The following is a 48,617-nucleotide window of genomic DNA, read 5'->3' on the forward strand; positions in this document are numbered from 1 at the left end:
TTCTATCTTTCAGACCTTTTGTTTCACGTTATTGGATTTGGCTGATTCAGCCGCCCTGGTCATTTGACCGGGGCGTTTTTTATTGGGTCAAAGAAAAATGCCCTCAATTTCAAATTCCCCCTTCTTTTTTTCGTTCTGATTTCCTGATTGATAGCGCTTGTGTATTTAAGGCGATTACGCTCGTTATTGCTTGTTATTAAAGCAAATTTACCGTGATTGTTGATGAATTCGTCAACTTAAGTTGCCATTGCAGCGTGGTTTCACTTATCTCTTAATAATATCAATGGGTTATGTGATAGATAAAAATTAGAGTAATTACTTTAACTTGAATAATCTTCGGGTATAATAGCGTCAGCTTCTTGTTCATATTTGTCCGAAGCGAGGTGATTATCGATTGCCTTGCTCGCAAATAAATGAAATCGCCACCCACATTTTAGCGGTGGCTTTTTTTTGCCTGAAATTTGGCTTTTTGTAATTTAATTACAGGTGCTGGGTGCTATTGACCTAGTTGGTAATAAGTTAATTTTCTGTATAAAACAACTCAGGCGGTTTTGTTGCTCAAGTCACTAAAAAGTGATGTTTTGTCTGTAAGAGGGTGATGAAACCTGAGGTGTGGCTATTGCAAAAGCCAAGAAAGGTCGGACAAAAAACTTGCGTTGGGGGGGGAAATCATTGATCCTTTTTGGACAAAAATAAAAACCTCCTATTTCTCTCCCGTTGCCCCACCAAGCTGGTGGGGAATTTTTATAGCCCCATCCTTAGAGCTATATTTTGATCTCTCAATCGTGTGGCTTATTCGCCGTCACCATCAAAAGCATCATTATCGATCTGCATTTCATCTTCATCGGCTAATAGCGCGTGTTGACGCTCAAGCTCTGGTGCAAACCACTCGGTCAGTTTGGCGCGCACTTGGTCAACGCCCAGACCTTTTAGTGATGAGAAGAACTCCACTTGTACATCGCCACCAAAGGTTAGCGCGTCTTTGCGGGTTTTCATCAGTTGCTGCTTACGTGCGCCGCTTTTCAGTTTGTCGGCTTTAGTTAGTAGCACTAGCACTGGTAGACGGCTTTCGACTGCCCAGTGGATCATCTGTTGGTCAAGATCTTTCATTGGATGACGGATATCCATCAATACCACCAAACCTTGCAGACATTCGCGTTTTTGTAGGTATTCACCCAGCGCTTTTTGCCACTTCTTTTTCATCTCAAGCGGAACTTGCGCAAAACCGTAACCTGGTAAGTCGATAAGGTTACAACCCGGTACTACTTCGAACATGTTGATCAGCTGAGTACGACCAGGAGTTTTAGAGGTACGCGCTAAGCTCTTTTGGTCAGTCAGGCGGTTTAACGCGCTCGACTTACCTGCATTTGAGCGACCAGCAAATGCGATTTCAACGCCACTGTCGGTTGGTAAGTGACGAATATCCGGCGCACTTGTGATGAAACGTGTATTTCTATAGTTGAGAAGTTGATTCACTGTTAACTCCGTCAAGTCTTTATGTAGTCGACTGATTACTTTTATGTGAAATTGTGTAAAATGTGTTTAACCGTGCTCGGTTTGTGGTCGATTGTATACCATGTGGCTGAGCATTACTTGTGGTACTGGAAGCTCAATAATTATAAACGGAATGTCATGAAGAAATTAGCACTGATATTGTCTCTTCTTGCCAGTTGCTCAGCCTGGGCCCAAGGGGACGCGGAAGCCGGTAAAGCCAAAGCAGCGACTTGTGCTGCCTGCCATGGTGCCGATGGAAACGGCATTATGACGCAATACCCTAAACTCTCTGGCCAACATCCTGGCTACTTAGAAAAACAGCTTAAAGAATTCAAACTGGGTGTCACCTCGGGTGGTAAACAAGGTCGTAACGATCCTGTAATGAGTGCGATGGCGATGCCATTGTCTGAGCAGGACATGGCAGATCTTGCGGCTTACTATGCCTCGCTGCCAATTTCGGATAACACGACCCCAGAATCGTCGATTGAAGTGGGTCAGCAACTCTACCGTTACGGTGATGCTGAACGTGGCATTGCTGCGTGTACGGCTTGCCATGGTCCGCGTGGTAATGGCACCAGCTTGTCAGGTTTCCCGAAAATCTCGGGGCAAAATGCGGAATACGTGAAATTGCAGCTTGAAAAATTCCGAGCTGGTCAGCGCCACAATGATATGAATGCCATGATGCGCTCGGTGGCAGCGAAGCTCACCGACGGGGAAATTACCGCTTTGTCACAATACGTTGGCGGTCTGCACTAAATCCTAGCCCTACCTAGAATCAATCACCCCGATTGATAGCCCACCTGTAGTTTCGGCTGCGGGTGGGCTTTTTGTTGTCAGCTATCACCTTTCTGACGTGGCGTTCATCCTTTATAACCCCATTCAATGTGGTGCCAAGTCTGTCGGTAACCGTGGTCGATCGCTGAAAGCGCAGCGCTTTGTAAGAGATCCGCCATTTGAATAGGGTATTCAGGCTGAAAAAATTGCTCACTCAATGGCTTGTTTTGTTATTTTTCAATGTTTTAGCTGTGTTGCGATCATATTGCTGCTTGAGTGAGTGTTTTGACTGCCTTGTTTGAGTTCGGGATTGGCGTAAAGTTACCCATGTCGACAGGGAGTACGACACAGGAAATAGGAAGCGCCAATGATTGGCTTGAGCAGGAGCTCAAAGGAATACACGGAGTCTGGTCTGGATGACCGATAGGTTCGCAAGATGCGATAGGAAACCCACGACGGGACTCAAGGATTACGCGTTAGCGTGAGATCAGATACACGACGGAACGTGTGTCCACATGGATGGTGACATTGGTTATCAGGATGGTAACAAGCTAAAGGATAGCCAGCTTAGGATAAGCTGACATGCACAAGGTAGTGTGGGGACGCTGAAAATTCATCAGGATGATGAAGAACAACAACGTTTGGCAGGGAAAGCACCAATAACAAAAGGATCATTGTCGGACCGGGAAGTTTCTCGAATAGTTACGGATGACGAGACAGAATTGAGCCAGCAATGGCAAATCATCGAGCGATAGGCGAAAGTCTGTCGCTTTTTTCTTTATTGGCTTTCTGTTATGTTTCCGCCCATTCTTTGCTTTGAGAGTGAGTCACCATGTCAGCGTGCCCCTTGTGTCACCATGCTTCCACAGCCACTTATGCGCAAGATCGTCTTCGCGCTTATTTCCAGTGCCCTAAGTGCCAGCTGATTTTTGCCGATCCGGCCGCCAAACTGACTCCCGAGCAAGAGCTTGCTGTGTACCAGCAGCACGAAAATAACCCTGAAGATCAGGGGTATCGCCGTTTCCTCAACCGCTTAGCCGCCCCTTTGGCTGAACGCTTGGCATCACCGCCTTTATCTGGATTGGATTTTGGTAGTGGTCCAGGGCCGACATTATCCGTAATGTTGAGTGAGATAGGGTATAATGTGGCGATATATGACCCTTATTTTGCTAATGAGCCGGCAGTATTAGCGCAACGCTATGATTTTGTGACTTGTACTGAGGCCATTGAGCACTTTAACACGCCTGCTAAGGAATGGGGGCAGCTAGTCTCTATGGTTAAACCCGGCGGTTGGCTGGGGATCATGACCAAGCTAGCAACAAGTGCGGACGAGTTTGCTCGTTGGCACTACAAAAACGACCCAACCCATGTGAGCTTCTTCAGTCGTGAGACGTTTCGCTTTTTAGCGCAACGCGACGAGCTGGAAGTAGAATTTGTTGGCAATGATGTAATTTTGCTGAGGAAAACCCAGTAATGACCCGTAAGAGAAAGAGTCGCAAGATCGGTAGCGAAGGCCCAGCGGTATACCGTGAGAAGTCGACAACCCAATTGGAACTTGAAGCGCGTAAGCGTCAGAAAGACAAAAAGCGTAAAGGTTTAAAATCAGGTAGCCGCCACTCAGCTGCTATCGATGAGCAGAAAAAAGGTTCAGGCAAAGCGCGTGACCCTCGTCTAGGCAGTAAGAAGCCAATTCCATTGGTAGTCGATAACAAGCCGAAGACCAAAAAAGAACGTCGCATGAGCGCTGAGCAAGAACTCGCGATGCTTGAGAACGATGCACAACTAATGGTGTTGTTGGATCGCCTTGAAGCGGGTGAATCGCTAGGTGCTGGTCTGCAAAAACAAGTGGATGAGAAACTGGACCGTATCGAACAGCTAATGAAACAGCTGGGTCTACTTGAAGAAGAACAGCCAGAGTTTGACGAGCAGCCTGTGGCAAAAGGCCCGCAGTCTGATGACGATCTGCTGGCCCAGTTTGAAAACATGGATTACGACGACTTCGACAAGGAGTAACCCTTGCAAGATATGACACTGTGGTTAGGACTCGGCGGAAGCATCGTCGCGGTATTGGCCTGTTACGCGGGCTATTTGTTGTTTAAGTTGTATCAACAGACACAACGCCACAAAGCCTTCCTTGCTCGTGCTGAAGCAGAGCAGGAGCAAAAGCGTGACCAGCGCAATGCTACAATTATGGATAGCGTGTTTATTATTGCTGATGCAGGTAAACAGGCGCAGTGTGATATGTCGGAAGTCTCGATTCGACTGTATAAGTTGATGGAAGTCTTGCAGGGCGATGCGGCATTAGATTTTGCTGCGACTTACCCTGCAATGAACGAGCTTTATCACGTGGTGAAAGACATGCCACGCGGTGAAGCGCGTCAGACCATCCAGAAAAAAGAGCGCATGCAATTGGATTTGATCCGCATGAAAGCTGAAGCGCGTTTGCAAGACAGTATCATGCTTGAGCTTGATGCCATCCTCGCAAAAAAGTAACGATTTCGCTTTGTTAGCCAAGGTGAAATGACGCTGCTTATACCCAAGCGAACAAGGTTTGCTTGGGTATATAACTCGTAAGTGTTCTACATCTTTATTAACTTGTGGCACACTAACCCGCAAATCCAAGCCCTACACAATTGGAATCCGCAATGTCGAACGAGCAGATTATTTGGGATCAGGCCCTGATCGAAAAGTATAACTATTCGGGTCCTCGCTACACTTCTTACCCAACCGCGTTGGAGTTTCATGAAGGCTTCACCGAGGCGGAGTTTGATACCGCTTGCGCTCAATACCCAGAGCGTAAACTGTCGTTGTATGTGCACATCCCGTTTTGTCACAAGCTTTGTTACTACTGTGGCTGTAATAAAATCATTACCCGCCATCAGCACAAAGCCGATCAATACCTTGATGTCCTAGAGCAGGAAATTCGTCACCGCGCGAAAGCGTTCGGTCAACGTCAGGTGAGCCAACTCCACTGGGGTGGCGGTACACCAACTTTCCTTACTAAGGCGCAGGTTAGCCGTTTGATGACCATGCTGCGCGACCAATTTAGCTTTGATGCTGATGCTGAAATCAGTATTGAAGTGGATCCACGTGAAATCGAGCTGGATATGCTGGATCACCTACGTAGCGAAGGCTTCAACCGCCTGAGTATCGGGGTGCAGGACTTCAACAAAGAAGTGCAAAAGCTGGTGAACCGTGAGCAAGATGAAGCATTCATTTTTGCGATGGTGAAGCGTGCCAAAGAATTGGGCTTTCGCTCAACCAACTTGGATTTGATTTATGGCTTGCCAATGCAAAACCAAGCCTTGTTTGCTGAGACGTTAAAGCAAGTGCTGGAAATGCAACCGGGTCGTTTGTCGGTGTTTAACTACGCCCACATGCCAAAACTGTTTGCTGCCCAGCGTAAAATCAAAGATGACTTGCTACCAGCGCCAAAAGAAAAACTGGCGATGCTGCAAGATACCATTGCGACCCTGACTGGTGCGGGTTACCAGTTTATTGGTATGGATCACTTTGCCCTGCCACAAGACGAGTTAGCGGTTGCTCAGCGTGAAGGCATTTTGCACCGTAACTTCCAAGGCTACACCACTCAAGGTGAGTGTGATTTGTTGGGCTTTGGGGTGTCAGCGATTTCCATGATTGGTGACTGTTACGCGCAGAACCAAAAAGAGCTGAAAGCTTATTACGCGGACGTGGCTGATCATGAGCATGCACTGTGGAAAGGTGTTGGACTCGATGCCGATGATTTACTGCGTCGTGAAGTGATCAAAGCGCTGATCTGTAACTTCCAGCTTGATAAGAAAGCGATTGAAGCGCAGTTCGACCTCGACTTTGATAGCTACTTTGCTGAAGACCTTGAATTGCTACAAACCTTCATTAACGATGAGTTGGTGACGGTGAGTGACGATCTGATTTTTGTTGAGCTGAAAGGTCGCTTGCTGATCCGTAACATTTGCATGTGTTTTGACAAATACCTGCGTGACCGTGCGCGTCAACAGCAGTTCTCTCGTGTGATTTAAGCGAGCAAGAAAAGCATACAAAAAGGCCGTGTTATCTCAGATAACACGGCCTTTTTATTTCGAATTTTTTAGCCGTTAAGCTAATTAATTCGAAAACATGTTAACGGCGGCGATCAGCGCCAGCACCCCAGCAGCAAAATGGTTAATACCACCTGCAGCCAAATCACTGACGGCCGGCATCGCCACGCTCGCAGACATTAAACTCTCAAGCATGAACGTGTCTCCACAATGATAACTTTCCCAGTTGCGCGCCCAATTGGGGGTAACTGAGTCTTTCAGCCACGCGGACGTGACCCTGAAAATCGAAAAGTGGCGGTATTCTACGTGAATTCATGGCGGTGAAAACTGCTTTTGCGCAATAAATCAGCAGTTTTAGCAATTACAGTAGGAAGTGTTATGGCTGGATAAAAAATGTTTATCTGGCGAGATAAATGGTTAAGAGCGGAAAGGGCGCCAGCAGATTTGCTGGCGCTATCAGAAGATGATTAAGCGCGATCCGCGACTTTTGCTTTAAGTACTTGTTTTTCGCTATCAGACAAGAATGATAGCGTTAGGCCGTTTTCTTGAGCTTGGCGAATTTGCACTTGGCTTAGTCCGGCTTTTGGTGCTGCTACTTCGTATTCGTATGGTAGCTCGATACCTTCTACTGCTGGGTCGTCGGTGTTCAGACACGCCAAGATGCCGTGATCCAAGAATTGCTTCACTGGGTGGCTGTCGAACGAAGCGACCGTGCTGGTTTGGATGTTAGAGGTTAGGCACGACTCGATACCGATGTTGTGCTCAGCAAGGTAATCCATCAGTTTTGGATCGTGGATTGCTTTCACACCGTGACCAATACGCACAGCACCTAGCTCTTTGATAGCTTGCCACATGCTTTCCGGCCCTGCCGCTTCACCTGCGTGCACCGTTACACGAAGATCAGCGTCACGCACTTGTTTGAAGTGGTTAACAAATTGCTCGCCTGGTTGACCAAGTTCATCACCGGCTAAGTCAATCGCCACTAAGTTGTCTTTTTGCGTTAATAGAGCATCTAGCTCTTGCTGACAAGCGTCGGTACCAAAGGTACGGCTCATAATACCGATCAGGTTGGCTTGAACATCGAAGTCACGACAGCCCGCTTTTACACCGTCGACGACAGCTTCAACGACACCCGCAACTGGCAAGTTGTGTTTCATTGCCATGTAGTAAGGTGAGAAACGCAATTCGGCATAATCGATTTGTGCGTTCAGGGCATCTTCTACGTTCTCGTAAGCGACGCGGCGACATGCATCAAGATCGCCCAATACCGCCACACCCCAATCGAGTTTCGATAGGAACGCTACCAAGCTAGGCTCAGCTTCTACGATTTGAACGTGAGGACGTAGTGATTCGATATCGTGGCCTGGTAGGGTCATACCAAATTTTTGGCCTAGTTCGAGAATAGTCTGGATGCGGATATTACCGTCGAGGTGGCGGTGAATATCTGTCAGCGGAAGGTGCTTAGTAATCATAGTTATAACAGCCCTGAGTTGAAGTCCGAGTCAAGTGTGGTGCGATAGTATACGCAAAGCGGAAAATACTATCAGTATAGTCAGCGCGGATATTCCATCACCAAGTCACTCTTTTGTGGGTTATTTACCATATCTGTTGACCATTGTGACAACGGCAGCGGCTTGGCGTAATAAAAACCTTGTGCGTAGCGACACCCTAATTGCGTCAGCTTCTCGGCTTGCGCCGCCGTTTCGACCCCTTCAGCCACAATATCAGCGTGGAAGTTATTGGCGATGGTGATGATCGCCGCTACGACTGAGCAGCAGTTGTCGTTCTCCATCATCTCGTTGACAAACGAGCGATCAATTTTGAGGCTATCGAACGGTAGCTGAGTCAGGTAAGCCAGTGATGAATAGCCTGTACCAAAGTCATCGATGGCGATGTGGATCCCGAGCTGACGGACATGATTCAAGATATGGGTGGTCAGCAAGGGCTGGCTTACTAATCGTGATTCGGTGACTTCTAGCGTTAAGTTGGCGGCTGGGAGTTGGGTGGTTTCCAATACCGCTTCTAACTGCTCGATAAAGCCAGCTTGCAGTAGCTGGCACACCGACAGATTGACATGCAGCATGAAATCTTGCGGCCAGCGTCCTTGGCGAATTTGTTCCGCCGTTTGCTGGCAGGCTTGGTGCAGAACCCGATGACCAATATCGATGATCATCCCGTTGTCTTCCGCCAGTGGAATAAATTTGTTGGGTGGCACTAGACCACGGCTAGGGCTACGCCAACGGATCAGCGCTTCAGCGCCACAAATTCGCTGCTGGGTTAAGTTGATCAATGGTTGGTAATGGACCTCGAACTCATCGTTATCGAGTGCACGTTTTAACTCCGCGGTTAACCGAGTTTGCTCGATAGAGGCGGTCATCAAGCTGGATTGATAGTGACAAAACAGCGGGTGCTCTTGCTGCTTGGCCTGACTGAGCGCGAGGCTCGCGTTACGCACCCATTCATTAATGCCATTTTCTGGTAATCGCCCTCGCACAATCCCCGCTCGGGCGCGGAGCATGACATCAATGCCATCGACGATAAACGGACGATGGAAGATAGCCAGTGCCTGCTGGGCTAGGGACTCGATTTGCTGCGGGGTGACCAATTCGGTGCTAAACAGGGCAAACTCATCGCGTCCGACTCGGCTGACGATGATCTCGGTCGGCAAGACTTGCTGCAAACGCTCGGTGATTTGGATTAGTAGTTGGTCACCATTGATGTGGCCGAGGCTGTCGTTAATGTTGCGGAAGGATTTGAGCCCGACTAACACCAAGCTCCCTTGGCTGCCGTTACGTAAGCTGTTGGTGGTATCGACCAAGCCTTGTTGGCTCAGTAAGCCTGTCAGGTTATCGTACAGCACATGTTGGCGCAGTGAGCTAAAAGAATGCTGTAAGCGGCGCGACATGGATTTAATGGCGCTGATGAGTTGCTGGGTTTCTTTGAGTGAGCCCCCAGAGCTGACAGGGATATCCCAATGGTACTCGGTGAGTTTTTTCGAGGCATCGGCAATTTCGGTGATCGGGCGGGTAATGCGGCCTAAGATCACGAGCCCTAGGCATAAGCCACCGCCACCCAGTAGTAGTGCAGCAATGAGGCCCATCATTTGTTGATCGGGCAGTTGTCCGAGCAAATCGTCTTCTGGGGTGGTGACTACGATATACCAGTTTAAGCCGTATGGGTCTTGATAAGGGGTGATGCGGCTAAAATAGCGGTTACCTTGATGATAAAAAGCAAAGCCTTTGGTGAGCGCTTGTTCGCGTAGTTGCTGGCGTTGGATGTAATCTCCGCTGGCGGCAATTAAAGGCGATGAGCTGGCTGCTGGGATCAGGCGGTCGAGTCCGTCTCCGAGAATAGGGCTATTGTCAGAGGTGCCGACTAATAAGCCTTGCTCATCCATGATGTAAATCATGCCCGTCGATGCACTCGCTTCGTCGATCAGAAACTGTTTGATATGGCTGAGGTTAATATCAGTAACGGTGATCCCAATTAGGGTATCGTGCTGCATCACCGGCGAGACCGCGGAAATGGTCAGGGTCTGGTTCTCATCCATGTTGTTATACACCGCCGACCAACCCGCTTGCTGGCTTTTGGCAAAGGGGGCATACCAAGGGCGGGTCAGAGGGTTGTAGTTTTTGATCTGGTGACTGCTAGGGTGGTGATAACTGTTGCCCGCAAAAATATAGAGGTCGTTTGCGGTGCGTTGGTCTTTGAGCAACAAGGCATACTGGTTGTTGGGCTCTTTACGAAATCCGACTAAGTGACCGTCTTCGCTGGCAAAGGCAATGGTATTGATTTGCTGTTGACCGTTGTAGAGGAAGGAGATGGCATCAAATAAGTAGCCTTCCAAAATGGTCAATTGCGGTGGTTGGTACAGTTGGTGACGTTGAATACTATCAGCGAGAGTGACGTTGATATTGAACGGGTCGCCGAGGAATAATTTGAGATCGTTACTGATATTTTTGGTGTAAGACGACAGAAGCTTGTTACTGACCTCCGATAGCATGCGCTCGTAACTATTATGCTGCGCAATCGCGATCACCCCAACTGTAAGAAGCAGAATTAAGGTAAAAGGCAACATTACTGCGGTGCGAAGAGTGATCAATGGGAGGCGTGTCATTATTATTTTTAATGTCGTGCAGTCTTTAAGTCAGAATAGTGGCGTTTTTTATAAAACGATGCAATATTCCGCGTGGGAAAACCGCGCATTTTGTTTGGTTTTTCTACGCGGTTTGTTCAGATAGCGTCGTGAATCGCTTTCCGGCCTTAGATGGTTGTTATAGATCGAGCTCTTTGAGCTTACGCGTTAAGGTATTACGCCCCCACCCGAGGAGCTTGGCGGCTTCTTGTTTATGACCTTGAGTGTGCTCTAGTGCTGTGGTCAGCAATATTTTTTCAAACGCCGGCAAGGCATCGCTCAGGAGATCATGTTCACCTTGTTTGAGCGCTTGTTGTGCCCACTGTGCCAAAGCGTGATGCCAATTCGGATCATCGCTGGCAGCTACGGGTGCACTGTCTTGGTTCAGCTCTGGCGGTAAATCACTCGGTAAAATCTCTGAGCCACTGGCCATCACGGTTAACCAGCGACAGGTATTTTCCAACTGACGGACATTCCCCGGCCAATCGAGTTCGGTTAACGCGGCTTCTGTTGCTGGGTGCAAGGTTTTTACTTCCACTGCTAGCTCATCTGCTGCCCGTTGTAAAAAGTGCTGTGTTAGCTGTGGGATATCCTGACGGCGGTCTTTGAGCGCGGGCAAGTGTACGCGAATGACATTGAGGCGGTGGAATAAGTCTTCACGAAAATCGCCACCCGCCACCAAACGTTCGAGGTTTTGGTGGGTCGCGGCAATGATCCGCACATCAACATTCACGGGTGAGTGGCCGCCTACTCGGTAAAACTGCCCATCAGCTAGAACTCGTAGTAAGCGAGTTTGAATATCGAGTGGCATATCACCAATTTCATCAAGGAATAGAGTCCCGCCGTTTGCTTGTTCAAAGCGCCCTTGGCGCACACTATTGGCACCTGTAAACGCCCCTTTCTCATGACCAAATAGCTCTGATTCGATCAAATCTTTGGGGATCGCCGCCATATTCAGGGCAATAAACGACTGGGCTTTGCGCGGGCTATGACGGTGCAAGGCTTGGGCAACCAGCTCTTTACCTGTACCGGATTCACCGTTGATCAGCACTGAAATCGATGAACGGGAGAGACGGCCAATGGCGCGAAACACCTCTTGCATCGCTGGAGCTTCGCCGATGATTTCAGGCGCGGGTTTACTCTCTGGGGCAGGCTGCTGCCGTTTTTGTTCTTGGCTGTGACTCACTGCGCGCTCGACCAAGCTGACGGTTTCGTCGATATCAAACGGTTTGGGTAAGTACTCGAATGCCCCTTCTTGGTAAGCATTTACCGCTGCATCCAAATCTGAATGGGCGGTCATGATGATCACCGGCAGGCTTGGGTAATCTTGGTGTAGTGATTTGAGCAAGGTCAGCCCGTCGGTGCCCGGCATACGAATGTCGGAGACTAAAACATCGGGTACGCTACGTTCTAAAGCCGCAATCACACTGTCGGCATCGGCAAAGGTTTCGCAGCGCATGCCAGCAGCGTTTAAGGTACGTTCCAGTACCCAACGGATCGAGCTGTCGTCGTCGACGACCCAAATCATTCCTTTGCTCATTCTGCCTCCTGAAAATGTGTGGTTATCGGTTGTATGTTATTGGTCTGATGTTGTTTGTGATTATTTGATCGGTAAGAAGATAGAAAACTGGGTATGACCGGGCCAGCTTACCACTTCGATTTTACCTTGGTGTTGGTCGATTAAGTTTCTCGCTATCGACAGCCCCAGTCCGGTGCCGCCATCGCGTCCGGTGACCATGGGGTAGAACAGGGTGTCTTGAATATCGCGCGGGATCCCAGGGCCGTTATCGATAATGTCGATTTGGGCCGCGACCCGATAACGTTGACCGTGGATCAAGGTTTGGTGCGCAGTACGGGTTTTCAAGGTAATGCGCGGCGGCTCAAGGTTAGGCGACTCGGTCTGTTGTAGCGCTTGTGCCGCGTTACTGATGATATTTAACAGTGCTTGCTCAAGCTGCTCGGGATCCATCATAAAATCGGGCAAGCTCGGGTCGTAGTCGCGCTCAATCGTTAGGCGCTCCCCACTTTCAACGCTGATCAGTTGCCGCACTTTTTCCAATACCACGTGAATGTTATCGACCTGACGACTACCGGGACGTTGCGGGCCCAGTAAGCGGTCGACCAGATTGCGCAGCCGATCGGCTTGCTCAATGATCATCTGGGTGTATTCGGTGTAGCTGGGATCGGGTAAGGTTTTCTCAAGCAGTTGAGCGGCGCCGCGTAACCCGCCCAGTGGATTTTTGATTTCATGGGCTAAGCCACGCACCAATTCTTTGGCTGCCTGTTGTTGAGCGTATTGGTTTTGCTCTTGGCTGATCCGTTTTTGCTGATCGATAGGCTTGAGTTCAAGCAAAATCAGCGATTCATGGTGCCAAACCATAGGGCTAGCGTTGAGCTCAAGGGTATGGTGACGACCATCGATCACAAAGGTGACTTCACTGTCCGCCAGCCCTTGTCCGTTTTGCAGTCGGGTTTGCACCAAATCGAAATCGAGTGAAGTGTGTTGCAACAAATCGGGGAAATAGCTGAATTGCAGGCGACGCTGGCTTGAGGCGAACAGTTGCTCGGCTGCTGGATTGACGTAGCGGATCTGAAGGTTGTCGTCGAGCAGGGTCACGGCGGTGACCAGGTTATCCAGGATTAAATGATCGACGGTATGCGGCATCAATTCGGCTGTCACGATTCTCTTCCTTAATATCGCGTTATGCGTGGAAAACCCAAGTCATTCGCTTTGCACTATATTGGTGCAATTAAGTGTAACCTGTCTGCCAGCATTGTGATAGCGGAAGATGCCGCGTGTTCGCTAGAGCCCTTTGTGGGGCTTAGGCATCGGCACGGGTGGCCCTTTTGGGTGCAAGCGTGATGCACGATGCAAGAAGACAGTGATCTTCTCTGACGATGCAATAACCTTGCCGTATTTTAATAACTTAACCTGTAGCTGGTGGCTGCCACGGTCGATGTTGACCAAACGCCAGTCGAGGCGGGTTTGTGCTTTACCGTGGGCTTTGCCATCAAGGTATAGCCGTGCGGTGTGGCCTTTATCCATCGCTCGATTCGCAACAGCTGAGACAGTAATGATGCCTTCGTTGTTACGAATGGTTTGCTGGTGCAGCGGCGACATAATTTGGATGCTGGATGGGGTGGTGTGTTTCGGTAATTCGGTATCAAACAGCAGATGGCGCTCGCCTTGGGATTGACTTGTGGCTGTCGGGGCGGTTGTCGGTGCTTTCTTCGATGGCGGTGGCACATCGATTTTCAGCTCTTTGGCCTGTGGGTTGGGTTGATCGGAAAAGTGCACCACACCGTTTTCGTCGGTCCAAGTGTAGATTTTGGCGTGCACACAAGGTGTTGCCAATGTGAAAAAGAGCAGCACAGAGAAGAGTGTTCGCCAAGGTTTGGTCACGGTTGCATCCCGAAAAACAGTTGAGTGTTCAGAGATTAGCGGCTCGGATCGATCAGGCAATAATAAAACGACCCGCCTGTGAGGCGGGTCGAAGTCTTATTTATTAACGAGTTTGTTAGTTACTTATACTGAGTAGTAAAGTTCAAACTCAAGTGGGTGCGTGGTCATGTTCACTTTCTCTACGTCTTGCGATTTTAGCTCGATGTAAGAGTCGATGAAGTCATTTGAGAACACGCCGCCGGCTGTTAGGAACTCACGGTCAGCATCTAGCTCGTCTAGGGCATCTTTTAGTGAGTAAGCAACGGTTGGGATCTCTGCCGCTTCTTCCGCAGGAAGGTCGTACAGATCTTTATCCATGGCTTCGCCTGGGTGGATCTTGTTCTGAATACCGTCAAGACCAGCCATTAGCATGGCAGCAAAGCATAGGTATGGGTTTGCTGCTGGGTCACCGAAGCGAACTTCGATACGACGTGCTTTCGGGCTTGGTACCACAGGGATACGGATAGAAGCACTACGGTTACGTGCTGAGTAAGCCAGCATTACAGGTGCTTCAAAACCAGGTACCAAACGCTTGTACGAGTTGGTTGCTGGGTTGGCAAAGGCGTTGATCGCACGAGCGTGCTTGATGATACCGCCGATGTAGTAAAGCGCCATTTCAGATAGGCCGCCGTACTTGTCACCCGCAAACAGGTTTACACCGTCTTTGGCTAGTGATTGGTGAACGTGCATGCCTGAACCGTTATCGCCAACCAGTGGTTTTGGCATGAAGGTCGCAGTTTTACCGAACGCGTGAGCCACGTTGTGTACAACGTATTTGTACACTTGGATTTCATCGGCTTTAGTCGTTAGGGTGTTAAAGCGGGTTGCGATTTCGTTTTGACCCGCAGTAGCCACTTCGTGGTGGTGTGCTTCAACGACTAGACCCATTTCTTCCATGATCAGACACATTGCAGAGCGGATGTCTTGTGAAGAATCAACAGGTGCTACTGGGAAGTAACCGCCTTTCACGCCCGGACGGTGACCTTTGTTACCGCCGTCGATGTCAGAACCTGTGTTCCATGCTGCTTCTACATCATCGATTTTGAAGAATGAACCCGACATATCTGTCGCAAACTTCACGTCGTCGAATAGGAAGAATTCTGGCTCAGGACCAATCAGTACGGTATCAGCGATGCCGATAGCACGCATGTGATCTTCTGCGCGTTTAGCGATAGAGCGAGGGTCGCGGTCGTAGCCTTGCATGGTTGCAGGCTCAAGGATGTCACAACGAAGGTTAAGAGTTGCATCTTCGGTGAATGGGTCTAATACAGCGCTTGATGCGTCTGGCATCATCACCATGTCTGACTCATTGATGCCTTTCCAACCCGCTACTGAAGAACCATCGAACATTTTACCTTCTTCAAAGAAGTCGGCATCGATTTGGTGGGAAGGAATAGAGATATGCTGCTCTTTACCTTTAGTATCGGTAAAGCGTAGGTCGACGAATTTAACTTCATTTTCCTGGATCAGCGCGAGTACGTTTTCAACTGACATCTTGAGTAACCTCCGGTGTTAAGATTGGGCAACCGCCGCAAAAACTTAATTCAAGCTCGGGTAATGAGCGTCTGAAATGAGTAAAGCGAAAACTGTGCCAAGTTTTAAATGCCGTCAAACCGCCCTTTTTTGGTGCTTTGACAGCAAAAAGAATCCATTTCTGCACTGTTGTGGTGAATGTCCGCACCAATGTGGTGCGTTCGTGGCGATTCACGCTTGCAGTGCGTGTATTACCATAACCCAGCGTATGTGACTGTCAATCACCAACCCGCGTGAATTATGAACAATTCTTGATGACATTTGGGTTAAGTGCGGTGAAATTGATGGCTTGAATAAGGTGCTTCCCGCCTGTGTTTATCGCCCTTTTATGCCTTTCGCAGCATTTAATTCAAAAAGCTGGTGATATAAATCACATAATTCGTGGGTTTTGGCGTAAAATCTGTTAGATTATGAGCCGTTTTTTTAACCAAGTAGCTTCCCCAAGGTTGCTGCATGTTCTGAGTGAATGTGAAATCCATGTCTAATCAACAGATCGATAAATTAAGAAATATCGCAATTATTGCTCACGTTGACCACGGTAAAACTACCCTGGTTGACAAACTGCTGCAGCAGTCAGGCACGCTAGAATCTCGCGGTGAGAGCGAAGAGCGTGTAATGGACTCGAACGATATCGAGAAAGAGCGTGGTATTACCATTCTTGCTAAGAACACAGCAATTAACTGGAATGATTACCGCATCAACATCGTAGATACCCCTGGACACGCCGACTTCGGTGGTGAAGTAGAGCGTATCATGTCGATGGTTGACTCTGTGCTGCTTATCGTTGACGCAGTAGACGGCCCAATGCCGCAAACGCGTTTCGTAACACAGAAAGCATTTGCTCACGGTCTAAAACCAATCGTTGTTATCAACAAGATTGACCGTCCAGGTGCGCGCCCTGATTGGGTTATGGACCAAGTATTCGACCTATTCGACAACCTAGGTGCAACTGACGAACAGCTAGACTTTAAAGTTGTTTACGCTTCTGCACTAAACGGCTGGGCGACGCTAGAAGAAGGCGAAACTGGCGAGAACATGGAACCACTATTTGAAACTATCGTAGAGCAAGTAGCGGCACCAGAAGTTGACCTAGACGGTCCACTACAAATGCAAGTTTCTCAGCTAGACTACAGCTCTTACGTTGGTGTTATCGGTGTTGCACGTGTAACTCGTGGTTCTGTTAAGCCAAACCAACAAGTGACTGTTGTAAGTGCTGACGGCAAACAACGTAACGGTAAAGTTGGTACTGTTATGGGTTACCTTGGCCTTGAGCGTCACGACGTTGAAGAAGCTAAAGCGGGTGACATCATTGCAATCACAGGTCTTGGCGAACTGAAAATCTCTGACACTATCTGTGATCAGAATGCAGTAGAAGCACTACCTGCACTATCTGTTGACGAACCAACAGTAACAATGACGTTCCAAGTAAACACTTCTCCATTCGCTGGTAAAGAAGGTAAGTTCGTAACGTCACGTAACATCCTTGAGCGTCTGGAAAAAGAATTGGTTCACAACGTAGCACTACGTGTTGAAGAAACTGAAGACCCAGATAAATTCCGCGTTTCAGGTCGTGGTGAGCTTCACCTATCTATCCTGATCGAAAACATGCGTCGTGAAGGCTTCGAGCTTGCAGTATCTCGTCCAGAAGTAATCATCAAAGAAGAAGATGGTCAGCTAATGGAACCGTTCGAAGTTGTGACTATCGACGTACTGGAAGAGCACCAGGGCGGTATCATGGAAAACATCGGCCTACGTAAAGGTGAGCTGACTGACATGGCACCAGACGGTAAAGGCCGTGTACGTATGGACTTCATGATGCCTTCTCGTGGTCTGATTGGTTTCCAAACTGAATTCATGACACTGACTTCAGGTTCTGGTCTTCTTTACCATACGTTTGATCACTATGGCGCTCACAAAGGCGGCGAAATCGGTCAACGTAGCAACGGTGTTCTTATCTCGAACGCAACAGGTAAAGCGCTGACTTACGCACTGTTCAACCTACAAGAGCGTGGTCGTCTATTTACTGAGCACGCAGACGAAGTTTACGAAGGTCAAATCATCGGTATTCACAGCCGTTCTAACGACCTAACAGTGAACTGTCTGAAAGGTAAGCAGCTAACTAACGTTCGTGCATCTGGTACTGATGAAGCGCAAGTACTAACGCCTGCAATCAAGTACACTCTTGAGCAAGCGCTAGAGTTCATCGATGACGACGAACTAGTAGAAGTAACACCAGAAAACATCCGTATCCGTAAGAAACTTCTTACTGAAAACGATCGTAAGCGCGCAAGCCGTTCTGCAAAGTAATTTGCGGTATCGCTTAGCGAGCTAATAAGAATCCCTCCACGCCTCGGCCTGGGGGGATTTTTTTTAGGGATAACTTAATCATGCAACCTATCATTATCAGCGGTGGCCCTGGCGCAGGGAAAACCAGTTTGCTTAACGCGCTAGCCAACAAAGGCTACCGTACTTTCCCTGAAGTATCGCGCACCTTAATCCGCGAGCAAGCCGCACTTAGCGATGGTGTTTTACCTTGGACTAACCTGCCTGCATTTGCGGCTTTGTGTCTTGAGTACATGAGCGCTCAACGTCGAGAAGCGCTGCGCAGCACCATGCCATCGTTTGTTGACCGCGCCATTCCTGATATTTGCGCCTATTTAGCTGTTGGCGGTGAACCTGTGGCGGCGCATTATCGTGATGCTGCGCAGGGGTATCACCCGCAAGTATTCTTTTGTGCCCCTAATGCCAGTATTTATGTCCAAGACGATGAGCGGCCGCATAGCTTTGCTGAGGCACAAGCAATCCATGCACAATTGAAGGCGACCTATCAATCGTTGGGTTATGAGGTGGTGGATGTGCCGTGGGATGGCATTGAAGCGCGAGCCAACTGGGTGCTGGCTCGCATGCAGCAGGGCTAGGCTTTTTTCAGCTCGGCGATAAAACGTTCTGACTCCGCAATCGCAGTTTCCATATCAGTGATGGCGCGCTGAATATCACGCTGCAGGTTATTAAATTCCCCTTGCAGCGATCCAATTGCCGCCGCATTCAGGTTATGCTTGAGGTACAAGGTGTTGTCGCGCAGGGTATCCAATACGGGTGACATCTTTTGCTCGGCACGGTGCATTGCACTGAGCATCGACTGGTACGAAGCTTTGGTGGCGCGCAGCTTGCTTTGGCTGTCGCGTTTGAGTTTGGCGCTAGAGTATAAAGCCAGCTCTTCTTGCCATTCGGCAAACAAGGCATCCGCGACATCTTCTATGGCGGCGATGCGGCTGCTGACTTTGTCGGCGGCATCGACACTGTTTTCGTACTGATCGTTAATGCTGTTGTATGCGGCTTCGAGTTCGCCGCCATCAAATTGATTCAGGGCTTTGAGTGCATCCAACGCACTGGTGAACTGCTCTTGGGCATCTTGTTGAGCTTCGGAGGCGTCTTCCACCCGATCAACCATTATGTCACGCTTGTGAACCCCGACTTGCTCCATCGCGGAATAGTAGGCACTTTGACAGCCAGAAAGAACGGATACACTTAAAAACAGCGCGAGCAGGTAAGGCATAGAGCACTCCTTGTTGTAAATCAGATTGCCACCACTATGGTTAGGTAAGCAAAACGTATAACTCAATCAATAGATTAAATGAATATGGCTGACAATAAGATAACAGGCAAGCTGCAATGGTGGTCGCATTTTAAAGTCGGGCTGGCTTTTGTGCGCTATTTGCAGCAACGGATAGTGCACGATCGTTTGACCGTGACCGCAGGCTCGATGGCATACGTGACGCTGCTGTCTCTGGTGCCGCTGATCACCGTGGTGTTATCAGCGTTGTCGAGCTTTCCGGTGTTTGCTGGCTTGGGGGAACTGCTCCAAAATTTTGTGATCGAACATTTTGTTCCTGCTGCTGGCGAAGTGGTGAAAACCTACCTTAACGAATTTGTTGCCAATGCAGGCAAGATGACTGCCGTGGGGATCGGTGCCTTGTTCGTGGTCGCCATGATGTTGATATCTACCATCGACACCGCACTCAATTATATCTGGCGGATCCGTGCTAAACGTCGTCCGGTGATTTCGTTTTCTATTTATTGGATGGTGTTGACGCTTGGGCCGATCTTGGTCGGTTCCAGTATCGCGGTCAGTTCGTACTTAGGCTCGCTCAATTTATTGGGTAGCGAGTTGGTGCACGGCTTTTTCCAACAAATGCTGCGCGGGTTGCCTGTGGTGATGTCGAGTTTGGCATTTTTGGGGCTGTATTTGCTGGTGCCCAATACCAAGGTCAAATTCAGTCATGCCTTGATTGGCGCTTTGACTGCCAGCCTATTGTTTGAAACTAGCAAAAAAGGTTTTGCCCTGTACATCACCAACTTCCCGTCGTATCAGGTGATTTACGGCGCCTTGGCGGTGATCCCAATTTTATTTGTGTGGGTATATTTGTGTTGGTGTATTGTGTTGCTGGGAGCGGAAATCACCGCTAGTCTCGGTGAGCGGCCACAATGGTGTCCAACAACTAAGACAACAATGTCAGAACAAAACCAAGATACTAAAAAGGATAATACGGAATGATTGCGCTGATCCAACGTGTAAGCGAAGCAAGTGTAACGGTCGACGGTCAGGTAACAGGTGCCATTGGCAAAGGGCTCTTGGTACTGCTGGGTGTTGAGAAAGACGACGATGAGAAAAAAGCGCAGCGTTTACGTGACAAAGTATTGGGTTACCGCGTGTTCGAAGACGACGCTGGTAAGATGAACCTTAACGTACAGCAAGCGGGTGGTAGCGTGCTCGTAGTGTCGCAGTTCACACTAGCTGCTGATACTAACAGCGGCATGCGCCCAAGCTTCTCGAAAGGCGCAGCTCCAGCAGATGCGGAACGCATGTACGAATATTTTGTCGAATGTTGTAAGGATAAAGAGATCCAAACCGAGACTGGCATTTTTGCAGCTGACATGAAAGTGGCACTGCAAAACGATGGTCCGGTGACGTTCTGGCTTCAAGTGTAAGTCGGTTGCAACCACTGCGGTAAGGACAAACAGAGAGGGAATTCATGTTTCGATTAACCACCCCTACAACCGATGCTGAACTGAGCCGTTATTACGATTTTCGCTGGCGAATGCTGCGTGAGCCTTGGCATATGCCAAGCGGTTCTGAGCGTGATGCTTACGATGAACTTTCTAGCCACCGGATGATTGTGGATAGTAAAGGTGAGGCGATTGCGATTGGTCGTTTGTATATGACGCCGGATAACGATGGTCAAGTACGCTTTATGGCGGTGCATCCGGATTATCGCCATAAAGGGATGGGGGCGTTGGTGCTGATGGCGCTGGAATCTTTGGCGCGCCAAGAAGGGGCGAAGCGGTTGGTGTGTAATGCCCGCGAAGATGCGATCCCATTTTATCTTCGTAATGGCTTTGCTAGCCAAGGGGAGTTAAGCGAAGAGCGCGGTCCGGTTCGTCACCAACAGATGCTCAAACACCTCGACCCACTGACCGATGTGGTGCGCCATCCTGAGTGGTGCCAAGCATTGCAAGAGCTGTGGCAGTATCAGATCCCGATCAGCGACAAAATGGGGATCAAAATTACCCAGTACAACGGTTATCGGTTTGAAGTCAGTGCCTTGTTCAATGCTAACCTCAATCCGCATGAATCCATGTTTGCCGGCAGTATTTTTACTATGGCGACCTTGGCGGGGTGGGGATTTATTTGGATGCTGCTCAAAGAGCGTCACCTTAACGCGGATATTGTGCTGGTCGATAGCCATATCCGTTATAGTGCTGCGGTGAAAGCCCGCCCGCGTGCAGTCGTTTCGGTGGAAGGGCTGAGCGGCGATCTTGATCGCTTAGCGGCGGGGCGCAAAGGGCGAGTGACGGTGGAAGTGACAGTCTTTAGTGATGATCAACCCGCCGCCACTTTCACAGGCACTTATATGTTGTTCCCTTCACAAGGCGAAGATGATGTCGTTTGCTGATGATCGTCCATCTCGTTAGGCGTTGATTGCCATACTCGAATCCATCGACACGGCTGCAATATTTCAAGTTGCAGCCGTTGTTGTTTGGGCGCTGCTAAATCCCAACTGCCTTTTAAAGTCGCTTTGAATTCTTCGTTCTCTAGCTGTAGTGGCGAGAGAGTGATGTGACCGCGCTCGCTGGTGATTGTCAGTGGTGACAAGCTGGTTGCTAACTTAGTCGGTTGTTTTTCCTCTACTTGGTTAGCATGGGTGACGGTTTGCATCGTCACAGGATCCGTCTCAAGTTTATGAGATGTCGGCCACTGGCTCAGTTGTTGGGCGAGCTGGCGACCTGAGAGGTTAAGGTTTAGATCGCGAAATTGAGCCTCGAGTTGCCCACTGAGGCTATAAGCCAAGCTGAGTGGATTGGCAGCAAGACCGCTGGCGCTGATTTGGCTGTCGATGCTACCGCTGAGTGGTAAAGGCAAGGTTAACCACTTTGCTAGTATGTCGGCGGGGGCGCTATCCACACTAAGCGCAAGTTGCCATGGCTTGGCTGCCGATGCTAAATCGATGTCAGCTTGGCCTTCGACCAAGCCGTGGCTAAAAGGTAAAGTGAGTTGGTTAAGTTGCCAATGGCCTTGCTTACTGGTCATACGAACAAAGGGCTCGATCAGCTCGACGGTATTAAAGCTCGCAAAACCAGCATTGGTGGTGAGTTTGCCGTGCCATAATCCCCATTGGTCAGCTTGTTTGAGCGTTAAATCTTGCCCATCTAAATGCCAGCCGCTGATATGAAAAGGAAAAGCGGCTTCGGCAGCCGTTAATTGCACATAACCGATATCAAGCTTCTCGACTGAGATTTGTTTGAGTGGCTGCAACCACGTTTGTGCTTGTTGGCGCCAGTTAGCGGGCAGAAACACTTTGAGGTTGTTAAGCGTTAATTGCCCTAGCGCTAGTGTGTCTGGGGTGAGCGTGCCTTTGGCACGGACATAACCTTGCCACAGTTCGCTACTGAGCCCGACTAGCTCAATCTGTTTGGGAGTAAAGCTGAGATCCAACAAAGGTTGTTGCCACAGGCTATCGCGCCACAAAATACTGTCGGCACTCAGGGATAACTGACTGTGTGATTGCTGCCAGACGTTGTGTTGGCTATCCCAATTCAGCAAGGAAAGATTGAGTTGGTTGAAGGCTAGATCGGCCAATTCGATGTGACCGTTGTTGATATCGAGGCGACCAATCGACAGCGTGGTGTTAGCAGGCAATAGCGTTTGCCATTGGCTAACAAGCTCTTGGCTGCGTTGCGCTGAATTAAATCGTAATTGGTTGATACTGAGCTGGTGGAGATGCAATTGATGGGTGCTATCTGATGTCGTGAGTTCTGCCTGACCACCGATGTTGGCACCCTGCCAGTTAAAGCTGTAGCCGTACAGTGTCCATCGACTCTTTTCTTTTTCTCCACTCTCTTTCTCACCATCAAGCAGCAACTGAGTTATTGGGTATTGCTGCCATTGGGCAGACGGTGCCGCTAAGCGGAAGTTGCCGGAGAAATGTCCCCATGACGCTAGATTATGTTCGGCTTTAGATTGAGTGTGCGCAACAAGGGCTGGGCTATGCCAATGATCGACCTCAATCTGGGCGTGCTCGAGGCGCAGGTTGTTATTGTGGTAGCTAAAGTTTTTCAAAGCCAGACGTTGGCTGCTCATCGCCGGCAGTTGGCTAAGGGCTGCTAAGTTAGTTTCGTACTGGGTATCTGTGTTGATACCATCGATGAGTAGGCTGTCAAAAGCCCAATGAAACGGCAGCTTGGGGTTGTTTAAGCGGCGAAAGGCGTTGTGTAGTGTTGTTGCCGGTGATAGCCAGAGTTCGATGTTGTCACTATGGAGCAGCTTGTTATCGTCGAGGCTGAGCGTTGGCGCCTGAAGGGTTAAATGCCATGGGCGGCGAATATCGTAATCGACTTGTTCGCTACTTAACGTGTATGGGCTCAAGCTCGCGACTAATTGACTGAGCACTGGCGCGGCATGACGGGTGTGGAGCAAGGCAATCAAAATGGTGAGGATCAGCAGTACCAAAATCCCTAGGGTTGCTATTACTTTTGCCGCTAATCGCATCGCCGTTTACTTCCATGCCACTCAAGATAGTTTTCAGCTTGGCGTAAAAGGTGCGGGGAGGCAAGCAGGTGACGGGGAAAGTGTTGCGTGGTGATAGAAAAAAGCCCCTCATGCGAGGGGCTTAGCCGAGTGTTGCGGGAGCGATTAGTCTAGCTGAGGGCCTGCTGCCACCAGTGACTTACCTTCATCGTTGTCGGTGTACTTATCAAAGTTATTGATAAAGCGTTCCGCCAAGTCTTTCGCCTTGCTTTCCCACTGCAGAGGATCTGTATAGGTATCGCGAGGGTCAAGAATAGTAGGATCAACACCTGGTAGTGCGGTTGGCACTTGAAGGTTAAAGATTGGGATATCTTTGGTATCAGCTTGGTCGATAGAGCCATCTAGGATTGCATCGATAATGCCACGGGTATCTTGGATTGAGATACGTTTGCCAGTGCCGTTCCAACCAGTGTTTACTAGGTAAGCTTCAGCACCAGCCGCTTCCATACGTTTCACCAGTACTTCAGCGTACTTGGTTGGGTGTAGGGTTAGGAAAGCATTACCGAAACACGCCGAGAAGGTTGGTGTTGGTTCAGTAATACCACGCTCAGTACCTGCTAGCTTAGCTGTGAAGCCAGATAGGAAGTGGTACTTGGTTTGCTCTGGTGTCAGTTTTGATACTGGTGGTAATACCCCGAATGCATCTGCCGACAAGAAAATCACTTTATTCGCATGACCGCCTTTAGAGACAGGTTTCACGATATTTTCAATGTGGTAGATAGGGTAAGACACACGGGTGTTTTCGGTTTTCGAGTTGTCGTCGAAATCGATCGCACCGTCAGCACGAACGGTTACGTTTTCTAGTAGCGCATCACGACGGATAGCGTTGTAGATATCTGGCTCAGCTTCTTTCGATAGGTTGATGGTTTTAGCGTAGCAACCACCTTCGAAGTTGAAGATACCGTTATCATCCCAGCCGTGCTCATCATCACCGATTAGGGCACGTTTAGGATCGGTTGATAGGGTTGTTTTACCCGTACCAGATAGACCGAAGAACACAGCGACATCACCGTCTTCGCCCATATTGGCAGAACAGTGCATTGACGCGATGTCTTGCAGTGGAAGGAAGTAGTTCATCATCGCGAACATACCTTTCTTCATCTCACCGCCGTACCAAGTACCGCCGATGAGCTGCATTTTTTCAGTCAGGTTAAAGACCGTGAAGTTTTCAGAGTTCAGACCATGCTCTTCCCACTTCTCGTTGGTGCACTTCGCGCCATTCATTACTACGAAATCAGGCTCAAAGTTTTCTAATTCTTCTTCTGTCGGACGGATAAACATGTTTTTCACGAAGTGTGCTTGCCACGCAACTTCGGTGATCACACGAATACATAGGCGAGTATCAGGGTTTGCGCCACAGTAACCATCGATCACAAACAGACGTTTACCCGACAATTGACCAGTAACGAGCGTTTTTAGGTCGCTCCATACTGCTTGGTCAATCGCTTTGTTGTCGTTCTTGCCTTGGTCAGCCCACCATAGGGTATCACGGGTGGTGTCATCTCTTACAATGAACTTATCTTTAGGCGAGCGTCCAGTGAAAATACCTGTATCGACAGACACGGCACCGAGCTCAGTCACGATACCTTTTTCGTATCCTTCCAAGCTTGGTTTGGTTTCTTCTTCGAATAAAAGTTCGTAAGAAGGGTTACGTACTACTTCTGTAACATTTTTGATGCCGTATTTTGACAGATCCATGTTTTTTGCAACCTTTTTCTCGACATTCATGACAGTCATAGGTGCTCCTTGGGTAAGATGTAGTTTAACTGTTGACCATGCTAGCAACCCTAAAGGGGTAATTCAGGGATGTTTATCAAAAAATAACCATTAACTTGTTGGGGTTAAGTAAAAATGGTTAACGTTATTGGGTGTGAAAGTTTAACGCGGTGTTATGGGTTTGCGCTAGATCCAAGAATTAATATTTTCCCTGAAAAAAGCGATATTTAGGTGTGAAAAATGAATGTAATGACGGGAAGAAAGTGTGCTTCAGTTAAAAAAATAGCCGAATATTATTCGGCTATTTATTCAACTTTTGCTAGTTAATACGGAGCAAAAATTAATCAGTGGATTTGATTGTTGCCCGCTTCTGCATTTTCATGCAGCGCTGCTACATCAATACTGTCGAAGTCGTAAGAGGTGCCACAGTAATCACAGTGCAGAGAAACCTTACCTTCTTCAGCAATGATCTTCTCAACTTCTGAGCGCTCGATAGATACGATAGCCGAAGCACTACGCTCACGAGAACAACCACACTCGAAGGCTACCGCTTGTGGTTCAAATAGTTTCACTTCTTCTTGGTGGTATAGACGGTAAAGTACATCTTCGGCTGGCAGGCCGAACAGTTCTTCGTTCTTCACAGTATTGGTCAGTTGTGACAGGTGGTCAAAGTCATCTTCATGACCTTTGCCGTCCGGCAGGATTTGCAGCAGCATACCTGCGGCATTTGCTTTACCTTCGTGCTCACCAACACGCAGTACGATCTGCGTTTTTAGCTGTTCAGAATTTTGGAAGTAACCTTCTAGGCAATCTGCTAGCGTCTCGCCTTCTAGGCCAACAATACCTTGGTAACGCTCACCTTTAGTTGGTGTGATCGTGATCACCATGTGACCTTTACCGATCAGCTCGTGAATGCTGTTGGTTGCTGGTACATCACCGTCCCAACGTGCAACACCGCGCATTTTCTGGTTGTGGTCACCATTGATCACGGCCAATTTAATCGGGCCGTCGCCTTGAAGCTGAACGGTAATTGAACCTTCGAACTTTAAAGTTGCCGTAAGTAGGCTAGTTGCAACGAGGAGCTCACCAAGTAGGTTTTGAACTGGTGCTGGGTATTCCTTGCTGGAAATGATTTGTTGATAGGTGTCAGCAATCTGAACAAGTTCACCACGAACTGAAACACCTTCAAATAGGTAACGATATAGACTGTCGTTTGTCATCTTCTTGTCTTCTCCAGCAGGTAGTTATTTACTGCTCTTAAATTTAATTATATCGCGTCGCTGTTTTTTATCAGGGCGCTTGTCGGGACTCGGGTTATCGAAGGCGTTAAGCTTACGCATCTGGGCGTGCTTTTCGCGTAGTTCGATACTCTCGTCAGTTTCCTGATATAGCGTTTGTGCTTCTGGGGCGCCGCGTCGGGCATCTGACAATTTAATGATAGTGATGGTTTTCTCATCATTACCTTGTCGTAAGCGAACTTCGGCACCGACTTCAACGAGTTTGCTTGGCTTAGAACGTTGACCGTTGTAATGCACTTTACCGCCATCAATCATATTGCGGGCGATTGAGCGCGTCTTATAAAAACGGGCAGCCCATAGCCATTTATCAAGGCGAACTTGGATATTGTCTGATGAGGTAGAACGGTGGTTCACAACAGCTCCTTACCAAAAATGGGCGCTAAAAGTAGCATATTACTGGCTTATCGTCAGCAGTAGCCTAAGACAACTAAATGGTGATATCCGATCAGATTTTCAACGCTAAAAAGAGAATTAATTCCCTTAAATGGCTAGTCTATTGATAGGTATTGTGTTTTTTTCGTGATCTGCTCTGGTATATTACGTGGATCATGTAAAGAAATGCTGTGCGCCGTATTTTCACAGAGTATTCTGTAACATCCGCCACCTATATAAAGTAGCTTAAAAACCAACTCAACACGGATTTAAGAATGGTTGTATCCAAATGGTTGGACAAATTGCCCAACAAAAAGCCGATTTCAGCTCAAGCACTGACTCGCATCCTTACTTGGTTCTTGGTGATCATGCTAGGGTGGATCTTGGGGCGCCTGATCTGGGCGACAGTACAGCCAAGCTCTGCAGTACCGAGTTGGCAACCTCAAGCGCAACAAGGCGCTGCATCGCAATCGGCAGGACCTAAAGTGTCTGACATTTTAGCCATGAACCTATTTGGTCGTTATCAACAAGATGCGCCTGTAGTGAAACAAGAGCCAGTAAAGCAAGATGCGCCTCAAACTCGTCTTAATTTACGTTTGGTGGGCTTGGTGGCGAGTAATCAAAGCAAAACCAGTTTGGCGGTGATTGCCCATCAAGGTCGTCAGAATACCTACGGGATCAGCGAAGCGATTGACGGTACCCGTGCTACGTTGCAAGCGGTATACGCTGATCGGGTGATCATTCGTAACAGCGGCCGTGATGAAACTTTGATGCTCGATGGCGTTAAGTACGGCAAAGCGCAACAAAGTGCCCCGACTCGTTCTGCGCCAAAAGCCCAACCGCAAAAGAATGAAGCGGTGTCGTCAGCACAACTGAGCAAAATCAAACAAGAAATTCTGGATAAACCCCAAAACCTATTTAGCTACATTCGCTTATCCCAAGTGAAGAAAGACGGTGACCTTGTGGGTTACCGTGTGAATCCGGGCAAAGAGCGAGTGTTATTTGATGCTGTGGGTCTTAAGGCCAATGACTTGGCTGTCAGCCTAAATGGTAATGACTTAACCGATCCAACAGTGATGGCGAAGCTCTGGACAGAGCTTTCTCAAGCGACCAGCTTTAGCCTAACGGTAGAGCGCGAAGGTCAATTACACGATATTTACATTGAGTTGCAGTAGCAACCAAAGCATGCATGCGGAATACGCAGGAGAGATTTGTGAAAAGATGGATGAATAAGCGCGCTTGGCTGCTACTAGGTAGTTTGCTTTGTGGCACCGTATCAGCCAGTGAGTTCAGCGCCAGTTTTAAAGGCACCGATATTCAAGAGTTCATCAACATAGTTGGCCGTAACCTTGAAAAAACCATCATAGTCGATCCTGCGGTGCGCGGTCAGGTAAACGTCCGCAGTTACGATTTGCTCAACGATGAGCAGTATTACCAGTTCTTCCTCAATGTATTGGAAGTGTATGGTTTTGCTGTGGTGGAAATGGATAACGGCGTACTCAAAGTTATTCGTGATAAAGATGCCAAAATCTCAGCGATCCCGGTAGTGGATGGTAAAGACAAGGTGAAAGGTGACGAAGTGGTTACTCGTGTTATCGCGGTACGTAACGTTTCGGTACGTGAATTGTCGCCACTTTTGCGTCAGCTTAACGATAACGCAGGTGCTGGTAACGTGGTTCACTATGATCCTGCCAATATCATCATGATCACAGGTCGTGCAGCGGTGGTGAATCGCTTGGCTGAAATCATCGAGCGTGTTGACCGTGCTGGTGACAAAGAAATTGATGTGGTTGAGCTAAACAATGCCTCAGCCGCTGAAATGGTGCGTATTGTTGAAGCGCTAAATAAAACTGCGGATGCGAAAGCGACCCCTGGCTTTTTACAGCCAAAACTGGTTGCCGATGATCGCACCAACGCTGTGTTGCTATCGGGTGATCCGAAAGTACGTGCTCGCTTGAAGCGCCTTATCCGCCAGTTGGATAAAGAAATGGCGTCGTCGGGCAATAACCGCGTGGTGTACCTGAAGTACGCCAATGCAGAAGACATGGTCGATGTGCTGAAAGGCGTATCAGATAACATTCAAGCCGAGAAAAAAGGCAATAGTGCAAAAGCGAGCTCATCAAGCAAAGATACTGTGATGATTTCGGCACACGCAGATACTAATGCCTTGGTACTGACTGCGCCGCCAGATGTGATGCGTGCACTGGAAAACGTGATTGCTCAGTTAGATATTCGTCGTGCTCAAGTGCTGATCGAAGCCATGATTGTTGAGATTGCAGAAGGTGACGGTGCGAACTTAGGTGTTCAGTGGGGCTCGTTGCAAAGTGGTGTGGTGCAGTTCTCGAACTCGGGCGTGCCGATTTCGCAATACGCGATTGGTCTGAAAGAAGCAGAAGACATCAAAGGTACAACAACTATCTCTGGTGCGGGCGATAATCAGGTCACTACAGTGAACCCAGATAAAAAAGGTGATTACACCACACTTGGTAAAGCCTTGGGTGGCGTGAACGGTGCCATGTTGGGCATTGTGTTGGGTGACTGGACCATGCTGGTGAATGCGGTTGCTACTGATAGTAATTCGAACATTCTATCGAGCCCAAGCATTACTGTGATGGATAACGGCGAAGCGAGCTTCATCGTGGGTGAAGAAGTCCCTGTGGTAACAGGCTCGGCATCGAGCTCGAATAATGATAACCCATTCCAGACCATTGAGCGTAAGGAAGTGGGTATCAAGCTGAATGTAACACCACAAATTAACGAAGGTGATTCGGTTCAGCTAAAAATTGAGCAAGAAGTATCAAGCGTACTGGGTGCCAACGGGGCAGTTGACGTGCGTTTTGCTAAGCGTCAGCTTAATACTTCGGTGCTGGTGCAAGACGGACAGATGCTCGCACTGGGTGGTTTGATCAATGATGAAACCAGAGAAAGTGAGTCGAAAATCCCACTGTTGGGGGATATTCCTGTATTAGGCTATTTGTTCCGCTCAACCAATACGAGCACCAAGAAGACTAACTTGATGGTATTTATCAAGCCAACCATTATCCGTGATGGCGTGACGGCGGATGGTATTACCCAGCGTAAATACAATTACATCCGTGCCGAGCAACTTTACAAGGCGGATAAGGGCTTAAAACTTTTACCTGATGCTAAAATTCCGGTGCTGCCTAAGTACGGTGAAGATATTTCACTGCCACCAGAAGTGCGTGCTTTCGTCGCTAAATTGGAGGAGTAAGCATGAGCGCTTTTGCTGCCGACGCGCAGCCATTGTTCCGGTTACCTTTCTCCTTTGCCAAGCGCCACCAAGTGGTGCTTGAAGCTGATGAGCAAGGGACTTGGCAGCTATTTTATACTGGTGCATTGTCAGCTGCTGTGCTGACTGAGGTACGCCGTGTCGCTGGGCGCAGCTTTGCGCCCGTGGCATTAGAAGACAAAGCCTTTGAGCAGAAGCTGACTGATGCTTACCAACGTGACTCGTCAGAAGCGCGCCAGTTGATGGAAGACTTAGGTTCGGATAGCGATGATTTCTTCTCGCTAGCTGAAGAGCTGCCAGAAACTGAAGATCTGCTGGAATCAGAAGACGATGCGCCCATCATCAAATTGATCAACGCCATGCTGGCGGAAGCGATCAAAGAGGCGGCGTCGGATATTCATATCGAAACCTTTGAGAAAGTGCTGTCGATCCGTTTCCGTGTCGATGGTGTTTTGCGTGAAGTCTTACAGCCGAGCCGCAAGTTAGCACCGCTGTTGGTGTCGCGTATCAAGGTAATGGCGAAACTGGATATCGCAGAAAAGCGGGTTCCACAAGATGGTCGTATTTCGCTGCGTATCGGTGGTCGTGCGGTGGATGTCCGTGTTTCTACCATGCCATCGTCCCACGGTGAGCGTGTGGTATTGCGTCTACTTGATAAAAACGCTACGCGCCTAGATTTGTACAGTCTAGGTATGACCGCAGCGAACCATGCTAACTTCCGTAAAATCATCGAACGCCCGCATGGCATTATTTTGGTAACCGGTCCGACAGGTTCGGGTAAATCCACCACCTTGTATGCTGGTCTTCAAGAGCTCAACAGCCAAGAGCGTAATATCTTAACAGTTGAAGATCCGATCGAATTTGATATCGACGGTATTGGTCAGACCCAGGTGAATGCCAAAGTTGACATGACTTTCGCTCGTGGCTTGCGTGCGATTTTGCGTCAAGACCCGGATGTAGTGATGGTCGGTGAGATCCGTGACCTTGAAACCGCTGCGATTGCGGTTCAAGCCTCGCTAACAGGTCACATGGTAATGTCGACTTTGCACACCAATACTGCAGTCGGTGCTATCACCCGTTTGCGTGATATGGGGATCGAACCTTTCCTTGTGTCTTCATCTCTACTTGGGGTACTCGCACAGCGCTTGGTACGTACATTATGTTCGGAATGTCGTGAACCGTACGAAGCCAATGCTGAGCAGAAGAAACTGTTTAAGGTCGCGGAGAGCGAATCGTTGACCTTATACCACCCAACAGGCTGTGAACACTGTAATAACAAAGGTTACCGTGGCCGTACTGGTATTCACGAACTATTGCTGATCGATGAAACGGTACAAGAGCTGATCCATGCGGAAGCGGGTGAGCAGGCGATTGAACGTGCGGTACGTGCTTACACGCCGAGTATTCGTGACGATGGTTTGGCGAAAGTGCGTAAAGGGGTGACTACCCTTGAAGAAGTGATGCGAGTCACCAGGGAAGGCTAATGGCAGCGTTTGAATATAAAGCGATAGACAGCAAAGGTCGTCAGAAAAAAGGGGTACTTGAAGGGGATAATGCCCGTCAGGTACGCCAACAGCTGCGTGAAAAAGGGCTGATGGCAACCGAGGTGGTGCAAACCACCGAGCGTGAGAAGAAAAAAGCGAGTAGCAGTTTTTCTTTTCGCCGTGGGATCCGTACTCATGACTTATCCTTGATCACTCGTCAGCTAGCAACACTGGTGCAAGCGGCGATGCCGTTGGAAGAGTGTTTGAAAGCAGTCGCCGAGCAATGTGAAAAGCCAAGGCTGAAAAACATGTTGCTGGGTGTGCGCTCGCGCGTCGTAGAAGGTTACACCTTGTCAGACAGTATGGCGGAATACCCGCATGTGTTTGATCAACTGTTCCGCGCTATGGTCGCTGCTGGTGAGAAATCCGGTCACTTGGATACCGTGCTTAATCGCTTAGCGGATTACACCGAAAACCGTCAGCAGATGCGTAGCAAGCTGCAACAAGCGATGATCTACCCAACCATGCTAACGCTAGTGGCTGTTTCTGTGGTCGCATTTTTGCTAGCCACCGTGGTGCCTAAGATTGTCGATCAGTTTGTGCAAATGGGTCAGCAACTACCGGGGATCACCGAAGTGTTGTTGATAGCGAGTGACTTTGTTCAGAACTGGGGCCTTGCGGTGCTGGTGGTAATTGTTGGTATCGTGATGGCGGCGAAAGCGGCACTGCGCAAACCAGATTTTCGTCTGCGCTGGGATCGCTGGGTACTCAATATTCCGGTGATCGGTAAAGTCGCCCGTGGTCTTAATACCTCTCGTTTTGCCCGTACTTTATCGATTTGTACGTCGAGTGCGATCCCTTTGCTTGATGGCATGAAGGTGGCCTCGGATGTGATGACTAACACTTGGGTGAACCGTCAGATCATCGAAGCGTCTGATAAAGTACGCGAAGGTTCAAGCCTGCGTATCGCCCTTGAGCAAACCAAACTGTTCCCACCGATGATGTTGCACATGATTGCCAGTGGTGAACGCAGTGGTGAACTCGAACAAATGCTAACGCGGTCTGCGGATAACCAAGACCGTGACTTTGAATCGCTAGTGAATATGGCGCTGGGGATTTTTGAACCCTTATTGATTGTTGCGATGGCGGGCATTGTTATGTTCATTGTTATCGCGACCTTAATGCCGATCATTGAATTGAACAACATGGTCGGAATGTAATTTTGGAGGTTAAGTTCATGCAACGCAAACAACGCGGCTTTACGCTGCTCGAAGTTATGGTCGTGATTGTGATCCTAGGGGTACTGGCGAGCTTAGTGGTGCCAAACCTATTAGGTAACAAAGAGAAAGCCGACCAACAAAAAGTGGTCACTGATATCAGTGCGCTAGAGCAATCGTTGGATATGTACAAGCTAGATAACAGCGTGTACCCAACCACAGACCAAGGTCTGGACGCGCTAGTAACGAAACCTTCTTCAAGCCCTGAGCCACGTAACTACCGTAACGGTGGTTACATCAAGCGTCTACCAAACGACCCTTGGGGGAATGAGTACAACTACGTTATGCCGGGTGAGCACGGCGCAGTAGATATTTTCAGCCTAGGTGCTGATGGTCAGGAAGGCGGTGAAGGCGTTAACGCTGACATCGGTAACTGGAACATGCTGGACTTCTAAGTTCGGCGTGATTGAGTGATTGTGATGAAGCGTGCTGCGGGTTTTACCCTAATCGAAATTATGTTGGTGTTGGTGTTATTGGCAACCAGTGCGGTTGCGGTGATAGCTACCTTGCCAGAACGTCATGACGATAAGGCGAAAGAAGAAGCAGCACGTTTTTATCAATTGGTGCAGTTGCTAGGGGAAGATGCCCTGCTCAACGGCACCGATTTCGGTATTCGGATCGAACGTCACCATTATCAGTTTCTTGAGCTAACCGGAAAAGAATGGCAACCGATCCAAGAGTCGCGTTATTTCACGCAAGTGGATGTCGGCGAAGATATTCGCTTACAAGTGGAGCTTGGTGGTTATTCATGGCAAGACAATGACCGCTTGTTTAAGCCGGGATCGCTATTTAACGAAGACCTGTTTGCTGAACAAACTGATAAGAAAAAAGTGAAACCGCCACAAGTAGTGGTGATGGCGAGCGGAGAGTACACCCCGTTCAAATTAGAGTTTGAAATTACCGACGATAACGAATTTTGGCAAGTACGCGCCAACGAACTGGGTGAGCTGTTTTTGCTAGCGCCCGGTGAAGAAATGCCAGAGAGGAAATCACGTCGATGAAACAACAACGCGGGATGACTCTACTGGAAGTCTTGGTTGCCTTGGCGGTGTTTGCAACCGCTGCTTTGAGTGTGATGAAAGCAGTGAGTCAGCACATCAATACCATGGGCTATTTAGAAGAAAAAACTTTTGCCGCTTTGGTCGCTGATAATGAATTGGCGCGCTTGCAACTAACTGGCGTCCCGACGTCGACCAAGCGTGGCGAGAGCGAAATGGCCGGTCGTAAATGGTATTGGACCATGAAGAGCACCAAAACTGCTGATGGTTACTTGCGTGCTATTGATATGTCGGTCGCGACCGATAAAGAACGAAAACAATCTGTTGTGACGGTGAGAACCTATGTTAGCCAATAAACCCCGTCGTCAACAACGCGGCTTTACCCTGCTGGAAGTCATGGTTGCCATTGCAGTATTTGCCAGTTTGAGCTTATCCGCTTACCAAGTTCTAAATGGTGTTCAGCGAAGCGATGAGCAATCTCGCGACCATAATGCTCGGTTAAAAGCGATCCAACGCATGAGTGTGATGATGGATAACGACTTTCGCCAGATTGTTGCGCGTAAGAGCCGTAGCCAAGGAGAAAAGCCGAGCGATAAATATTTGATGGCAGGTGAGTATCTGCTTGATTCATCAAGCGAAGGGATTGTCTTTACTCGCTTAGGGTGGCAAAACCCGCAGCAGATGTTCCCGCGTGGCGAAGTGGTGCGAGTCGGCTATCGGATTGTTGACGATAACCTCGAGCGTGTGTGGTTCCGCTACCCAGATAATGTCGCCGGTGCTGAGCCATTGGTGCGCGAAGTGCTTGCGGATGTCACCGAACTCAAGTTCCGTTTTTATAGCGATAAGAAATGGCAAGACAAGTGGGAACAAGCTGGCGTCTTGCCCCAAGGGATCGCGGTCAAGATGACCTTAAAAGACAAAGGCGATATTGAGCGGGTGTATCTGGTGCCGCAATCCGGGTTAGCGAAACAAAATAACGAGGATGATAACCAATGATACCTCGTCAATCGTACCCGACAGGAAAGTCGCAAAGGCAACGTGGTGTGGCACTCATAGTGGTGCTGATGATCCTCGCGATGATGACTTTGCTGGCGGTCAACATGACCGATCGCTTGCACCATAATTTTTATCGGGTCGAAAACCAAATTCAACACCAGCAAGCGTACTGGTACAGCCTGGGATTGGAAGAGTTAGCCAAAGTGGCGATCAAAGAAAGTATCGACGATAGCGATACGGTCAACATGAGCCAGGCTTGGGCAACCCGAGGGCAGCGTTATCCGCTCGAAGGTGGTGATGCGGTGGGTGATATTTTCGATATGCAGGCCTGTTTTAATATCAACGCCTTGTCGGCTGTGAAAGCCGAGGCTGATCGCACCACGAAACCTTTTTTGATCAAAGTGCTGCAAGCACTGTTTGAAGAGAAAGGTCTTGAGAGCTACGAAGCCGAAGTGATGGCGGAGTCGGCGTGGGAATACGTTGATGAAGACGACACGGTACAGTCAGCGTTTGGTGCAGAAGACAGTACCTATGAAGGTTTTCGTCCGCCTTATCTGCCACCGAATCATTTGATGGCGGATATTAGCGAGTTTCGCGCCGTGAATGGCGTCACTGCGCCAGCATACGACAAGGTGAAATCGGCATTGTGTGCATTGCCAGATGATACCTTCAAGCTAAATGTGAATACTCTTTCGGTGGAGAATGCCCCGTTATTGGCAGCCTTGTTTACCCCTGCGCTGTCAGTATCGGATGCTAAAACGATATTAACCAATCGCCCTTACGACGGTTGGCAAAGCATTGATGATTTCTTTACTGAAGGGGCAATTGCTGGCATTGAAGGCTCTATTGCGTCATTAGCCAAAGAGCATATTGATATTAAAAGTAATTTCTTTCAGTTAGACGCTGAAGTTTTAGTGGATCGCAGCCGAGTTCGGATAGTGGCTTTGCTCAAGCGGGACGAACAAAAACAGGTGACGGTAGTCCGTCGCCGCTATGGAGGAATCAGTGAGCGAGTTGCTGACAATAAGGCTAAGTAGCCGCCCTGACCAACCGGTTCATTGGTTGGTGTGGTCATCAGAGCAGAACGAAGTGATAGCTTCAGGTCAGCTCAATGATATGACCCAGTTAGATGAGCTAACAGAGTATGCTGCCCAGCGCCCAGTCGTGGCACTGGCTCCCGCGCAGGATATGTTGCTCACTCAAGTTGCGATCCCTGAAGGAAGTGGTCGCCAGTTAAGTGCGGTATTACCTTTCTTGCTAGAAGAAGAGTTAGCACAAGATATCGATCACCTGCACGTGCATTTACTCAAACGTGAAGGTGATTTAGCGCACGTGGCCGTTGTTGAGCACAGTAAGATCCAAGCTTGGTTAGCGGCGTTAGATGACGCGGGTATTGAGATTAATAAATTGGTGCCGGATGCATTGTGTTTGCCTTTGTTTGACCAAGGCTACAGTGCGGCCCAGTTAGATCAGCAATGGCTGATCCGTCAATCAGAAGCCCAAGGTATCGCGGCAGAAGAAAGCTGGCTGGCAAGCTGGCTATTAGCACAACATGCCCCGATTTCGGTCGCGGCGGGTGTTGAAGAGACAGACGGCGAGGATGATGAGCGTGAAAATAGCGCCGAAGTTGATACCTCGCCACAAGCAGTTGTGATCCACCATTACACGCCCAAGCCGGAAGGGATGCCATGTCGTTGGCAAGCACAAACACCTGAACTGGTGATGGAGCTGCTGGCGAAAGGGGCCGAGCGTAGTAAGCTGAGTATTTTGTCTGGGGCTTATAAGCCACAGTCGGCTTGGCGCCGTTACATTAAACCGTGGCGAAAAGTGGCGATAGCGGCAGGGTTAGTATTAACCGCCATGATCGCAGAACACGTTATTTCGGTGCAGCACATGGAGCAACAAGCACAAGCGTATCGCACCGAGAGTGAGCGTATTTTCCGTCAGGTATTGCCTAATTTCCGCAATATTCCAACCCAGAGCTACCTTAAGCGTCAGATGAATGCAGAGTTGTCACGCTTGGGCGGTGGCGGTAATCAAGCGGGCTTATTGCCTTGGTTGGCACAACTAGAGCCGATCTTTAAGAAAGTACCGCAAATTGCGTTTAGCAACCTGAAATACGACCAAAACCGTGGCGAATTACGTTTGCAAGCGAGCGCCGCTGAGTTCCAACACTTTGAACAGCTACGTACTTTACTGGCGGCTGAGTTTACCGTTCAGCAAGGTCAACTTAGCAAAGAAGGCGATCGAGTGAATGGTGCTGTAGTGCTAAGGAGAAAATCATGAAAGCTTGGTGGAAAGCATTAAGCCTTCGCGAGCAGCGTTTGATGATGGGTGCGGGTGGTGCCTTGTTGCTCGCTATTTTGTATTGGGGACTATGGCAGCCATTAGCTCAACGTGCAGATATGGCGCAGCAACGTATCAACAGTGAACGTCAGTTATTGAGCTGGGTGAGCAACAAAGCGAACGACATTATTAGTTTGCGAGGTTCATCTTCGGCTGGTGCTGGGATCAGTGATAAAGGGTTAAACCAAGTGGTGAATGAAACCACCACCCGTTTTCGTATCGAATTGATCCGTATGCAACCGCGTAGCGAAGCGGTGCAAGTGTGGGTGAAGCCAGTACCTTTTAATACCTTGGTTAACTGGTTGGCATTCTTGCGCGATGAGCATGGTATCGAAGCGCAGTTTTTAGATATTACCAAAGCCGATCAAAACGGCGTGGTTGAAGTGAACCGTTTACAGTTGGGACGAGGTTAAGCGTGAAGTACAAATTTCTCCTCGGCACTTCATTTGGGGTGGCATTACTTGGTAGTGCGGTTGCCCATATACCGGCCAGCTGGTTGTGGCTGCAAGCACCGATGGTTCCGGGGCTATCGATTTCGGGTATTCAAGGTACGCCATGGGAAGGGCGTGCCAGCCAAGTTCGTTGGCAACAATACCAATTAGGGCAAGTACAATGGCAGTTTAATGCCAGTGCCTTATTCACTGGAAAAGTGGCGTTCAGTGTTCGCTTTGGCCAAGGTAGCGAGATGAAGCTAACCGGACGCGGCATTGTGGGCTACGGCACTGCTGGTGCCTTTGCTGAAAACTTGCTGGTCTCTCTGCCAGCGCCGGAAATTATCAAGTATGCGCGCTTACCTGCGCCTGTGACGGTTGATGGTACGGTGGAGCTAACCGTTCGTGATTTCCATCATGCGATGCCGTTTTGCCAAACATTGGATGCCTCAGTGGCGTGGAGTGCTGCGAATATCACCTCGCCATTAGGGGCGATTAATCCTGGTCCAGTCATTGCCGATCTCACTTGTGACCAAGGCAAGCTGATGGCAAAAGCCAATCAATCATCGCCAGATGTGTCGAGCGATTGGCAAGCGTCACTAGCACCTAACTACAGTTACACCCTGTTGGGGTGGTTCAAACCTGGGGCAGAGTTTCCGTCACAATTAGGGCAACAACTGAAATGGTTAGGTGATCCTGATGGCAAAGGGCGGTATAACTTAAACTTCAACGGTCGTCTGTAAGCGCAATATAAAAGGACATCTTCATGGCAGCTGACAAAACCAAACCAGAAATTCTCGCCAGCGAAGTGGTGGCTGCCTCACGGCTATTCAAAATTGAATCCTTGGATTTACGCTTTTCCAATGGGGTTGAACGTACATACGAGCGTATGAAGCCAAGCGGTCGTCATGCAGTATTAGTGGTGCCAGTGACGGCGCAAGGGGATTTACTGTTAGTGCGTGAATACGCAGCAGGAACCGAACGCTATGAGTTGGGTTTTCCTAAAGGGCTTGTTGATCCGGGAGAAACGCCTGAGCAGGCGGCTAATCGTGAGCTGAAAGAAGAAATCGGTTTTGGTGCCAAGCAACTGACCCCGATGAAAGAGGTGGTGTTAGCGCCGTCGTATTTCTCTAGCAAGATGACCTTGTTCCTTGCGCAAGACTTATATTCTGAACAGCTGGAAGGCGATGAGCCAGAACCTTTAGAGTTGGTCCGTTGGCCGTTAAGTCAGGGGGAGGAGCTAATTAGCCACCTTGATTTTGCGGAAGCGCGCAGTATTACGGCGTTGTTTCTTGCCATGAAACAGTTAGCTGAATAAGGAGTGGGTAGATGGAGTTAGCCAGTCGTATTCCAGCCGTTATCGAGATTGCACGTGCCGCAGGGCAAGTAATCCTCGATATTTATCAACGCGGACAATTTGAAAAACAGGTCAAGCAAGACAACACACCTGTCACTAGTGCCGATTTAGCGGCGCATAAATTGGTGATGGAGCGTTTATCTGAGTTAACCCCAGATATTCCTATTTTGTCGGAAGAAGATGCCGCGATCCCATTGGCGGAACGCTCTCAGTGGCAACGCTACTGGTTGGTGGATCCGCTGGATGGTACTCAAGAGTTTATTGCTGGTAGTGGTGACTTCGCGACGATTATCGCGCTGGTGGAAAACAATGAACCTGTGATGGGCGTGGTGTATGCCCCTATTTCTGGCGTCACTTACTATGCATCGCGTGGTAACGGCGCATGGAAGATCACCCCTGAGGGGGAGAAGGTGCAAATAGCCACTCACAAGCATGAGCTACCGACTCAGTCGATTGCGGTCGCTATTAGTCGTCGCCAGAACATTCAAGCGATCACTGACCGTCTCGATCCAGCGCTTAACTATGATTTAGTGCCATTGGGCTCAGCGGCATTAAAAGCTTGTTTGGTAGCGGAAGGGGCGGTGGACTGTTACCTTCGTCTCGGGCCAACGGGTGAGTGGGATACGGCAGCAACGCAGTGCATTGTTGAAGAAGCGGGTGGGCGGATCTTAAATACGCACTTAACCCCGCTGTCGTACAATGAGCGCCATACCCTAGAGAACCCGAACTTCATTACTTTGGGTGATGAGAATCTACCCTGGTCACGTATTCTGACTCCTGATGATCGGATGATGAACGCGACTTAAGCGTGGGTCGTGTTTGGTTAGATGCAAAGAATACAAAAAACGGAGCCATTGGCTCCGTTTTTGTGTTTTAGAAAGAGAATGAGGTTAGAACAAGCGATTTAACCCGTTGAGGGCGGCGACCCGATAAGCCTCAGCCATAGTGGGGTAGTTAAAGGTGGTGTTGGCAAAATAGTCGATGGTATTGCCTTCGCCTTTTTGTTCCATGATCGCTTGCCCGATATGGATGATCTCGGCGGCACGTTCACCAAAGCAGTGGATCCCGAGGATCTCTTTGGTTTCGCGGTGGAATAAAATCTTTAAGCTTCCTACTTCTGTGCCGGCAATTTGGGCTCGAGCAAGATGCTTAAACTGCGAGCGCCCCACTTCATACGGTACTTTTTCTGCCGTGAGCTGCTGTTCGCTTTTCCCGACTGAGCTGATTTCTGGAATGGTGTAGATCCCTGTTGGAATATGGTCAATCAAGCTGCCTTGGGCTTCGCCTTTGGTAATAGCCTGCGCCACAAAACGCCCTTGATCGTAAGCCGCGCTGGCAAGGCTTGGGTAACCAATCACATCGCCGACGGCATAAATGTGGTCGACTTCGGTTTGGTAGTCTTGGTTCACCTTCAATTGGCCGCGAGAATCTGGGGTTAAGCCGACTTTATCAAGGTGAAGACGATCGGTGTTGCCGGTGCGTCCATTAGCGTAAAGCAAACAATCGGCGCGCATTTTCTTCCCTGATTGGAGGTGGAGGATCACGCCATCTTCGGTGCCTTCGATGCGGTCATAAGTTTCCCCGTTGCGGATCATCACGCCGCTATTCCAGAAGTGATAAGACAGGGAGTCGGAAACTTCGTTATCAAGAAACTCCAATAAGCGGTCACGGGTGTTGATCAAATCCACTTTGACCCCAAGACCTCGAAAGATAGAGGCGTATTCACTGCCAATCACCCCTGCACCGTAAATGATGATGTGGCGCGGGTCGTGTTTGAGCTGCAAAATTGAGTCGCTATCGTAAATCCGAGAATGGCGAAAATCGACATCGCTTGGTTGGTAAGGGCGAGAGCCAGTGGCGATCACAAAGGTATCGGCGTGGTAACAGTCGTGACTGCCGTCGGGATTGCGTACTTCCACCGTGTGACTATCGGTAAAGCGGGCTTCGCCAAAAATAATGGTGCAGTGGTTACGATCGTAGAAGCCTTGGCGCATGCGGGTTTGTTTGTTGACGACGTCTTGAGCATGCCCGAGGATTTGGCTAAAAGTGCTATGTAAGGTGGAGTTATTCTTGCAATACAGTGGATTGTGATTGAATTCGATGATCCGGCTAACGGCATGGCGCAAAGCCTTAGAGGGAATCGTTCCCCAGTGAGTACAGCCACCGCCGACGCTTTCTTCGCGCTCTATAATGGCGACGTTCAGCCCGGCTTTGGTTAGCCCCATAGCAGCCCCTTCACCACCAGGACCACTACCGATCACGATGGCATCAAAATGTTGGACGGGTTGTCGATTTTTTTTCGTCATTGGCGTTGCCTTTATTATCATTCATATAACACTGCCTTAGCGTCAGTGTAACCTTGAATCAGCTGGTGGAGTATTAAATGATAGCTAGAGCTAGCTTGCGATCACGTTGTCGCGTAATTACAACTACACACTGTGATTTCGACCGCTGAATTCTGTGATTTGTGAGCCAGTAGTTAAAAGTAACAATTGACGCTTTGATTCAGCTTTGGTCAGGACGTAATATGGTCTGATTAGGTTTGGTGAGGTTTCGAGCGAAAGATCGGGATTCGCGCTGAACTGGCGGTGAAAACCGTATATAGTTGCGACAAAGAGTATTAGAGAAACAAAAAATTCATGGGTATTAGGGCTCAACAAAAAGAAAAAACCCGTCGCTCACTTATCGATGCTGCATTTAGTCAGCTTAGTGCTGACCGTAGTTTTTCCAGCTTAAGCTTGCGTGAAGTTGCACGCGAAGCTGGTATTGCCCCAACATCGTTCTATCGTCATTTTAAAGATATGGACGAACTCGGCCTGACAATGGTCGATGAAGGGGGCTTGATCCTGCGTCAGTTGATGCGTCAAGCGCGTCAGCGAATTGCGGAAGAAGGCAGTGTGATCCGCACTTCTGTCGAAACCTTTATGGAATTTATTGAAGGTAGCCCAAACGTCTTTAGGCTGCTTTTGCGTGAACGCTCTGGAACCTCAACGGCGTTCCGTGCAGCGGTGGCACGTGAAATTCAACACTTTGTTGCGGAACTAACCGAGTATTTAGAAGCCAAAACAGGGGTGACGCACGAAGAGGCGTACACACAGGCGGAAGCGTCTGTGACATTAGTTTTTAGTTCTGGTGCTGAGGCATTGGATCTTGATAGCCATGCGCGTGCTGAGCATGCCGAACGGTTAATCATGCAATTACGAATGATTGCAAAAGGTGCTTATTGGTACCGTAAAGAGCGTGAGCGTCGTGAGCTCAGGCAGAAACTCTAACCTTATTTTTGCTGGTGAAGAATATGAACAAGGAACAAGTAAAAGCTGAACGCAAAACATTGATTTTATCTGTGTTAGCGGGTTTGTGTGGTAATGCAACATTAGCGGTATTCACGTCGAGTGCGGTTGCGTTTTCTGTATTCCCGGTACTGGCTTTTGCCCTGGCTGTGTACTGCTTATACCAAGAGTATCTAACTAAACCAATGTCGGAAGGTACGCCAGCGATTGCGTTTGCTTGCTTCTTGGTAGGCGCATTTGGTTACTCTGCATTCCTACGTGCACAAATGCCAGAGATGGGTTCTAACTTCTTACCACTGATTATTGCGCTAGGTCTGTTGTTCTGGGTAGCAATTAAGCTCGGTATCCTAGAGAAGAAAGACGACCAAGCTGCTGCTTAATGTTCTGATAGCTAGATATAAAAAAGGCGCTTTAAGCGCCTTTTTTGTGCCTAATAAACAACGTATTAGCTGTTATTTACGCTCAAGTAGCACACCGGCTTCCATGTGGTGGGTGTAAGGGAATTGGTCGAATAGCGCGAAACGAGTGATCTTGTGTGTTTCGCTCAAAATAGCCAAGTTCTCTTTTAGCGTATCTGGGTTACATGAGATGTACATGATGCGCTCGTAACCTTGCACCATACGACAAGTGCCTTCGTCCATACCGGCACGCGGTGGATCAACAAAAATTGTATTGCAGTTGTAGCTCTGCAGATCAACGTTTTGATCTTTCAAACGGCGGAATTCACGCTTACCTTCCATTGCATCGGTAAAGTCTTCCGCAGACATACGAATGATTTGAACGTTATCAATGTTGTTGACCGCGATGTTGAACTGCGCGGAATCTACTGATGGTTTCGCCAGTTCAGTTGCGAGTACACGTTCAAAGTTTTTCGCTAAGGCAAGCGAGAAGTTACCGTTACCACAGTACAGTTCTAGTAAATCACCTTCGCTGTCAGTGGTACAGTCAACCGCCCATTCCAGCATCTTCTGAGCGACTTCACCGTTAGGCTGGGTAAAGCTGTTTTCAACTTGCTTGTAAGTCAGTACGCGGTCGTTCACTTTCAGTTTTTCGATCACGTGTTCTTGGTCTAGTACGATTTTTTGCTTACGCGCACGACCAATGAAGTTCAGGTTGAAGCCTTCGTCGTTAAGACGTTGCTTAAGGGCTTTAGCTTCTGCTGTCCACTCTTCGTCTAGTTGACGGTGGTATAGCAGCGACACCAAAATTTCACCGCTTAGTGTAGAAAGAAAATCCACTTGGAATAGCTTGTGACGCAGTGCTTTAACAGGCTTTAGCGCATCAACCAGCAGAGGCATAAGGTCGTTGATTAAGCGACTTGCAGCTGGGAATTGGTCCACGCGGTATTTTTCGCGAGTTTCTTGGTTGAACATGACGTAGTACAGGTCTTCACCTTCATGCCAAACACGGAACTCAGCACGCATGCGGTAGTGCTCAGCTGGAGAGGCAAAAACCTCCAGCTCCGGGGTATCAAACTCTGCGAAGATAGATTGCATGCGTTCTGCTTTTTCATCCAACTGAAGTTGGTAATCAGCAGGATTAATTGCGGTGGATGCCATTTGTTTGCCTCAAACTGCTCAAATAAAGAGCGGAGATTTTATTGCATTGCAGCGCGATGTCCAGCTTTGGCCTAGATAAAGTGTCATTTACTACCGTATTTGCAAACAGATATAAACAAAGCTAGACAATCCTTGCCCGCCTTACTAGGATTCGCGGTGCGCTGGTTCGCCATGATGGCTAGGGAATACGGTGAAAATCCGTAACTGACGCGCAGCGGTAATAGAGAACGAAAGCACACGGATGTAATGCCAAACACTGTTTTGATTTGGGGGGAGCCTAAATCAAAATGGGAAGTTGTTGCCGTAGGTGGCGTCAAAGCCGAGCTCTTAAGTCCGAATACCAACCAGTGCTACAAGCATCCTGCTTAGTAATCAACGCGACTTAAGGTATCCAATATAATGAAAAAAACGCTGTTAGCAGTGGCGTTAGCCCCTCTATTTATTCAAAGTCAGGCATTTGCAACAGAGACATCTTATGATGATGTAATGGTCGTAACTGCCAACCGATTCGAACAACCTGTTTCTTCTGTGCTTGCGCCAGTAAGTATTGTGACGCGTGAAGAGATTGAACAGCTTCAAGCACAAAGCGCGCTTGATGTTCTAAAAACACTACCTGGTGTTGAATTTAGTTCTAATGGTAATAAAGCACAGTCGAGCTCTATTTATATTCGTGGTACGTCATCTCGCCATACCTTGGTATTGGTTGATGGTGTTCGTATTAACTCGTCAACAACGGGTGGTGCATCTGTAGGTTTGATCCCAGCTGATGCGATCGAAAAGATTGAAGTTGTTCGCGGACCGCGTGCAGCTGTGTACGGTTCAGATGCAATTGGTGGGGTGATCAGTATCACCACCATGCCGCAATCAGGCAGTGTTCACCAAGCAAAAGCCACCTTTGGTAGCAATAACTATGCGCAGCAAAGCTGGCGTTCTGTTGGTCAAATCTCAGAGCAAACGCAAGGCAGTTTCGTCGTTAATAACGAGAAAAGCGATGGCTACCGAGTGAAAGATACAGCACCAGAAGGTGATCGCCATGGCTTTGAAGCACAAACATTGTTAGGAAGCTTGCGCCATGCAGCAACGGATTCAGTGAATTTGTTCTTTACGGGTTATTACCAAAATGGGTTGGTTGAGTACGACCGCAGTGGTAAATACGAATCTGATCGTGAGCAGTACAACTTGGCGGGTGGCGTAGATTACTCGACTGAGCATTGGCTATCAAAGTTAGAGCTTAGCAGTTCGAAAGACTTTTCCGCAGATGGTAAAGCCGATGGTGGTAAACCAGGTAAAGGTTCATTAACTACCAAGCGTCAAAGTGTAGCTTGGGTGAATACTTTGACTCAGATTGAGAACAGTGTGATTAACCTTGGCGTTGATTACTACAAAGAAAAAGCTGAGCGCGGTGGAACTAATACCACTGACTTTAGCGAAAATAGTAAGCACAACACCGCTGGTTTTGTAACAGGTCATACACGCATCGCAGATCTGACTTTAGAAGCGGCATTACGCCATGATAAAGACAGTGTGTTTGGTGGTTACACAACTTGGAATATTGCGACGGGTTATGCCGTGACAGATGCAATTGATGTGGTTGGTAGTTATGGTACAGCTTTTAAAGCACCAACTTTTAACGATCTGTATTACCCAGGCGGTAGCGGTAATCCTGACCTGAAACCAGAGACATCAAAATCAGCAGAGTTTGGTGTGAAAGGTCGCCACGATTTATTGGATTGGGGCTTAACGGCTTACCATACTGATATTAAAGATATGATTGCGTGGGCACCAACTGCAGCGGGTCCGTGGAAGCCGAATAATGTTGATAATGCGCGCATTAAGGGCATTGAATTAGAACTTGGTTTTGAAACCGGCCCAATTAGTCACCGTGTAGTAGGTGATTGGAAAGACCCTGAAGACAAGAAAGATGGCAGCCAGTTGATTCGCCGTGCTAAGCAAAACTATAAATGGGTCGGTACATACAGTTCTGAAGCGGTTGATGTATCGCTAGTCGCTAACTATGTAGGTAAGCGCTATGACTCGAGTAAATATGAGTTATCAGCTTACACAACAGCAGATGCAGCAGTTACCTACCGCGTGACAGAGAAATTTACGACAGGTCTTCGAGCAAGTAATTTGTTTGATAAGAAATACGAAACCGCGAAAGGCTACCCAGCGCCTGAGCGTGCTTTCTACATTAATGGTTCTTACCAGTTCTAATTAAGCAATCAAGAATATTGAGGCCGCCATTGTGCGGCCTTTTTTATCCTGCGACTTTACGTCAATCAGTAAGGAAAGTGTCGTGACAGTAATGAATGTTGTCGTGAGCTGGAGTTCGGGCAAAGACTCCACACTGACGTTATTGCGTCTGTTAGAAGATCCTCGTTATAAGGTAGTTGGCTTATATACCACATACCTTGATGACGAAGTGCCATTTCAAGCCACACCGATTTCCGTTGTGCAGCAACAAGCAAAGCTATGCGGTTTACCTTTGGTGCTCATTGCTTTGCCTGAGGTGTTCCCACCTAATGATGTCTATCAATCACGGATTATCACAGGATTAAAAGAATCAGGGCTGGAAATAGATGCAGTGGCCTTCGGTGATATGTTTTGTAATGGCATTGCCGATTATCGTCGTAGTTATATCGAACCCGCAGGGTGGCAATGTGTGTTTCCTCTAATGGGACAAGACAGTGCAGAGTTAGCGCAAGAGATCTTAGAGCGTGGGATTCAAACTTTAGTGACCACAGTCGATACCAGTCAGCTTGATGGAGAGTATTGTGGGCAATGGTATAGCCATGACTTTATCGAGGCTTTGCCATCTCAAGTGGATCCATGTGGTGAAGATGGCGAGTTTCATACCTTAGTGGTTAATGCGCCGTGTTTTAGCTCTCCTATGGAGATTCAATCTACAAGAGTAGAACGACAAGCCCGTTTTCATTACCAGCGTTATCAATTACTCATGACCGGAGTTTCTGAATAAACAAATTGTCAGTATGATAGGCGCCTGTGTTTGATTGAGTGTTGTGGTGTGAAGTGAAGAGCGTCTTGATTTTTGATTCGGGAGTTGGCGGATTATCGGTATACCAAGAGATCCGTCAATTGTTACCTGAACTGCATTACGTTTACGCCTTCGATAATGCTGCGTTTCCCTATGGGGAGCTTGATGAAACGGTATTAATCAATCGTACGCAAGAAATCGTAAGCCGCTTAGTCGAAAAGCATAACGTAGATTTAGTGGTGATTGCGTGTAATACCGCCAGTACCGTCGTCCTGCCAAGCTTGCGTACACTCGTTAATATTCCTGTTGTTGGTGTTGTTCCTGCGATAAAACCAGCGGCGGCGATGAGCGAGCGTAAGGTAATTGGTTTATTGGCTACTCCAGCGACAGTTAAGCGTCGTTATACGCAAGACTTAATCGCAGAGTTTGCACAAGATTGTGAAGTGTTAATGATTGGTTCGACACGCTTGGTTGAAATAGCAGAGCAGAAGCTAAGAGGTGAAGCGGTATCGATTGAGGAAATCCAACATATCCTTTCTCCTTGGCTTAACAAGGTTGATGGCATTGTACTTGGATGTACACATTTCCCTTTGCTAAAAGACGAAATCCAACAGGCGTTTTCATCGCCAGTCCAAATTATTGATTCAGGCAAAGCAATCGCGAATAGAGTGCAAGCTTTGCTGGGGGCTCAACAGACGTATAGCTCAAGAGAAAAAAGCAGTAATAGTGAAGTGGCGAACGTTACATACAATAGTGCCGCTTCACAACATGAAGCGGCACTGAACGTGTGTCTTGAAAAGTTAGGACTGAGTCCTATTCAATGTCTGGATTTTCCCCATTCTTAGGTTCGTTCGCCTCACGCACCTTTAAAGTGCGTTGACCATATTCCTTGTTATTTAAATGAGTAATGGCCGTTTCAGCATCATTACCATTCATAACTACAAACCCAAACCCTCTACGCTTACCTGTACGTTTGTCTTTCATCAGACGTACAGCGAAGACTTCACCATGTTCTGCAAACAGTGCTTTGACATCACTTTCGTTTGCACGGTAAGGCAAGTTACCGACATAAATTGTTTTACTAGAAGAAGATGACTCACCATCGGTTGAGATAGAAGCCGTCGTTGTTTGCATAAAATGAACAGCTAAGCCAGAAAGTACCGCACCAAGAGCAAAAGCCAGCGAAGGTGATAGTGGTACAAAGCTCATTATCAAAGCGCCCAGAACAGCAAGAGCAATGATAGTTAGTATAGTTTGATTGGATAATTTCATATTCAATACTACATCGTCGTAAATTGTAGGAAGAATGCTATTGGTTATTTTAACAACACAATCACATTGATATTACTTTCATTGACTTATAATTGCCAGTAAGTGAATGTGACGATGCTCAAATGTTGTCTTGTGCGGAATAAATATCGCATTAGATTAAAATCTCGTCTTTCGAAAGAAAAGTAGTGAAAAAGGGGTTGTCAGCGTGCAAGAAGTCTCTATAATGCCGCCTCACTGACACGGAGTACGGCAATCTTTAAAGCGATTTAAGAGAAAGCCAAATGCGAAGTTCAGTAAGGTGGAAGCCTTGGAAAACAAATTAAAAAAAAGTGGTTGACACTTCAGTTTGATTCCTTAAAATGGCGCACCTCTTCGGAGCGAAAGCGAAGAAGAAATTGTTCTTTAACAATTTGACCATGCAATCTGTGTGGGCACTCGTGAAATGATAGTCAAAAAGATTTATCAATGAAACTGA

Annotated in this window: 46 protein-coding genes and 1 riboswitch (1 of these 47 only partly in view); of the genes, 30 read left to right on the forward strand and 16 right to left on the reverse strand. The window is 48.3% G+C overall.

Features of this window, described 5'->3' with window-relative positions:
* Positions 1-45, forward strand: partial view of a small protein SpfP gene (gene spfP, locus A3K86_RS23170; RefSeq protein WP_438616993.1) — the 3' portion only. It extends 3 nt beyond the left edge of the window; 45 of the gene's 48 nt are visible here — the last part of the coding sequence; its start codon lies beyond the left edge, outside the window; it ends in the stop codon at positions 43-45.
* Between the two features lie 747 nt (positions 46-792).
* On the opposite strand, the gene yihA is transcribed toward spfP, so the two are convergent.
* Positions 793-1,476 carry a ribosome biogenesis GTP-binding protein YihA/YsxC gene (gene yihA / locus A3K86_RS00710; RefSeq protein WP_068326174.1) on the reverse strand — a complete coding sequence of 228 codons (684 nt, stop codon included), beginning with the start codon at positions 1,474-1,476 and terminating at the stop codon, positions 793-795.
* 156 nt (positions 1,477-1,632) lie between these two features.
* On the opposite strand from yihA, the gene A3K86_RS00715 reads away from it, so the two are divergent.
* From A3K86_RS00715 to hemN, 5 genes are all read left to right on the forward strand, one after another.
* A complete protein-coding gene (locus A3K86_RS00715; RefSeq protein WP_068326181.1) occupies positions 1,633-2,250 on the forward strand; it encodes a c-type cytochrome in 618 nt (205 codons plus the stop codon).
* A gap of 850 nt (positions 2,251-3,100) precedes the next feature.
* Positions 3,101-3,742 carry a class I SAM-dependent methyltransferase gene (locus A3K86_RS00720; RefSeq protein WP_068326184.1) on the forward strand — a complete coding sequence of 214 codons (642 nt, stop codon included), beginning with the start codon at positions 3,101-3,103 and terminating at the stop codon, positions 3,740-3,742.
* The gene (gene yihI, locus A3K86_RS00725; protein ID WP_068326186.1) at positions 3,742-4,281 is read left to right on the forward strand and encodes a Der GTPase-activating protein YihI; all 540 of its coding nucleotides are present in this window, start codon (positions 3,742-3,744) and stop codon (positions 4,279-4,281) included. The genes A3K86_RS00720 and yihI overlap by 1 nt, the downstream gene beginning before the upstream one ends.
* Before the next feature lie 12 nt (positions 4,282-4,293).
* Positions 4,294-4,761 carry a DUF2489 domain-containing protein gene (locus tag A3K86_RS00730; RefSeq protein WP_068326310.1) on the forward strand — a complete coding sequence of 156 codons (468 nt, stop codon included), beginning with the start codon at positions 4,294-4,296 and terminating at the stop codon, positions 4,759-4,761.
* 152 nt (positions 4,762-4,913) lie between these two features.
* Entirely contained in the window at positions 4,914-6,287 is a 1,374-nt protein-coding gene (hemN, locus tag A3K86_RS00735; protein WP_068326188.1) for an oxygen-independent coproporphyrinogen III oxidase, read from the forward strand.
* Between the two features lie 84 nt (positions 6,288-6,371).
* Here the strand turns inward: hemN and A3K86_RS23040 are convergent, their stop codons facing one another.
* The 7 genes from A3K86_RS23040 to glnA form a co-directional block, all read right to left on the reverse strand.
* Positions 6,372-6,500 (reverse strand): hypothetical protein, encoded by a 129-nt coding sequence (locus tag A3K86_RS23040; protein ID WP_269747589.1) that lies wholly within the window; start codon positions 6,498-6,500, stop codon positions 6,372-6,374.
* A 272-nt stretch (positions 6,501-6,772) separates the two neighbouring features.
* A complete protein-coding gene (add, locus tag A3K86_RS00740) occupies positions 6,773-7,777 on the reverse strand; it encodes an adenosine deaminase (protein ID WP_068326189.1) in 1,005 nt (334 codons plus the stop codon).
* A gap of 80 nt (positions 7,778-7,857) precedes the next feature.
* Positions 7,858-10,422, reverse strand: a complete 2,565-nt coding sequence (locus A3K86_RS00745; protein WP_068326190.1) for a bifunctional diguanylate cyclase/phosphodiesterase — start codon at positions 10,420-10,422, stop codon at positions 7,858-7,860.
* 157 nt (positions 10,423-10,579) lie between these two features.
* Positions 10,580-11,980 (reverse strand): nitrogen regulation protein NR(I), encoded by a 1,401-nt coding sequence (glnG, locus tag A3K86_RS00750; protein ID WP_068326193.1) that lies wholly within the window; start codon positions 11,978-11,980, stop codon positions 10,580-10,582.
* A 60-nt stretch (positions 11,981-12,040) separates the two neighbouring features.
* Positions 12,041-13,105 carry a nitrogen regulation protein NR(II) gene (gene glnL, locus A3K86_RS00755; protein ID WP_068326312.1) on the reverse strand — a complete coding sequence of 355 codons (1,065 nt, stop codon included), beginning with the start codon at positions 13,103-13,105 and terminating at the stop codon, positions 12,041-12,043.
* A gap of 138 nt (positions 13,106-13,243) precedes the next feature.
* On the reverse strand, positions 13,244-13,843 hold the full coding sequence (locus tag A3K86_RS00760) for a DUF4124 domain-containing protein (RefSeq protein WP_068326196.1): 600 nt from the start codon (positions 13,841-13,843) through the stop codon (positions 13,244-13,246).
* Positions 13,844-13,966: 123 nt separating this feature from the next.
* Positions 13,967-15,376 (reverse strand): glutamate--ammonia ligase, encoded by a 1,410-nt coding sequence (gene glnA, locus A3K86_RS00765; RefSeq protein ID WP_068326198.1) that lies wholly within the window; start codon positions 15,374-15,376, stop codon positions 13,967-13,969.
* Positions 15,377-15,892: 516 nt separating this feature from the next.
* Between glnA and typA the strand changes: the two genes are divergently transcribed.
* Entirely contained in the window at positions 15,893-17,722 is a 1,830-nt protein-coding gene (gene typA / locus A3K86_RS00770) for a translational GTPase TypA (RefSeq protein WP_068326201.1), read from the forward strand.
* 80 nt (positions 17,723-17,802) lie between these two features.
* Entirely contained in the window at positions 17,803-18,333 is a 531-nt protein-coding gene (locus tag A3K86_RS00775) for an AAA family ATPase (RefSeq protein ID WP_068326204.1), read from the forward strand.
* Here A3K86_RS00775 and A3K86_RS00780 read toward each other — a convergent pair.
* The gene (locus A3K86_RS00780) at positions 18,330-18,971 is read right to left on the reverse strand and encodes a DUF2959 domain-containing protein (protein ID WP_068326207.1); all 642 of its coding nucleotides are present in this window, start codon (positions 18,969-18,971) and stop codon (positions 18,330-18,332) included. The two genes, A3K86_RS00775 and A3K86_RS00780, sit on opposite strands and share 4 nt — an antisense overlap.
* Positions 18,972-19,055: 84 nt before the next feature.
* Between A3K86_RS00780 and A3K86_RS00785 the strand changes: the two genes are divergently transcribed.
* From A3K86_RS00785 to A3K86_RS00795, 3 genes are read left to right on the forward strand one after another with little or no spacing between them, the layout of a single operon-like run.
* Positions 19,056-19,970, forward strand: coding sequence for a virulence factor BrkB family protein (locus A3K86_RS00785; protein ID WP_068326209.1), 915 nt, complete (start codon positions 19,056-19,058; stop codon positions 19,968-19,970).
* Positions 19,967-20,404 carry a D-aminoacyl-tRNA deacylase gene (dtd, locus tag A3K86_RS00790; RefSeq protein ID WP_068326214.1) on the forward strand — a complete coding sequence of 146 codons (438 nt, stop codon included), beginning with the start codon at positions 19,967-19,969 and terminating at the stop codon, positions 20,402-20,404. The genes A3K86_RS00785 and dtd overlap by 4 nt, the downstream gene beginning before the upstream one ends.
* 44 nt (positions 20,405-20,448) lie before the next feature.
* Complete coding sequence (locus A3K86_RS00795) at positions 20,449-21,369, forward strand: bifunctional GNAT family N-acetyltransferase/hotdog fold thioesterase (RefSeq protein WP_068326218.1); 921 nt, start codon at positions 20,449-20,451, stop codon at positions 21,367-21,369.
* Here A3K86_RS00795 and A3K86_RS00800 read toward each other — a convergent pair.
* From A3K86_RS00800 to hslR, 4 genes are all read right to left on the reverse strand, one after another.
* On the reverse strand, positions 21,324-23,462 hold the full coding sequence (locus A3K86_RS00800; protein ID WP_068326221.1) for an AsmA family protein: 2,139 nt from the start codon (positions 23,460-23,462) through the stop codon (positions 21,324-21,326). The genes A3K86_RS00795 and A3K86_RS00800 overlap by 46 nt on opposite strands.
* Before the next feature lie 144 nt (positions 23,463-23,606).
* A complete protein-coding gene (pckA, locus tag A3K86_RS00805) occupies positions 23,607-25,238 on the reverse strand; it encodes a phosphoenolpyruvate carboxykinase (ATP) (protein ID WP_068326224.1) in 1,632 nt (543 codons plus the stop codon).
* 323 nt (positions 25,239-25,561) lie between these two features.
* Complete coding sequence (gene hslO / locus A3K86_RS00810; RefSeq protein ID WP_068326226.1) at positions 25,562-26,437, reverse strand: Hsp33 family molecular chaperone HslO; 876 nt, start codon at positions 26,435-26,437, stop codon at positions 25,562-25,564.
* Positions 26,438-26,461: 24 nt separating this feature from the next.
* The gene (gene hslR / locus A3K86_RS00815) at positions 26,462-26,869 is read right to left on the reverse strand and encodes a ribosome-associated heat shock protein Hsp15 (protein ID WP_068326229.1); all 408 of its coding nucleotides are present in this window, start codon (positions 26,867-26,869) and stop codon (positions 26,462-26,464) included.
* Positions 26,870-27,162: 293 nt separating this feature from the next.
* Between hslR and gspC the strand changes: the two genes are divergently transcribed.
* From gspC to cysQ, 14 genes are read left to right on the forward strand one after another with little or no spacing between them, the layout of a single operon-like run.
* Positions 27,163-28,062, forward strand: a complete 900-nt coding sequence (gene gspC / locus A3K86_RS00820; protein WP_068326231.1) for a type II secretion system protein GspC — start codon at positions 27,163-27,165, stop codon at positions 28,060-28,062.
* Between the two features lie 38 nt (positions 28,063-28,100).
* Positions 28,101-30,119: a type II secretion system secretin GspD gene (gspD, locus tag A3K86_RS00825; protein ID WP_068326234.1), complete on the forward strand. Its 2,019-nt coding sequence runs from the start codon at positions 28,101-28,103 to the stop codon at positions 30,117-30,119.
* Between the two features lie 2 nt (positions 30,120-30,121).
* The gene (gene gspE / locus A3K86_RS00830) at positions 30,122-31,621 is read left to right on the forward strand and encodes a type II secretion system ATPase GspE (RefSeq protein ID WP_068326241.1); all 1,500 of its coding nucleotides are present in this window, start codon (positions 30,122-30,124) and stop codon (positions 31,619-31,621) included.
* Positions 31,621-32,841 carry a type II secretion system inner membrane protein GspF gene (gspF, locus tag A3K86_RS00835; protein WP_068326244.1) on the forward strand — a complete coding sequence of 407 codons (1,221 nt, stop codon included), beginning with the start codon at positions 31,621-31,623 and terminating at the stop codon, positions 32,839-32,841. Before gspE ends, gspF begins: the two co-directional genes overlap by 1 nt.
* Before the next feature lie 17 nt (positions 32,842-32,858).
* A complete protein-coding gene (gene gspG / locus A3K86_RS00840) occupies positions 32,859-33,293 on the forward strand; it encodes a type II secretion system major pseudopilin GspG (protein WP_084406457.1) in 435 nt (144 codons plus the stop codon).
* 21 nt (positions 33,294-33,314) lie between these two features.
* Positions 33,315-33,899, forward strand: a complete 585-nt coding sequence (gene gspH / locus A3K86_RS00845) for a type II secretion system minor pseudopilin GspH (protein ID WP_068326249.1) — start codon at positions 33,315-33,317, stop codon at positions 33,897-33,899.
* Positions 33,896-34,252 carry a type II secretion system minor pseudopilin GspI gene (gene gspI / locus A3K86_RS00850; protein WP_068326252.1) on the forward strand — a complete coding sequence of 119 codons (357 nt, stop codon included), beginning with the start codon at positions 33,896-33,898 and terminating at the stop codon, positions 34,250-34,252. The genes gspH and gspI overlap by 4 nt, the downstream gene beginning before the upstream one ends.
* Positions 34,239-34,892 carry a type II secretion system minor pseudopilin GspJ gene (gene gspJ, locus A3K86_RS00855; protein WP_068326255.1) on the forward strand — a complete coding sequence of 218 codons (654 nt, stop codon included), beginning with the start codon at positions 34,239-34,241 and terminating at the stop codon, positions 34,890-34,892. Before gspI ends, gspJ begins: the two co-directional genes overlap by 14 nt.
* Complete coding sequence (gene gspK, locus A3K86_RS00860; RefSeq protein WP_068326258.1) at positions 34,889-35,929, forward strand: type II secretion system minor pseudopilin GspK; 1,041 nt, start codon at positions 34,889-34,891, stop codon at positions 35,927-35,929. The genes gspJ and gspK overlap by 4 nt, the downstream gene beginning before the upstream one ends.
* Complete coding sequence (gene gspL / locus A3K86_RS00865; RefSeq protein WP_232321885.1) at positions 35,898-37,178, forward strand: type II secretion system protein GspL; 1,281 nt, start codon at positions 35,898-35,900, stop codon at positions 37,176-37,178. Before gspK ends, gspL begins: the two co-directional genes overlap by 32 nt.
* Positions 37,175-37,651, forward strand: coding sequence for a type II secretion system protein M (locus A3K86_RS00870; protein ID WP_068326265.1), 477 nt, complete (start codon positions 37,175-37,177; stop codon positions 37,649-37,651). The genes gspL and A3K86_RS00870 overlap by 4 nt, the downstream gene beginning before the upstream one ends.
* 2 nt (positions 37,652-37,653) lie before the next feature.
* Positions 37,654-38,412, forward strand: a complete 759-nt coding sequence (locus tag A3K86_RS00875) for a type II secretion system protein N (protein ID WP_068326268.1) — start codon at positions 37,654-37,656, stop codon at positions 38,410-38,412.
* Positions 38,413-38,435: 23 nt separating this feature from the next.
* Positions 38,436-38,987 (forward strand): ADP compounds hydrolase NudE, encoded by a 552-nt coding sequence (gene nudE / locus A3K86_RS00880; protein ID WP_068326271.1) that lies wholly within the window; start codon positions 38,436-38,438, stop codon positions 38,985-38,987.
* Positions 38,988-38,998: 11 nt separating this feature from the next.
* The gene (gene cysQ, locus A3K86_RS00885; RefSeq protein WP_068326274.1) at positions 38,999-39,832 is read left to right on the forward strand and encodes a 3'(2'),5'-bisphosphate nucleotidase CysQ; all 834 of its coding nucleotides are present in this window, start codon (positions 38,999-39,001) and stop codon (positions 39,830-39,832) included.
* Between the two features lie 84 nt (positions 39,833-39,916).
* Here the strand turns inward: cysQ and sthA are convergent, their stop codons facing one another.
* Positions 39,917-41,332, reverse strand: a complete 1,416-nt coding sequence (sthA, locus tag A3K86_RS00890) for a Si-specific NAD(P)(+) transhydrogenase (RefSeq protein WP_068326276.1) — start codon at positions 41,330-41,332, stop codon at positions 39,917-39,919.
* Between the two features lie 333 nt (positions 41,333-41,665).
* On the opposite strand from sthA, the gene fabR reads away from it, so the two are divergent.
* Positions 41,666-42,298, forward strand: a complete 633-nt coding sequence (gene fabR / locus A3K86_RS00895; protein ID WP_068326279.1) for an HTH-type transcriptional repressor FabR — start codon at positions 41,666-41,668, stop codon at positions 42,296-42,298.
* Between the two features lie 23 nt (positions 42,299-42,321).
* Complete coding sequence (locus A3K86_RS00900) at positions 42,322-42,696, forward strand: YijD family membrane protein (protein ID WP_068326281.1); 375 nt, start codon at positions 42,322-42,324, stop codon at positions 42,694-42,696.
* Positions 42,697-42,768: 72 nt separating this feature from the next.
* On the opposite strand, the gene trmA is transcribed toward A3K86_RS00900, so the two are convergent.
* A complete protein-coding gene (gene trmA, locus A3K86_RS00905) occupies positions 42,769-43,875 on the reverse strand; it encodes a tRNA (uridine(54)-C5)-methyltransferase TrmA (protein ID WP_068326284.1) in 1,107 nt (368 codons plus the stop codon).
* Positions 43,876-44,020: 145 nt separating this feature from the next.
* A riboswitch (cobalamin riboswitch) is annotated at positions 44,021-44,238 on the forward strand.
* Between the two features lie 36 nt (positions 44,239-44,274).
* On the opposite strand from trmA, the gene A3K86_RS00910 reads away from it, so the two are divergent.
* The 3 genes from A3K86_RS00910 (at position 44,275) to murI (ending at position 47,715) form a co-directional block, all read left to right on the forward strand.
* Positions 44,275-46,089, forward strand: a complete 1,815-nt coding sequence (locus A3K86_RS00910) for a TonB-dependent receptor domain-containing protein (RefSeq protein ID WP_068326287.1) — start codon at positions 44,275-44,277, stop codon at positions 46,087-46,089.
* Positions 46,090-46,180: 91 nt separating this feature from the next.
* Positions 46,181-46,852, forward strand: coding sequence for a Dph6-related ATP pyrophosphatase (locus A3K86_RS00915; protein ID WP_068326290.1), 672 nt, complete (start codon positions 46,181-46,183; stop codon positions 46,850-46,852).
* A 53-nt stretch (positions 46,853-46,905) separates the two neighbouring features.
* Positions 46,906-47,715, forward strand: coding sequence for a glutamate racemase (gene murI, locus A3K86_RS00920; RefSeq protein WP_068326316.1), 810 nt, complete (start codon positions 46,906-46,908; stop codon positions 47,713-47,715).
* Here murI and A3K86_RS00925 read toward each other — a convergent pair.
* Positions 47,684-48,142 carry an RNA recognition motif domain-containing protein gene (locus A3K86_RS00925; protein ID WP_068326292.1) on the reverse strand — a complete coding sequence of 153 codons (459 nt, stop codon included), beginning with the start codon at positions 48,140-48,142 and terminating at the stop codon, positions 47,684-47,686. The two genes, murI and A3K86_RS00925, sit on opposite strands and share 32 nt — an antisense overlap.
* Positions 48,143-48,617 lie beyond the last annotated feature (475 nt).

The sequence above is a fragment of the Photobacterium jeanii genome, from assembly GCF_001650345.1.
Taxonomy (GTDB): domain Bacteria; phylum Pseudomonadota; class Gammaproteobacteria; order Enterobacterales; family Vibrionaceae; genus Photobacterium; species Photobacterium jeanii.

What these genes read in the sequence shown, in the direction of transcription:
- typA (WP_068326201.1), top strand. Translation starts at nt 15,893, where the DNA reads ATGTCTAATCAACAGATCGATAAATTAAGAAATATCGCAATTATTGCT.
- cysQ (WP_068326274.1), top strand. Translation starts at nt 38,999, where the DNA reads ATGGAGTTAGCCAGTCGTATTCCAGCCGTTATCGAGATTGCACGTGCC.
- gspG (WP_084406457.1), top strand. Translation starts at nt 32,859, where the DNA reads ATGCAACGCAAACAACGCGGCTTTACGCTGCTCGAAGTTATGGTCGTG.
- A3K86_RS00870 (WP_068326265.1), top strand. Translation starts at nt 37,175, where the DNA reads ATGAAAGCTTGGTGGAAAGCATTAAGCCTTCGCGAGCAGCGTTTGATG.
- trmA (WP_068326284.1), bottom strand. Translation starts at nt 43,875, where the DNA reads ATGGCATCCACCGCAATTAATCCTGCTGATTACCAACTTCAGTTGGAT.
- A3K86_RS00795 (WP_068326218.1), top strand. Translation starts at nt 20,449, where the DNA reads ATGTTTCGATTAACCACCCCTACAACCGATGCTGAACTGAGCCGTTAT.
- hemN (WP_068326188.1), top strand. Translation starts at nt 4,914, where the DNA reads ATGTCGAACGAGCAGATTATTTGGGATCAGGCCCTGATCGAAAAGTAT.
- yihI (WP_068326186.1), top strand. Translation starts at nt 3,742, where the DNA reads ATGACCCGTAAGAGAAAGAGTCGCAAGATCGGTAGCGAAGGCCCAGCG.
- hslO (WP_068326226.1), bottom strand. Translation starts at nt 26,437, where the DNA reads ATGACAAACGACAGTCTATATCGTTACCTATTTGAAGGTGTTTCAGTT.
- A3K86_RS00745 (WP_068326190.1), bottom strand. Translation starts at nt 10,422, where the DNA reads ATGACACGCCTCCCATTGATCACTCTTCGCACCGCAGTAATGTTGCCT.
- dtd (WP_068326214.1), top strand. Translation starts at nt 19,967, where the DNA reads ATGATTGCGCTGATCCAACGTGTAAGCGAAGCAAGTGTAACGGTCGAC.
- glnG (WP_068326193.1), bottom strand. Translation starts at nt 11,980, where the DNA reads ATGAGCAAAGGAATGATTTGGGTCGTCGACGACGACAGCTCGATCCGT.
- A3K86_RS00785 (WP_068326209.1), top strand. Translation starts at nt 19,056, where the DNA reads ATGGCTGACAATAAGATAACAGGCAAGCTGCAATGGTGGTCGCATTTT.
- nudE (WP_068326271.1), top strand. Translation starts at nt 38,436, where the DNA reads ATGGCAGCTGACAAAACCAAACCAGAAATTCTCGCCAGCGAAGTGGTG.
- gspJ (WP_068326255.1), top strand. Translation starts at nt 34,239, where the DNA reads ATGTTAGCCAATAAACCCCGTCGTCAACAACGCGGCTTTACCCTGCTG.
- gspC (WP_068326231.1), top strand. Translation starts at nt 27,163, where the DNA reads ATGGTTGTATCCAAATGGTTGGACAAATTGCCCAACAAAAAGCCGATT.
- A3K86_RS00775 (WP_068326204.1), top strand. Translation starts at nt 17,803, where the DNA reads ATGCAACCTATCATTATCAGCGGTGGCCCTGGCGCAGGGAAAACCAGT.
- A3K86_RS00910 (WP_068326287.1), top strand. Translation starts at nt 44,275, where the DNA reads ATGAAAAAAACGCTGTTAGCAGTGGCGTTAGCCCCTCTATTTATTCAA.
- A3K86_RS00925 (WP_068326292.1), bottom strand. Translation starts at nt 48,142, where the DNA reads ATGAAATTATCCAATCAAACTATACTAACTATCATTGCTCTTGCTGTT.
- A3K86_RS00900 (WP_068326281.1), top strand. Translation starts at nt 42,322, where the DNA reads ATGAACAAGGAACAAGTAAAAGCTGAACGCAAAACATTGATTTTATCT.
- add (WP_068326189.1), bottom strand. Translation starts at nt 7,777, where the DNA reads ATGATTACTAAGCACCTTCCGCTGACAGATATTCACCGCCACCTCGAC.
- gspE (WP_068326241.1), top strand. Translation starts at nt 30,122, where the DNA reads ATGAGCGCTTTTGCTGCCGACGCGCAGCCATTGTTCCGGTTACCTTTC.
- A3K86_RS00730 (WP_068326310.1), top strand. Translation starts at nt 4,294, where the DNA reads ATGACACTGTGGTTAGGACTCGGCGGAAGCATCGTCGCGGTATTGGCC.
- A3K86_RS00915 (WP_068326290.1), top strand. Translation starts at nt 46,181, where the DNA reads ATGAATGTTGTCGTGAGCTGGAGTTCGGGCAAAGACTCCACACTGACG.
- A3K86_RS00715 (WP_068326181.1), top strand. Translation starts at nt 1,633, where the DNA reads ATGAAGAAATTAGCACTGATATTGTCTCTTCTTGCCAGTTGCTCAGCC.
- glnL (WP_068326312.1), bottom strand. Translation starts at nt 13,105, where the DNA reads ATGCCGCATACCGTCGATCATTTAATCCTGGATAACCTGGTCACCGCC.
- gspI (WP_068326252.1), top strand. Translation starts at nt 33,896, where the DNA reads ATGAAACAACAACGCGGGATGACTCTACTGGAAGTCTTGGTTGCCTTG.
- A3K86_RS00800 (WP_068326221.1), bottom strand. Translation starts at nt 23,462, where the DNA reads ATGCGATTAGCGGCAAAAGTAATAGCAACCCTAGGGATTTTGGTACTG.
- A3K86_RS00720 (WP_068326184.1), top strand. Translation starts at nt 3,101, where the DNA reads ATGTCAGCGTGCCCCTTGTGTCACCATGCTTCCACAGCCACTTATGCG.
- gspF (WP_068326244.1), top strand. Translation starts at nt 31,621, where the DNA reads ATGGCAGCGTTTGAATATAAAGCGATAGACAGCAAAGGTCGTCAGAAA.
- pckA (WP_068326224.1), bottom strand. Translation starts at nt 25,238, where the DNA reads ATGACTGTCATGAATGTCGAGAAAAAGGTTGCAAAAAACATGGATCTG.
- sthA (WP_068326276.1), bottom strand. Translation starts at nt 41,332, where the DNA reads ATGACGAAAAAAAATCGACAACCCGTCCAACATTTTGATGCCATCGTG.
- fabR (WP_068326279.1), top strand. Translation starts at nt 41,666, where the DNA reads ATGGGTATTAGGGCTCAACAAAAAGAAAAAACCCGTCGCTCACTTATC.
- A3K86_RS23040 (WP_269747589.1), bottom strand. Translation starts at nt 6,500, where the DNA reads ATGCTTGAGAGTTTAATGTCTGCGAGCGTGGCGATGCCGGCCGTCAGT.
- glnA (WP_068326198.1), bottom strand. Translation starts at nt 15,376, where the DNA reads ATGTCAGTTGAAAACGTACTCGCGCTGATCCAGGAAAATGAAGTTAAA.
- gspK (WP_068326258.1), top strand. Translation starts at nt 34,889, where the DNA reads ATGATACCTCGTCAATCGTACCCGACAGGAAAGTCGCAAAGGCAACGT.
- A3K86_RS00780 (WP_068326207.1), bottom strand. Translation starts at nt 18,971, where the DNA reads ATGCCTTACCTGCTCGCGCTGTTTTTAAGTGTATCCGTTCTTTCTGGC.